This window comes from Salinarimonas rosea DSM 21201 (assembly GCF_000429045.1).
Lineage (GTDB): Bacteria > Pseudomonadota > Alphaproteobacteria > Rhizobiales > Beijerinckiaceae > Salinarimonas > Salinarimonas rosea.
Genome location: NZ_AUBC01000011.1, coordinates 112,425 through 166,034, shown reverse-complemented (window position 1 = coordinate 166,034; position 53,610 = coordinate 112,425). Strand labels below are relative to the sequence as shown.

Here is a 53,610-nt window from a genome sequence, read left to right as displayed (position 1 = left end):
GGGAGATCCCGACGGCGCGCAACGAGAAAGGACCACAGGCATGATCAAGGCTCGTCACTCCCTGCCCCTCGCCGCCGGCGCGCTGGCGCTGGCTCTCCTCGCCGGCCCGACGCTCGCCTCGTCCGATCGCGGCGACGACCGCGACGACGCCGTTCCCGCCGCCGACTGGCTCTCCATCGGCGAGCTGACGCAGCGCCTCGAGGCGAACGGCGGGCGCGTCACGAAGGTGGAGGCCGACGACGGCGTCTACGAGGTCTACATCATGGAGGACGGCGTGCGCTACGAGATGAAGGTGCATCCGCGCACGGCGGAGATCCTGCATCGCGAGCGCGACTGATCGTCCGTGCGCGGGAGGCGTCTCCGTCGGCACGGGCCTTCCGCGCACGGGGTCTTCCGTGCGAACGATGCGGGTGCGCCTCAGCGCGCGAGCCGGCGCGTCGCGACGACCCGGAACACGCTCGAGGCGATGAAGCTCGCCGCCGCGACGAGCGTCGCCCCGGCCTCGGCCAGGCGCTGGGGCTCGAGGGCGCTCGCGTCGAAACCGGCCAGCGGCAGGAGGAGGGCGGCGAGGCCCACGATGTTGGCCCAGACGGTGCGGCTGGCCAGCGGGGTCTTGGTCTCGGTCATGCGGATCTCCTGAGGTTGCGGCATCACAATTCGGCATCGAAGGGCAGGCGCCCGTCGCCGTAGGCGCGCCATTGGCCGGCGCGGCCGCGGGGCGTGACGATCCCCGTGGACAGGCGGAAGCGCGCCGCCTCGCGGCTCGCCTCCAGGAACTCGAGGAGCGTGAGCGTCCGCTCGGCCCAGCCGGTCTCGTCGTCGACGGCGAGCGCGAAGCTGCCCGTGGCGCTCGGCGCGCAGGTCGGCTGCGCGCGCATGGCGACGGGAAAGGCGACGAGCGCCTGGTGGTGCGTGTCGTCGAGCCCGGCCGTCGTCCCGATCGTGCGGTTCGCGGCGTCGAGACCGGCCATCCAGAAGTAGCGCCGGCACAGCGCCTCCTCGACGGCGATCGGCCGGCGCTCCCAGGTGCCGGGCACGGCGCCGACCTCGAGCTGCACGCGCCGGAACGTCGCCTCGGCCGCGGCCGAGATCCGCACGGTGACGTCGGCGAAGGCCTCCCACGGCACCTGCAGCGCCACGCCGCGGCGTCCGCTGCCCGCGGCGATGCTGCCGCTCGCCCAGTGCGGATCCGTGCCGATCGTCACCTCGAGCGCGCCGCTCGGGTCCTCGACCGAGAGCGTGACGGTCTCGCCGCGCAGGTCCGGGGCCTCGACGACCTGCTCGATCGCGCCGTCGAGGGTCATCGTGCCCTCCCAGGCCCGCGACAGCGTGGCGCCGGCCGCGCCCGCCTTCCAGCGATCGAAGCCGTAGGCGCCCGCCGCGAGCACGCCGCCCCCGAAGCCGCGCTGGTTCACGGCGAAGGCCGGGTTGATCAGGAGGTTGCGCCAGCCGCCGGCGAGGCCGGGGAGCCCACCGGGAAAGCGCGCCGCGCCCGTCGCCGCCTCGAAATGCGCCGCATCGCGCCAGGTGGCGCCGTCGGCGGAGACACGGATGCGGAAGTCGTCGTCCGACATCAGCCCCGTCTCCGCCCGTCCGCCGAAGCCGGACTGGTAGAGCTGCGAGACGGTGCGCCCGGCACCCTCCTTGTTGAGGACGAAGCGCAGGTCGCCCGTGCCGCCCTCGGCCGTCGTCAGGGAGGCGAAGAGCGCGGCATTGAGCTTGGCCGCGAGCCGGTTGAGCGCGTCCGGCGCCGTGCCGATGCCGAGCCGCGGCAGCTCGACCGGATCGGGCACGTAGTCCGCGAGAGGCCGCCAGGCGGCGCCGTCGTGCACGAGGAGCGCGTCGGTGGCGGCGACGTAGACCCGCCACCCGGCCCGCGGCGCGAGGAAGCGCCACACGCCCGCATCGAAGAGCGCGATCGCGCCGGCCTGCCCGGCGAACGCGCCCGCCGGCGTGCCCGAGACGAGCAGGCGCGCGCCCGCCTCCGGCGCGGCCGGCGCCTCGTCCGCCTCGGCCGCGACGGCGCAGTGGACGAGCGCATCGAGCCGCGCCAGCGCCTCGTTGTGCGTGACGTGCTTCATCGCTTGCGCCGCCGCGATCAGCGGCAGCGCGAGGTGGGGTGTCGTGGTCATGGGAGCTTCCTCGACATGAGGTCCTCCCCCATCGGGGGAGGTGGATCGGCGGCGGAGCCGACGAGACGGAGGGGGTGCGCCGAAGGCGCGCTTCGGCGGAGCCGAACACACCGCCGAGGTCGAGCCGCGGGACCCCGCCCCTGGCTCGCTCCGCTCGCCGTCCCCGCCCCGAGGGGGCGGGAGCGTCAGAGCACGGCGAGCGTCGCGGCGAGCGGTGCGCCCGGGCCGACGAGGGCGCTCTCCTGGGCGATGCGCACGGCGAGCGTCGCCTGCGGCATCCCGTGGTCGGCGAGCTCGTCGGCGGCGGGGTAGACCACCTGCGGGGACGTCGCGGAGAGCGCGCGCACCACCGCCCCGCCCGCCGACAGGATCTCGATGCGATAGGCCTCGGCGGCCTCCCCGAGCGGCGGGTCGACCGGGTCCCAGGCGTCGGCGTCGAGGCGCGAGCGGCGCACCCAGGCGAGGACGACCCCCTCCCCCGTGCGCCGCGCCGACGCATGGACCGGCGCCAGCGGCAGCAGGGCCGCGGGTCCTGCCGTGGCGACGATCTCGACGACGGCGGCGTCCGCGTGGTCGCGATCGGCGGGGCCGATGCGCCAGCGCCAGGTGCGGCCGAGGTCGCCGGCGGCGCGCGCGAGCGGCACCAGCGTCTCGTCGAGCCGCACCAGCGCGCTCCCCGCCGGAAGGCCGAGCGCCGCCGCCGGCTCGGAGCCGGCGAGGCCGCGCAGGAGGCGCCCGAGCCGGTAGGTGCGCTCGCCGATCAGCTCCGCCGTGCCGACGCCGACGATCTCGAGCGTCCCGTCCGGCCCGCGCAGGCAGAAGCGGTTGGCGCCCTCGAACAGTGCGCCGTCGCTGACGCTCGTCACGGCGCCCATCGCCAGCCGGACGTCGACGACGCCCGCCCGGTCGATGCGCCAGAGCGGCCCCGGCGCGAGTGGCGACAGCGTCTCGCCGACCTGCGCCGGCGCCGAGGCCACGTCGAACGGCTCGAAGGACGCGCCGTCGCCGGAGCGCCAGATCGCCATGGCGCCGGGCCAGGGCCGGGCGTGGATTGCGGCGAAGGAGAGCACCGTCGGATCACCGAGCGCCGCGGGGAGATCGAGCACGAGCACGAAGGGCCGCCCGAACGTCGCCGGCGCCGCGCGGGCGACGACCGCTCCCTTCGGCGCGGGCGCTGCGTACAGCGTCGGCTCGACGGCCCGCGCCTCGATTCGCCGCGCGGCGGCGTCGACGATGCGGCCGATGCGATAGAGGCCGCCGCCGGGCGGGGCGATCACGTCCCCGGGCTCGAGATCGATCCGGCGCGGGGAGACGGCGAGGGTCAGGCTCTCGCGGCCGGACCAGGCGTCCTGCAGCATCACGTCGGCGAGCCCGCGCGCCTGTGCCCGGCGCAGCACCGCGGCGGTCTCCACCCGCGCGAGCCGCCGGCTGCCGCCGGCGAGCCGGCGCGAGGCCACCGCCGCGCGCCGATAGCCGCCGGCGGCATCGGTGAAGGCGAGCTCGACCTCCGCGGGAAGATCGGTCTCCTGGGCGCGGGCGCGCCGCTCGAGCGCGCCCTCGCCCTCCTCCACCCGCTCGTCGGCCGCGATCGTCGCGACCGCGCGCACGCCGCGCCCGACGAAGGCGAGCCTGCCGTCGCGCTCCACCGCGTCGACGCCGAAGAGCCGCAGCAGCGGCTCCAGCGCCTCGCGCGCCGACATCGGCCGGTCGAGCACGAATCCGTCGACGAAGCCGTCGCAATCGGTCGCGACGGGGAGGTCGACGCCGAGATCGGCGAGCACGCGGCGGATCAGCTCGTCCAGCGGCAGGCCCTCGAGCCGGCCGTTGAGCCAGTGCCCGGTCTCGTGGTTCACCCCGTCCGACCAGACGCCCGCGAGATCGGGGAAGGCCGGGAAGGGCCGCGCGTCGAAGGCCCACACTGCCATCCGGTCCGGGTCGAGCATGGCCGCGCCGGTGATCGGCGAGGGCGGGTTGTGCACCGGCTCGTGGCCGGGCACGCGCGGGTCGAAGCGGCGCAGGATCGCGCCGACGCCGCGCGCCTGGGCGAGATCGTCGCGCGCACCCGAGGAGAAGGGCGGGAAGGCGCTCTCCGACGACTTCGGATCGGGAAACACGTTGGGCCCGTTCGGCCCCTTGTCGACGGCGGGCACGCCGATCTCGGTGAGCCAGATCGGCTTCGCGCCCGGCACGAAGGCGGTCTGGCCCGCCGGCGCGCCGCCGACGCGCTCGCGATGCGGGCTCGACCACCAGCCGACGAGGTCCTTCGGCCGGAAGGCGAAGGCCTCGCCGAGTGCGTCGACGATCGGCGTGCGCGCCTGCGCCGCCCGGGCGGCGGCGTCGGCGTAGGACCAGTCGAAGCCCTCGCCCGCGCCGAGGCGGCGGTGCAGATAGTCCGGATCGAGCCCGCCCGCGGCCTCGGCCTGGTCGAGGTGCACGGCGTCGTCGCGCCAGTCGGAGATCGGCGGGTACCAGTCGATGCCGATCGCATCGATGGCCGGGTGGGCCCAGAGCGGGTCGAGGGGAAAGCGCACCTCCGCCCCGCCGTCGCGCACATGGGCGCCGTACTCGGTCCAGTCGGCGGCGTAGGTGATCTTCGTACCGGGTCCGACGATCGTGCGCACGTCCGCCGCCAGCGCGCACAGCGCGTCGACGGCCGGGTAGCTGCCCGGGCCGGATCGCACGCGGGTGAGCGCCGGCAGCTCCGTTCCAATGACGATGGCGTCGACGCCGCCCGCGGCCTGCGCCAGCGCGGCGTAGTGCAGGATCTGTCGGCGGAAGCTCCACTCGTCGGGCCCGGTATGGATCACCCCGTCGCCGGCGGGCGCGACGTGCACCGGCTGCGTCGTGCCGAAGAAGGCCGCGACCTGCGCCGCGGCGAGGCTCGTCCCGTCCGGCGAGCCCGGCCGGCCGGGGGCGGGATCGCAGGTGATGCGCCCGCGCCAGGGATAGGGCGGCTGGCCGATCGCGCCGGTATGCGGATCCGGCAGAGCGTTGCCCGCGGGGACGTCCATCATCTGGAACGGGTAGAGCGTCACGGAGAGGCCGCGGTCCTTCAGGAGGCGCACGAGGCGCACCACGCTCGCGTCCGACGGGGTGCCGCCGTAGGCCGGCAGGCCGCCCGCGGTCGAGACGACCCGCGCAACCGACCGCGTCAGGCCCGCGACGGCCCAGGGCGTCTCCTCCGTGTCCTTCGATGGGATCTCCACCCGCGGCGCAATGGTGCAGGCCCCCACCCGCAGGTCGTCGCCGAACCAGCTGACCACGAGGAAGACGTGGGCGAGGTTGGGGCACAGGGCCTGGAGCTGGTCGAGGGAGGCGAGGACGTCGCTCGTCGCCTGCAGCTGGTGGCGGTTGTCGGGCTTCGTCTCGCCCAGGCCGAGCGCCTGGCGCACGGGGGCGGGCTCGTAGCCGAACTCGGTCGCGCCGGGGATCAGGCACACGGCCCGGATCGCCTCGCCGAGCGCATTGCCGCCGCGCACCACCTCGAAGGCGAGCTGCGGGATGCGGTTGCCGAAGGGCTCGAGCGGCAGGCGCTCGAAGACGACGTAGGCGAGGCCGCGATAGGCCGGCGCCGCGCCCTCCTTGGCCACGATCAGCGGATCGGGCGCCTGCGCCTCGTCGCCCCGATAGACGCGCATCGTGATGGTCGCGAGATCGATCTCGCGCCCGTCGGCGAAGACGCGCCGCACGAAGGCGATCGGGCCCTCGCACAGGCCGACCGCCAGGTTGGCGTAGTAGGCGTAGGTCACCTCCCGCGTCGTCGCGCCCCCGCCCCCGCCGGAGGATTTGCCGCCGCGCCGCGGCTCGCGGCGCACGGTCACCCGCGTCTCCTCCTCGAGCCGCGTCGCCCAGATCACCTGGCCGCCGATCCGCGCCCGGCCGTAGACCCGCGGGATCGGCGCGCCCTCGGTGGAGGCGAGGCCGGGCACCTCGGTGAGCCGCGGGCCGACGACGGTACGCGTGCTCTCGCCCTCGAGCGAGGACAGGATCGCGCCGTCGATCGCCGCCCCGGCGAGCCCGCCGAGCGCCCGCCCGACCATCGCGCCGAACGGCCCGCCGACCATCCCGCCGATGGCGGCGCCGGCGGTCTGGAGAACGAGGGTGGCCATGAAGGATCTCCAAAGCGCGCTCCTCCCCCCTGGGGGAGGTGGATCGGCGCCGAAGGCGACGAGACGGAGGGGGTGCGCCGTGAGGCGCGCTTCGGCGACAGCCGAAACCACCCACGTCAGATCACGGGACCCCGCCCCTGATCCGCTGCGCGGATCGTCCCCGCCCCGAGGGGGCGGGAGGGGAACGCGAACACGCCCGCCACCTTCCGCCGCCAGAACGGCGGGATCGTCACCTCGCAGACGCGGGCGCCGTCGTGGGCGTGGATCATCGCGTCGGGGCCGGTGGCGATGGCACAGTGCTTGGCGCACAGCCCCTCGCGCCAGCGGAAGACGAGGACGCGACCCGCAGCGATGCCCTCCACCGGCACGAGCCAGCGGGTCGCCGCTCGCATCAGGGCGTCGCCCGCGCCGGCCTCCGCCCAGTCCGGGGCGTATGGGCCGGGGCGCTCCGGCTCGGGGCCGACGACCCCGCGCCAGACGCCGCGCAAGAGGCCGAGGCAATCGCAGCCCACCCCCTTCAGCGAGGCCTGGTGCGCGTAGGGCGTGCCGATCCAGGCGCGGGCCTCGGCGACGACGCACGCTGCCGGATCCGGGCTCATCGCAAAAGGCTCCCACCGTCGAGGCCCGGCTCGCCCTGCCGGGGCATGCGCAGGACGAAGTCGTTGCCCGGCATGTGCGGGAAGCCGCGGAAATTGTCGGTGTTGCCGAACTTGGCGCCGCAGGTCTCGAAGGACTTGTCGCAGCCGGGCGTCACGGTGAAGCCGTCGCCGATCGCGATCGGGCGCGGCGCGCGCCGCCACAGGTCCAGCACGCCCCCGACCCGGTGCGCCCGCACCTCGACGGCGAAGCCGGCATTGGCGCCCGAGCCGAAGACGAGCCGCCCCAGGGCGAAATGCTCCGGCGCGTAGCCCGCGAGCGCGGCCGCGGTCACGGACAGCGCGCCGTCGCTCGCGGTGACCACGGCGGCCACCGGCGGCGCCGCGGCGCGGCAGCGATCGTCCCCGAGATCGGCCGAGCAGCTCGCCCGGAACAGGCGCCCGCGCTCCTCGTCGAGCCTGTGCATCGGCGAGCGCAGCTCCGCCACGAAGGCGCCGTCGGCCCGGCGCACCTCGCCGATGGCGCCGATGCCGAGCCGCATGCGGTGCTCGGGCGCGCTCCAGTCGACGAGGAAGGTCTCGACACGCGCGTCGTCCCAGACACCGGCGAGGAGATCCTCCTCCGTCAGGCCCGCCGAGACGAGGGCGCCGGCGACCTCGCCGCCGCCCACCGCGAAGCCGAGCTCGGAGGCGGCCTCGGCGGCCTCGAGCCCGGTCGCGGCGCGGAACGTCGTGCCCTCGAAAAGGAGATCGCGGTCGTGATCGGTGAAGCCGGCGACGACGCCGTCGGCCCGCGTCACGCGCCAGCACCGCGCGAGCGTCGTCGCCCCGCCGCCCAGCCGGGCGGCGAGGGAGGGTGGGATGGTGCGCATGATGAGAGGCTCCGCAGCTCGATGTCACGATCGCCTGGACCGTCGCCCTGCCCGGCGAGGCGCACGACGGGCACTCCGACGCCGCCGTCTTCACCCCGAGCTGGCCTATGGCAGGATCTCCAGCAGCGGGATCTCCGGCACCGCCCCGGCCGCGAAGGCCTGGAGGTCGATCTCCAGCGCGTCGGTGTCGAAGCGCACCGGCACGTCGAAGCGGTAGCCGGCGGTGACCGCGGCGCCGGGCGGCGGAGGCGTCGCGAGGGTGACGAGGCCGGTCGCGATGTCGCAGGTGAAGCCGACCCCGTCCGCCAGCGTCGTGCCGTCCACCGCGACGAGCACGCTGCCGGCGACGGGCTTGGCGATGGTGCGCAGGTAGGGCGCGTGCGCACCGCCGTAGGTCTTCACCAGCTGGAAGGCGACGCGTGTCCCGTCGCCCTCCCCGATCGCCTGGTCGCCGGGCGACGGCTCGGCGGAGGGCTTGCCGCTCTTCCAGTCGGTGCGGTCGTGCAGGCGAAAGCCGACGAGCCTGCCGCGACGCTCCTCGAAGAAGGCGATCACCGCGTCGAGCGCGTCGAGCGTGCGCACCCCGAGCCCGGCCTCGAAGCGCCGGCGCGAATGCGCCCAGCGGGCGTTGCGGTGCTCGCGGCCGGACGCCAGCGTCACGATCTCCGTGCGCCGCGTCGGCCCGCCGCGGCTGCCGAGCGCCACGTCGAGAGGGAAACGAACCTCGTGGAAATCGTCCATCGATTCCTCCGCGAATGAGCCTCGAAGGCGACCTCATTGACCTTCCGCAAAGCGCCGCAACCCGGTTTCGGGCCAGATCGGGCCAGGAGCGCCGCACGTGCGGTCGCTCGAACCGAGAAGGAAGGAAGCACGATGAGCCATGTCCCCCACGAGCTCGCCGAGGAGTTCCCCGAGGCCGCCGAGCGCATCCACGCGCTGAAGACCTCGAACACGCACTTCGCCCGGCTCGCCGACGAGTACCATGAGCTCAACCGCGCGATTCACCGCATCGAGACCCGCGTCGAGCCGACCTCCGACGAGGTCGAGCAGGACCTGCGCCGCAAGCGCCTCGCCCTGAAGGACGAGATCGCCGCGATGCTCGGCTCCGCCGCGGCCTGAGCGGTCACGAGGCGCGCCGCCCGCGCGCCACCGCGCGGGCGAGCGCCGCCGAGACCTGCGCCTCCGAGCGCCGGAAGCCTTCGATGTCCGGCGTCTCGATGTTGACGACGATCGTCGGCGCTCCGCCCTCGCCCGCACCGCCGCGGACGCCGAGGCGCCCGTCCGGGCCGCGCGCCAGCGGCAGGATCGCCTCGGCCCCCCGCTCGCCCATCAGGCCGAGCCCACCCGAGAGCGGAAACCACGTCGGCGCCGCGACCACCCCGCCCTTGGCGAAGGGCCGCACCGGCGGCAGCGGCGGGAAGGCGAGCCCTCCCGCTCCTGCGCCCCCGCCGCCGAAGCCTCCGTGGAACAGCCCCCCGAGCAGGCCCGCGACGCCCCGCGAGAGCGTCTGCTGCAGCGGGGCGAGCGCGGCCTTGAGCCCGATGTCGATCAGCGAGCGGCCCATCTGCCGCAGGATCTCGTCGAAGCGCCGCCCCTCGGAGACCCCGCGCGTGAAGGTCGCGGTGAAGCTCGCGCCGAGCCGCTCGGTCAGCCGCGTCAGCCGCTCGATCTCCTGCGCCCGCTCGGGCGGGATCAGGGGTCGCGCGAAGGAGCCGTCGTCGTCGCGGAGCATCGTCGTTCTCTCCTGTCAGCCGTCGGGATGCGCCGCCATCAGGGCGGCGAGGGTCGCGCGCGTGGGCGCGTCGCGGACGCCGAGCCCGCGCCCGGACAGCGCCGCGGCGAGCTCGCGCGGCGTGGCCCGCCAGAACGTATCGGGCGTCCAGCCGAGCGGGCCCAGCGCCGCGGCGAGCGCCTCGTCCCAGGGAAAAGCCGGTGCGGGCAGCGCTGGGGCCGACGCCGGCGCGGGCGGCGCGCTCACGCCCGCGCCGCCGGAGGGTTTGCGCCGGCCTCGGCGCCGCTGCCTTCGGCGTCGGTCCCGAAGGCGCGCGCGAGCGCCTGCATCGCCGCCCGGGCGACGGGCTCGACCCCGTCCTCCAGCGCCAGCGCCGCGACATCCGCGTCGGCGAGCGGGTGCCCGCCTCCGCGCAGCGCCGCGCCGAGGATGGCGACGAGGTCGCGCGCCCGCAGGCGCCCCTCCGCCAGCCGCGTCGCGAGCGCGCCGAGGTCCTCGGCCGCGAGCGCGTCCTCGAGCTCGGCCAGCGCGCCGAGCGTGATCCGCAGCGTGCGGACCTCGCCGCCGATCACGACGGAAACATCCCCGCGTCGTGCGTTCGCCATCGTCCCCTCCCCGTCCGCGAGCTTCTCGGGTCAGAGCGCCGCGAAGGCGATCTCGCCCGCCGACTCGAAAGCCGCGTCGAAGGTCACCTCACCGGCATGCTCGCCGCGATACTCGAGCGAGACGATCTGGAAGGGGCCGGTCAGCGTGCCGAAGTCGGGGATGATCGCCTCGTAGGCGCGGATCTCGCCGGCGAAGAACACCGTGCGCATCAGCGCATCCGAGGCCTGGTCGCGGAAGACGCCCGCGCCCGAGAGCGCCGCACGGCGCACGCCGGCGCCCGCCAGCAGCTCGCGCCAGCGCCCGGCGCTCTCCGCGTTGGTGACGTCGACGAGGTCGGCGCCGAGCGCGATCTGGCGGGCCCGCAGGCCCGCCAGCGTCACGAAGACGCCGGTGCCGTCGTCGATCTTGATGAGGAGGTCCTTGCCCTTCTGCGCGGCCATGTCTCGTGTTCCTCCGCTCGTATCGATCAGATGACGGTTTCGGTGAGCGCGGAGAGCCGCAGCCAGGCACGCGCGGCGCCGCTGCCGGCGTCGCGCGTCGCCCCGCTCTCGGCCACGCGCAGGCGGATCAGGCGATGCCCCGAAAGCGTCAGGTCCGCGTCATCGAGGAGGGTCGCGATCCGGTCGGCGACCGCGAGCCCCGCGGCCGCGGAGCCCGGGCGCGACCACACCACGATGTCGGCCTCCTGGGCGTGCGCCCGCACGCCCTCGCTCGAGGCGTCGCGGGCCATCACCCGGCCGAACAGCGCGTAGACCGGCTCGGCGCCCCGCGGCGGCTCGTCGTGGATGCGGATCGTCCCGCCGAACAGGTCGGCGAGCGTCGCGTCGCCGGCGAGCGCCGCGAGAATCGCGGTGCGCAGGGCGAGAATCGGCCCGGGTGCGCTCACGGCTTGATCTCCTCGCACAGGCAGACAGTCTCGCGCCCCGTCCCGTCCGGGTCGGTGGCGGCGCGCACGGCGAAGCGACGCGCGCCGAGCGTGAGGCGCATGCGGCCGTCGAGATCGGCGCGGTGGCGCAGCCGCACGCGGTGGGTCACGGCCTCCTCCGGCCGGCCGGCGCGCTCGCGCTCGTCGAGGCCGAGCGCCTCGATCGCGCCCCACACGCGCGGCCCGGGCTGGAAGCTGCGCACGACGCCGCCGAAGCCGTCGGGCGTCTCCTGCGGCAGGTCGAGGGTGAACAGGCGCCTTCGGGCGCCGATCCGGGTTCGTTCGGTCCTCATCGGCTCAGCCCATCCGCAGGCGCCGAAAGGGCGCGACGAGGGCGGCGACGTCGAGCGGCAGGCTGGCCCGCTCGGTCTGCGGCGGCCCGTCTCCCCGGTTCTCGAACCAGTGCGCCGCGAGCAGCCGGATCGCCTGCACCAGCGGCGCCGGCGCCGCCTCCGCGGTCGCGCCGAAGCCCGCCGAGAGGTCGATCTCGAGCCCGCCCCGCGCCTCCAGCGCCGTGCCCGAGAGCACGATCCGGACCGGGTCGGCGCGCCGCTCCAGCCGCCAGTCGGAGGCCGGGACGACGCTCGCCACGTCCGCGGCGTCGAAGGCGCGCACCTCCGTCACCGCGAGGATCGGCGCGAGCGGCAGGCGCACGACGCCGTCCTCGGGAACGGGGGCGAGCGCGATGCGCCAGGACTGCTCGAGCACCACGAGCCGGGTCGTCGCCTCCACGACGAGGCGTGCCGCGCGCAGGAGCGCGCCGAACAGCGCGTCCTCGTCCGCGTGCTCGAGCCGCAGGAAGGCGCGCATCTCGGGCACGCCGATGGGCTCGACGGCGGGGCCGGCGAGGTATAGGGGGGTCATGTCCGCCCTCCGAAGGCTGGAGCTGCTGTCCGTGCGGGTGTCTGTGTCTGTGTCTGCTCGTGTCGGGGCCGCTCTCGGGGCGGCCCTTCTCCTGCTGGCGGGGACGCTCGCGCCGGCGCGCGCGGTCGTCGGCGGCGCGCCCGAGACCGGGCCGCTCGCCGCCTCCACCCTGATGATCCTGTCCTCGAGCGGCGGGGCCTGCTCGGGCGTCGTCCTCGCGCCGGACGTGGTCCTCACCGCCGCCCATTGCGTCACCGAAGCGGACGCCCACCGCGCGCATTGGCGCGATCCCGCCGGCGCACCGGTCCTCGCCGCGATCGCGGCGATCGCGGTCCATCCCGGCTACGACCCCGACGCCATCGCCGCGCGCCGGCGCTCGATCGACCTCGCGCTGGTGCGCCTGGCCGCGCCGCTGCCGTCCCCCTTCCGCCCCGCGACACTGCTCGGCGCGAACGCCGGCGCCGGCGAGGCGCTCGACCTCGTCGGCTACGGCGTGGCGCAGGAGGGCGAGGCGGGGCGCCTGACCGGCGGGACGCTGCGGCGCGCGCGCCTCTCCGTCGTCGAGCCCTACGGTCCGTCCTCGATCCTGGTCTGGCTCGCGGGCGCCGACGCCGGCGGCTGCCACGGCGATTCCGGCGGGCCGATCGCCCGCGCCGATGCCGTTCTCGCGGTCACCTCCTGGACGCGCGGGACGAACGGCGCCGAATGCGGCGACATCAGCCAGGGTGTGCTCGTGGGCCCGCAGCGCGGCTTCATCGACGCGACGCTCGCCGGCTGGGGCCGCGGAGCCGCCTGGCGATGAGGCCCGCTCCGTCGTCTCCCGCGCTTGCGCCCGACGATGCCGCACCGCACAGTGCCGCCATGCCGCTCCGCCTTCGCCCTCTCGCCGTGCTCCTCGCCCTCGCGACGGCGATCGCGGCCGCGCTCGTCGGTGCGGCGCCGGCCGAGGCGATCACCCGCGGCCGCGCGGCGGACGCCACCGACGGCCTGCGCGAGAGCATCGTGCGCATCGAGAGCTCCGAGGGCGAGCTGTGCACCGGCGTCCTCGTGCGCGACGACGTCGTGCTCACCGCGGCCCATTGCGTGCTCGAGCCGGTGAACTACCGCATCTTCGCCCTCGACTACGGCTTTCGCCGCATCGACCTCGGCGTCTCCGCGAGCGTGCTGCACCCGAGCTTCCAGCCCGGCATCCCGCCGCGCGAGCAGCCCGGCGTCGATCTCGCCCTGCTCAAGCTGGACCGGCGGCTCGGGCCCGACTTCCGCCCCTTCGACGTCACCGCCGCGCAGATGCCGCGCGCCGGGCAGAACGGGACCATCGCCGGCTTCGGCACGACGCGTTTCCGCGCCAAGTCGACGGCGCGGACGCTGCGCTTCACCTATGTCGTGGTGATGGGCGAGGCGCGGCTCGGCAATCGCATGGTGATGGCCGCCGATCCCGAGCGGCTCGGCGAGCAGGAGGGCGCCGGCGCCTGCCAGGGCGATTCCGGCGGCCCGCTGCTCTCGGGCGAGCCCGGCGCCTACCGGCTCGACGGGATCATCTCCTGGTCGTCGGGCGCCTTCGCCGGCGCGCGCGGGGCCGCCTGCGGGGGGCTCACGGCGATCACGCCGATCGCCCCCCACGTGCGCTGGATCGCGGCGCGGGTGCGCGATCTCGACCGCGCCGTGCCCTCCGCACCCGCGGAGCCCCTCGACATCACCCCGCCGGCCCGCGACGCCCTTCTCGGCGCCGATTGACGTCACGCCGCGAAGCGCAGGAGCTTGAGCGCGGCGAAGTCCTGCACCCCGCCGCCGACGCGCTTCGTCGTGTAGAACAGCACGTAGGGCTTGGCGGAGTACGGGTCGCGCAGGATGCGCACCCCCGCGCGGTCGACGACGAGGTAGCCGCGCTTGAAGTCGCCGAAGGCGATGGCGTCGGCGCCGGCCGCGATGTCGGGCATGTCCTCCGCCTCCACCACGGGGAAGCCCATCAGGCTCGCGGCCTGGCCCGGCCCCGCCGGCGGCTGCCAGAGATAGTGCCCCTGCGCGTCCTTGAACTTGCGCACCACGGCCTGCGTCTTGCGGTTCATCACGAAGGACGCGTTCTGCCGGTAGCCGCTCCTGAGCGCGTAGACGAGATCGACCATCACGTCCGACGGATCGGAGGCCGGGAAGGCGCCCGCCGCACCGGTCGCCACGAAGCCGAGGTTGCCCCACGACCAGGAGGCGTCCGCGACCGCCGTGTAGTCGAGGAAGCCCCGCGGCTTGGCGACCCCGTCGCCGGCGACGAAGGCGGCGCCCTCCTGCTCGGCGAAGGCGGTCTCCACCTCGTCGGCGATCCACTGGTCGATGTCGACGATGGCATCGTCGAGCAGCGTCTGCGTCGCCGCCGGCATGGCGTAGAGCTCCATCGCCGGGAAGGAGAGCTCGGACAGGCCGGGGCCGTCCGTCTGCGGGCGCGCGGCGGTCTCCGCCACCCAGCCGGAGGCGGCGCCCGAGGTCGCGTGGGCGATCTTGTAGAGCCCGCCCGAGATCGTGCGGTTCGACGCGATGGCGCGGATCGGCGAGAGCGTCGCGAGCCGCCGGATCACCTCGCGCTCGACCTGCGGCGGCGCGAGGTAGCCGCCGTCCGGCCCCGAACCCGCCGACAGCGCCTTCTCCTCGAGCCGCTTGAGCCCCGCGCTCTCGCCGGAGCGGACGTAGAGCTCGAAGGCGGCCTTGTGCTCGCTCGCGAGCGGGTCCTCGCGCCCCTCGTCCTTGCCCGCGAGCGGCGGGCGCTGCCGGGCGAGCGCGAGCCGGTCCGAGCGCGCCTTCTGCTCGTCGAGGAAGGCGTCGATGCGCGCGAGCTTCTCGTCGACGACGACGTCCACCCGCCCGCGCGTCTCGAGCGCGGCGAGCCGCCCGTCGTTCTCCTCCTTGTAGGCCTCGAAGGCCCGCGCGAACTCGGCGAACGCGGCCTGCGCGTCCGCGGACTTGATCTCGAGGGACGGATCTTGCGTGTCGTTCATGGTGGGATGTCCTTGCAGGTGGTGTCCGGGAAGGCGGGAAAGGCGCTCCTCCCCCATCGGGGAGGTGGATCGGCGCCGAAGGCCACGAGACGGAGGGGGTGCGCCGAAGGCGCATTCGGCGACAGCCGAAGCCACCCACGCCGGCGGCACGACGGGACCCCGCCCCTGATCCGCCGACGCGGATCGTCCCCGCCCCGAGGGGGCGGGAGCGTCACGCGGCGGCGGGCGTGCCGGCGGGAAACAGCTTCTTCGCCGCCCGGCGGATCGTCTCCGCCAGCGTGGGCGGCGCGGCCTTGACCGCCGCGACGCGCGCGGCGGGCAGCATGGGGAAGGTGACGATCGAGATCTCCCACAGGTCGACCTCGTGCAGCAGCCGCCGGCGGGTCCCCGGCTCGGCGGCGGCCTTGGTCACGCGGTAGCCGATCGAGAGCCCGTCGATCGCGCCCTCGCGCATCAGCGCGTGGATCTCCCGCGCCCGCCCGACGGCGAGGTTGAGGCGCCCGCGCACGCGCAGCCCGCGGGCGTCCTCCTCGAGCTTCAGCCAGGTGCCGATCGGCTCTCCCGGATCGTGCTGCCAGAGCATGCGCACGCCCCGCGCGCCGCGGCTCGCGAGGCTCCTGCCGAAGGCGCCCGGCTGGACGACGTCGCGGGCGAGGTCGGTCACGCCGAAGAGGCTGGCATAGCCCTCGAAGATCCCGCTCTCGGCGACGACGTCCGGCTTGGCCGGCAGGAGCTTCGTCTCCGGCGCGCCCCTCCCGGCGCTCTTGACGAACGCGAGCGCCGTCATCGCTCCGCCTCCGCCGCGGGCCGCCCCGCATCCGTGCGCGGCGCGGCGAGGCGGGCGAGCGTGCGCACGAAGGCGCGCATCGTCGCGCGCGCCGGGTCGGGCGGCGCGGGGCGGCGCGCCAGGGCGTTGAGGATCCTGGTCATCTGTCGTCTCCCGAGAAACGGCGGTTGAAACGGGCGAGCTCGCGCACGAAGGCGTCGAAGCGCCGGCTCGCCGAAGCGGATTCGCGCAGCAGGAGCAGCGCGAAGAAGGAGGCTGCGAGCGCCCAGGCGAGCAGCGCGAGATGTGCGAGGTCGCCGCGCTCGGCGACCGCCGCCAGCAGCCGCTGGAGCAGGTCCGGGACGCCGATCGCGGGCGGAGGCGTCGTCGCCGCGATGCTCACGATCCGCTCCGCCCGTAGCCGACGGCCTCGCGCTTCTCGTCGTCTGTGAGGAATCCCGCCGCCGAGACCCGCCGCCACAGCGATTCCCGCTCCTCCGAGAGCGCCTCGATCGCGTCGAGATCGGGCTCGAGCACGAGGTCGGCGCCGAAGCCGGGCGACAGCCACGAGGCCAGCGCCTGCGCCGTGCGCTTGGCGAGCGGGATCACGGTCTGCCGGTAGAAGGCGCGGTTGGCTTCCGCGTAGTTCGCATGCGTCGCGTCGCCGGGCAGGCCGAGCAGCAGCGGCGGCACGCCGAAGGCGAGCGCGATCTCGCGCGCCGCGCCGGCCTTGGCCTCGACGAAGTCCATCTCCTTGGGCGAGAGCGAGAGCGGCTTCCAGTCGAGCCCGCCCTCGAGCAGCATCGGCCGCCCGGCGTTGCGCGCACCCTGGTAGGTCTCCTCGAGCTCGGCCTTGAGCTTGGAGAAGATCTGGTCCGAGACGTTCGCGTCCCCGCTGAACACCAGCGCGCCCGACGGGCGCGCCGCGTTGTCGAGGAGCGCCTTGTTCCAGGCGGAGGCCGCGTTGTGGATGTCCAGCGCACCCGCCGCCGCCTCCATCGACGAGAGGCCGTAATGGTCGTCGGTCGGGTGGAAGAAGCTCAGGTGCAGGATGGGCGCGATCGCCTCGGCGCCCTGCGCGAACCGCACCGTGCGCGCGCCGACCTGGTAGTCCCAGGCGATCGGCCAGCCGTCCGCGCCGGGCACGACGCGCATCCGGTCCGGCCGCAGCGCGTAGAGCTCGCGCGGCGCGCCGTCGATCGCGACGGCCTCGACATAGGCGTTCCCGGACACGAGCAGGTGCCCGTAGACGCTCTCGAAGAAGCGCCCGCCGTCCTCGCGGGGGTTGGGCCGGCGCAGGAGGTCGACGAGCGGATGCGCGCGCCGCTCCCGCCCGCCGTCGACGAGGGTCAGCGGCAGCGACGCCGCCGCCTCGGCGAGGAGCCGCACGCAGCGATGCACGACGGCATTGCGCTGGTAGCCCTCGCGGGCGAAGGCGGCGTAGTCCCGCGGCGTCCAGACCGGGCGCCCGCCGTGATAGAACGCCACCGCCGCCCCGACGCGCGACGCCTTCTGCCCCGGCGCGGCGAGCCGCGCCAGGGCCTGGATGAGCGCTTTCATGAGGAGATCTCCTTGCTCCCTTCTCCCATCCGGGAGAGCGGTTCAAACGATCCGCACGCGCGGGCTCGCCGGCTTCGGGCCGAGTGCCAGATGCGTGATCGCCCAGACCAGCGCGTCGAGCCGGTCGGGCGAGCGCCCGCCGGAGAGGCCTTCCGGCCCGAAGTCGGCCATCTCGTCCTCGAGCGCCGGAAACGCACCCGCGTGCCGCACCCGGCCCTGCGCGTAGAGCACCGCCACGGGCTCGGCGCGCATGTGCTTGCCGCGGGTCGCCCGCACCGAGACGATGGCGCAACCCGGGTCGACCTCGCGGATCACGGCAGCGGCCATCTCGCCGCCCTGGTTGACCTCGACGACGAGGGCGTCCGCCTCGAGCCGCCGGTAGAGCATCGTCGCCCGCGACGCCCAGGCCTCCGGCCGCATGCCCGGCCCGCTCTCGTCGGCGAGCACGTGGCACACGCCCTGCGCGTCGATCCCCGCCGCGACGATGCCGCAGGCGTCCGCGCCCCTGCGCGACGTCGCCGGCGGGTCGATCGCCACCGCGATCCGCCTGAGCGCCGGCGCGCGATCCTCCCGCGCGGCCTCGATCCCGGCGCGCGTCCAAAGGGCGTCGGCGCGATCCTCGATCAGCTCGCCGTCGAGCTCCTGGCGCCCGAGCCGCGTGCCCGCGTAGCGGTCCACCACCGCCTGCAGGAAGGAGGGCGCGAGGTTCGCCCGGTTCGCGTCCGTCGAGGCGCGGCTGAGCGCCACCCGCGGGTCGCCGACGAGGCGGCGCACGAGCGGGATCGTGCGGGGCGTCGTCGTCACCACCTCCCGCGGCCGCTCGCCGAGCCTCAGGCCGAACTGCAATTGATCCCAGGTCGCGTCCGCGTGGCGCCACTTGCCGAGCTCGTCCGCCCAGGCCGCCTCGAACTGCGGGCCGCGCAGGGATTCCGGATCCTCCGCGGAGAAGGCGAGTGCCACCGCGCCGGTGGACGGCCATTCCAGCCTCCGGCGCGTCGCCGTCCAGATCGGGCGCTCGCGCTTGGGATGGATGGCGAGCAGCCCCGACGGGCCGTCGATCATGACGTCGCGCACGTCGGCGAAGGTCTCGCCCACGAGCGCGACCCGGCCGATCCCGCGCCGGGTCAGCCACGGGGCGCCGAGCACCATCCCGCGCACCCATTCCGCGCCGGTGCGGGTCTTGCCCGCGCCGCGCCCGCCGAGCACCAGCCAGATCGTCCAGTCCGACCCGTCCCGCGCCGCCGCGGGCGGCAGCTGGTCGTCCCGCGCGGCGAGCGCCCAGCCCGGCGCGCGCCGGCTCCCCTCGACGTAGCGCCGAAGCCGCGGGCTATAATCCGTCCAGATCCTCTCGCGGTCGCTCGGGCGCGTGCAGGCGCTCAACCTCCCCCGCAACGAGGTCAGCCAGTCGAGGTGGCGCTCCGGCGACCAGCGCCGCCGCGTCCCCCTCGAAGCCGCCCTCCCGCCCGTCGTCATCGTCGTTCTCCCCGCTCGCCCCGCCGCGGGCACCGAGCGCCCGCTCCAGCGCCACGAGCTCCCTGAGGCAGCGGGTGAGGTCGCCGATCGCGCGGGCGGTCGTCTTCGGGTCGTGGCGCTCCTCGGAGCACGCGAAGAGCTCGAGCCGCTCCACGACGAACCGGCGCAGGCCCGCCGCGAGGCAGGCGGCATCCGGCCCGCCGGCGCCCCTGGTCGTGCGTCCGCCCGCGGCCATTTCGCAATCCTAAGTTTCAGACCACCTGCCCGAGCGAACCCCGGCATCCCGGGGCCGGTCGCCAGCCGGATGCTCATGAAAAAAGCGCCTCGGTTGCATCCGAGGCGCCTGGAGCGCGGTCGAGCGGCGACGAACGCATTCATCGACCGTGCTCAATTCTTAGCTGTTCAACGTGACGCTGTCAAGCATTTTCGTGGGACCGGAGGACTTTTGCGCGACCGGGGGATGTCGACCCTGGCGTGACGCAGCTCCCTCCGGCACAATGGAGACAGCTTCGGAAATTTTGCATGGAAAGAGGCGGTATACACCCGCTAATAGTCGTCTAGATGACAGACGCGCTTGCAAATCTGGTTGTGACTGACGGAGGGTCCACCCGCCGCGCGGTCACGGAGTGACGCGAGGCGATGGCTGCGACGACCGCAAGAACCAGGGGGGCGGGCGCGGCGCCGGTGTCGGCGGAGCGCCCGGACAATTCCGAGGACACGAACCGATGCGCTCCGTACTGCGGCTCCGAGACGACGAGAACAGGCTGCTGAAGGCCCTGCCACCCGAGGACTTCGAGCTCCTCAGGCCGCATCTTGCGCCCGCGGCGCTCCTGCGCGGCGATGTGCTGTTCGATGCCTTGGACGCGATCGAGCACGTCTACTTCCCGCAGAGCGGGGTCGTCTCGCTCGTCACCCTCATGCGCGACGGCTCCAGCGTCGAGGCCGGCACGATCGGCCGCGAGGGCGCGGTGGGCCTGATCACGGGCTCGGGAACGCGCCAGGCGGCGACGCGCGGCGTCGTCCAGATCCCCGGCCGCGCCCGCCGCATCGAGGTCGCGCGCTACCGCGCCGCGCTCGAGCGCAGCGCGGCCCTGCGCGACCTCGTGGACCGCTACACCGAGGCGCTGCTCTCGCAGGTGCTCCAGACCGTCGCCTGCAACGCGCTCCACTCGGTGGAGCAGCGCTTCTGCCGGTGGCTCCTCACCTGCCGCGACCGCACGGGGTCGGACGTCATCCCGCTCACGCAGGAAGCGGTGGCCGAGATGCTCGGCGTCCAGCGCACCACCGTCACCGCCGCCGCGCGGGCGCTGCAGAACCAGGGCCTGATCCGTTATCGCCGCGGCCTCATCGAATGCGTCGACCTGCCGGGCCTGCACGAGACCTCCTGCGAGTGCTACGACGTGGTTCGCGCCCGCTTCCAGCAGCTCCTGCCGCTGACCTACCAGGATGCGCCGGGAGAGGCCCGCGACTGAGGGTCCGGGTCAGTACACGCCGCCGACGGGCGCGGGCGGGACGAGCGGCGCGCCGATCGCACCCGTCGACCGCGCACCGAGCGGCGGCAGGCTCGGCAGTCCCGGCAGCGGCGCGGGGGAGACGACGGGCGCCATCGCGGCCGGCACCGCGGCGGACGGCGCGTAGGCCCGCGAGACGCCCGGAAGGCTCGCCCCGATCAGCGGCTGCGGGTCGTCGAGCCGCGAGTCGAACTCGATCTGCGGCCGGCAATAGCGCCGCTCCCCACGCGCGTCGTGGCGCGCGAGATCGAGATGGAAATGGTCCTCGTGCTGCGAGTCCGAGCCGGGGCCGAGAACGGTCGTGAAAGGCCCGCAGGCGCCGACGAACGCCTCGCGCAGGAAGCCCTGCTCCTCCGGCGCGCCGCGCCAGCCGCTGCTCACCGAGATCCGCCGCCCGTCCGCCAGCGTGAAGGACATGACGTCGACGGCGTTGCCGAAGGCGTGCTCGGAGAGCCTCGCGCCGCGGCGGTTGTTGCGGGTGCGGCAGGCGTAGGAGCCGGAATCGAGTTCGACGACCGGTGCGCCGAGATAGAGCAGCGCCGCCGGCTGGACGATCTCCTCGAGCCAGCGCTCCGTCGCCGCCGTGACGGGGCAGCCGAGCGTCGCCTCCTGCTTCAGCCGCACCTGCCCGTCGAGCAGCGCGGTGATCTCGAAGGGCTTGTCGATGCCGCAGGTGCCGGGGCCGTCGAGCCGCGGGCGCTGGGACATGTAGGCGGTCGGGCGCACCTCCTGGCGGGCGAAGCAGGCGACCTCGGCCTCGGAGCGCCATGCCTCGCGCTCCTCGAACTCGAACCACCCGCAGCCCGAGAGCGCGAGGACGAGGGAGGCGGCGAGGAGACCGGTCGAAACGCGACGCGACATTCCCGGAGAATGCCGCTCGCCGCGTTAAGGGAGCGTTGAGCACGCGCGGCCGCCGGCGCCCCGATTCGAGACGCGCGGCGCGGGCGCGCGCCGGGTCGCCCCAGTGCGCGGAAGCGTCACGCCTCGCGGCTCACGCGCCGTTCGCCTTGCGGCGCTCGGCCATGAAGCGGTCGAAGGTCTCGCGGTCGCGGGTGCGCTTGAGCTCGTCGAGAAAGCGCGCGAACTCCCGCTGCTCCTCGTCGAGCCGGCGGCGCTCCTCCTCCAGGCGGGCGAGCTGCTCGCGCTTGTAGGCATCGAACGCCTCGTTGCCCGAGCCGCCGACGGTGAAGTCGAAACGCCCCTCGAAGGACGGCCAGTCGAAGGCGCCCTCGTCCCGGAGCTTCCACAGCTTCCAGGCGAGGAAGGCGACGCCGATCGGCCAGTACACCACGAGGCCGGCGACGATCGCCACGATCTCCCAGGTCTTGAAGCGACGCAGAAGATCCGACGGGTTGAAGGTGCTGGCGTTCATGTCGGTCTCCAGAAGTGAACGATCCTTCACATAGGCACGCCCCTCGCGCCGTTGAAGTGCCGCGCCCGCCGAATCCGGGGAGAGCGTCGTCCGCCGGCGCGGGCAGGTCGCCTCATCGGGGCAGGTCGCCTCATCCGGGCACGTCGCCTCATCCGGTCTTGCGCCCGCGCCGGCGCGCGCTCCCGCCGAGCGCGTGCTAGGGTTCCGCGTCACACACCGGGGACCCCGCCACAATGCTCTCCTCGCTCGCACTCCTGCGCCGGATCGACGCCGGCGACCTCTCCCCGCAGGGCGCCCTCGACCTCTGCCGTGCGGCGATCGCCGCCCGGGAGCCCGAGATCGGCGCCCTCGTCCACCTCGACGCCGCGGCGACCGCAGGGACGCGTGCCGGGCCGCTCGCGGGCATTCCCCTCGGCGTGAAGGACATCATCGACGTCGCCGGCATGCCCACCGCCATGGGCTCGCCGCTCTACGAGGGCAACGTCCCCCGCGCCGACGCCGCCGTCGTCGCCATGGCGCGGCGCGCGGGCGCCATCCCGCTCGCCAAGACCACGACGACGGCCTTCGCCTATCTCGACCCGACGCAGACCCGGAATCCGGCGGCGCCGGGCTGCACGCCGGGGGGCTCGTCCTCCGGCTCCGCCGCCGCCGTCGCGGCCGGCATGCTGCCGCTCGCGCTGGGCACGCAGACCGGCGGCTCGGTGATCCGCCCCGCCGCCTTCTGCGGCGTCGCCGCGATCAAGCCCTCCGCGCGGCTGCTGCCGACCGTCGGCGTGAAGTGCTTCTCCTGGACGCTCGACACGGTCGGCCTCTTCGGCGCCACGGTGCCCGACGTCGCCCACGCGCTCGCCGCCCTGGCGCGCCGCCCGCATCTCGCCCTGCCCGACGGCGATCCGCTCGAGACCTTCGCGGGCCTGCGCCTCGGCGTGCTCACGCAGGACTTCGCCGGCGATCCCGAGCCCGAGGCCGCCGCGGCGCTCGACGAGGCCGCTCGCGCCGCCGAGAGCGCGGGTGCGCGTGTCGTGCATCTCGAGGCGCCCCCGCTCTACGCCGAGGCCTGGCGGCTCCACGGCACGATCCAGGGCTTCGAGGCGGCGCAGGCGCTGGCCTTCGAATGGGATACGCACCGCGACGCCCTGCCTCCGCTCCTGCGCGACCTCCTCGACGAGGTGCAATCCATCGACGCCGCGCACTACGACGAGGCCCGTCGCACCGTGCACCGCGCCCGCGAAGCCGGCCGCGCGCTCTTCGCGGACGTCGACGCGATCCTCACGCCCGCCGCCCCCGGCCCGGCGCCGCACGGGCTCGGCGCGACGGGCTCCTCCGCCTTCAACCGGCTGTGGACGCTCACGGGCGACCCCTGCGTCGCCGTCCCCGGCTGCAGGGCGGCGGACGGGCGTCCCGTGGGCGTGCAGACGATCTCGCGCTTCGGGCGCGACGAGAAGGCGCTCGCGGCCGGGTCTTTCGTCGCCGCGGCGCTGGCCGCGGGCCGATGAATCGACACGGAGAATTTGCCGCGATTTCAGCCGTTTCAATGCTTTAACCGATGATTAACCAGGTTCCGGCGAGGCTCCCCCCGACAAAGCGCGCGGCGGCGCTTGCGGTACGCCGGTTGCCTGCTAAATTACCTGTGGTCCCTCGGCAGGGAGGATGTGTCATGAGCCGCTACGCGAAGCTTCATCTCGTACCGAAGTTGAACATCGCGGTTTTCTGTGCGGCGCTCGTTTTCGTGGGCGCCATCGTCGTCGGAGCCATCTGAGATCCTGGCCGGCGCTCCGGCGGGGCAATCACAAGAAGAGGTCATCCCCCCAACCAGTTTCGCCGCCGCCGGCCACCGCCGGCGGCGGTTTCGCGTCGAGGGCGGCCTCGCTCGCCGTTCCCCCCCGCGCGACTCCCGTAATTCGAGCCCGACCGGAGCCCGCCGATGAGCGAGACCCCGCGCTTCGACACGACGTTCGACCAGCCGGCCGGCGCCTGCGTGCGCGTCTCCCCGCTCGTGCGCCGGATCGTCGCCGGCAATGCCGGGCCGGTGACCTTCACCGGCACCTGCACCTACGTCGTCGGCACGGGCGAGGTGGCGATCATCGACCCCGGCCCGGACGATCCCGCCCACCGCGCGGCGATCCTCGCGGCGACCCGGGGCGAGCGCATCGCACACGTCCTCGTCACCCACACCCACCGCGACCATTCGCCGGGCGCCTCCCCGCTGCGGGAGATCACCGGCGCGGCCATCGTCGGCTGCGCCCCCCACCGCGATTCCCGCGGTCTCGCCGCCGGCGAGACCAACGCGATGGAGACCGCCGGCGATCGCGCCTACGCGCCCGACCGCGTGCTCGCCGACGGCGAGCGGGTCGAGGGGCCCGGCTGGGCTTTGGACGCCGTCGCGACCCCGGGCCACACCGCGAACCACCTCGCCTTCGCCTTGCCCCAGGAGAGGGCGCTGTTCTCCGGCGACCACGTCATGGCCTGGTCGACCACCTTCATCGGCCCGCCGGACGGCGCGATGGGCCCCTACATGGCCTCGCTGTCCAAGCTCCTGGCGCGGGACGAGACGATCTACTGGCCCGGCCACGGCGGCCCGGTCACCGAGCCGGGGCGTTTCGTGCGCGCGATCATCGCCCATCGGCGGCAGCGCGAGGAGTCGATCCTCGCCCGGCTGCGCGCCGGCGACGACACCGTCGCCGGCCTCGTCGAGACCGTCTACCGCGGCCTCGCCCCGGCCCTGAAGCCCGCCGCGGCGCTCAACGTGCTCGCTCACCTCGAGGACCTCCACGCCCGCGGCCTCGCCTCGCGCGAGGGCCCTCCCGGGCTGGAGAGCCGGTGGCGGGCGGGGTGAGGCGGCTCGTCGGCGCTTGCCGTGTCGCGCCTCGCACCTACTTGCAGCCTCGTCGCCGTCTCCCGCAGGAGGGTTCGTGACGGATCTCGTCGTCAAGATCGCCGGCCGGATCGCCGCCGTCCCGGACGCCGATTGGGATGCCTGCGCGCTCGGTCCGCACGCCGCCGCGCTCGGCGTCGATCCGCATTGCCCGTTCGTCTCGCACGCCTTCCTCGCGGCGCTGGAGGAGTCCGGCAGCGTCGGGCCGCGGACCGGCTGGGCGCCGGCGCACGTCCTCGTGGAGGACCCGGAGGGACGGCTGGTGGCCTGCGCCCCCGCCTATCTCAAGAGCCACAGCCAGGGCGAATACGTCTTCGACCATGCCTGGGCTGACGCCTACGAGCGCGCGGGCGGGCGCTACTATCCCAAGCTCCAGGTCAGCGTTCCCTTCACGCCCGCGACCGGCCCCCGCCTCCTGGTGCGCCCGGGCGAGCGCGCCGACGAGGCCCTGGCGATCCTCGTGGCCGGCCTGAAGGCGCTGCGCGCCCAGGCGAACGCCTCCTCGATCCACGTCACCTTCCTGCCGAAGGCGCAGAGCGAGCGCCTCGGTGCCGAGGGCTTCCTGCAGCGGATCGACCAGCAGTTCCACTGGCTGAACGACGGCTACGCGAGCTTCGACGCCTTCCTGGAGACGCTGGCCTCGCGCAAGCGCAAGACCATCCGCCGCGAGCGCCGGGACGCGCTCGCAGCGGGCATCGAGATCGACTGGGTGCGCGGCGCCGCCATCACGCAAGCGCATTGGGATGCGTTCTACGCGTTCTACGAGGACACCGGCTCGCGCAAGTGGGGCCGCCCCTACCTCAACCGCCGCTTCTTCACCAGCGTCGGCGAGCGGCTCGGCGAGCGGGTCCTGCTGATCCTCGCTCGTCGCGACGGCCGCCACATCGCCGGCGCGATCAACTTCGTCGGCGACGAGACGCTCTACGGCCGCAACTGGGGCTGCGTGGAGGATCACCCGTTCCTGCATTTCGAGGTCTGCTACTACCAGGCGATCGACTTCGCCATCGCGAACGGGCTGAAGCGCGTCGAGGCGGGAGCGCAGGGCGAGCACAAGCTCCTTCGCGGCTACCGCCCGGTGGCGACGCACAGCGCCCACCTCATCGCCGATCGCGGCCTGGAGCGCGCGGTCGCGCACTACCTGGAGGAGGAGCGGTCCTTCGTGAACGGGATCGGTGCGGAGCTCGAGGCCGCCCTCCCCTTCAAGCGCGCCGGGGACTGAACGGCGATCGCATTCGCTCACGGCTTGACCACGGCGCCGCCCCGTCGTCTCCTCCGAGCGCGCCAGCGACGCGAGGAGGCCCTGCATGCCCGAGACCGCCTACGATCCCAGCAACGTCTTCGCCAAGATCCTGCGGGGCGAGATGCCGGCGCACCGGGTCTGGGAGGACGAGACCACGCTCGCCTTCATGGACATCATGCCGCGCGGCGACGGGCACGTGCTCGTCGTGCCCAAGGTGCCCTGCCGCAACCTGCTCGACGCGCCGCCCGAGGCGCTCGCCGCGGTGATGGCGACCGCGCAGAAGGTCGCCCGCGCGGCGATGAGCGCGCTCGGGGCGGACGGCGTCACCGTGCAGCAATTCAACGAGACCGCCGGCGGGCAGGTGGTTTTCCATCTGCACGTCCACGTGATTCCCCGCTTCGAGGGCGTGCCGTTGCGCCCGCACACGGGCGAGATGGCGGATCAGGACGTGATCGCAGGGCTCGCGGCGCGGATTCGCGCGCGCCTTTCGTAGCTCCCGGGCGGAGAGAAGCGCTGCGCCGGGGAGCCGGTCGGCCCGCTCCTCCCCGACGCCCGGCGATCGGCCCCGCGGCTCCTACTGCAGCGCGCCCCAGGCCTCGCGCAGGCCCTCGACCACGTCGTCGAGGCTGAGCCCGAACAGCGACAGGCCCCACACCACGGCCCAGTAGAGCGCCACCAGGATCACCGGAACGAGCACCCAGCCGAGGATCTCCTCGAGCAGGTGCCGGCGCCGGCGCCGTTCCCAGCGCTGCTCCTTGGCCGTGCGCGGCGCGGGCCGCACCGTCGTTCGCTGGCGCGCGCGCGGGCGCGGCGGGGCATCCGGCCGGACCGTCTCCGACCCGCCGTGCGCCGCCGCCTCGCCGTGCGCCCGGGGGGGGCGCCGCCGCGGCTCGACCAGCGTCTGCGCTGCGGCCCCGCTTCGCGCCCTCAGGAAGCTCGGCAGGCGCGCCGCGAGGCCGGACGAGGGAGCGTCGTCGCCGACGACCGCGGCGTCGTCCTCGCGTGGCTGGCCGCGCGGCGCCCGACGATCCTCCGGATCGAGCACCGGCGCCGGCGCGGCGTTCTCGCGCGCGGCCGGCCGCTGACGAGCCTGCGCGGACGCCGCCTGCCCCACGCCCTCTTGCGGCGCGCGCGCCGGGGTCGCCTCGGCGGGCGCCCCCGCCGGCGGCTGCGGCAGCGGCTGCACGAAGGCCGCGGGCGGCGGCACGGCGCCGCCGATGGGCATGGACGACACCGGCGCGGGGCCGTGGCCGTCGACCACGTGCGCATGGGCGTCGACGATGTCGGGATCGAGCGGCCCCTGCCCCGCCGCCTCCGGGCGCCCGCGCGGCGGGCCGAGATCGGGAGCGAGGTCGGCCGCAGCCGGGTCGTTGCGCAACGAGGCGGCGCGCAGCCGCGCCACCGCCTCGTCGAGATCGCGTTGCGTCATGCGCGCACCAGCGGCACCTTCGGTACGGTGCGCACGCCGCCCCCGCCGTTGCCGCCGCCGTCGGGCCCGTCACCGGGCTTCTTCGGCGTGGGCTTCTTGGCGGCGCGCGGCTTGCGCTTGGCCTTCTTGGGCGGATCGGTCGGCTTCTCGAGCTTGACCTTGGTGGGCTTCGCCGGTGCGGGTGCGAAGGAGAAGCCGAGCTTGTCGAGCCCGTCGACGTCCTTCTCCACGATCACCTCCACCGAGCCGCCGTCCTTCAGGCGCCCGAACAGCACCTCGTCCGCGAGCGGCGTCTTGATCGAGGACTGGATCAGCCGGCCCATCGGGCGCGCGCCCATCGTCTCGTCGTAGCCGTGCTCGACGAGCCAGTCGCGCGCCGCGTCCGACAGCGAGATCGTGACGTTGCGATCGGCGAGCTGCGCCTCGAGCTGGAGGACGAACTTGTCCACGACCTTGAAGATCACCTCGCGCGGCAGGTTGCCGAAGGAGATGATCGCGTCCAGCCGGTTCCTGAACTCGGGGGCGAACAGCTTGTTGATCGCCTCCTGGTCGTCGCCCACCCGCTTCTGGCGGGTGAAGCCGAAGGCCGCCTTGGCGAGGTCCGCCGCGCCGGCGTTCGTGGTCATGATCAGGATCACGTTGCGGAAGTCGACGTGCTTGCCGTTGTGGTCCGTCAGCTTCCCGTGATCCATGATCTGGAGCAGGATGTTGAACAGGTCCGGATGCGCCTTCTCGATCTCGTCGAGCAGCAGCACGCAATGCGGATGCTGGTCGACGCCGTCGGTGAGCAGCCCGCCCTGGTCGAACCCGACATAGCCCGGAGGCGCGCCGATCAGGCGGCTGACCGTGTGGCGCTCCATGTATTCCGACATGTCGAAGCGCAGGAGCTCGACGCCGAGCGACTTCGACAGCTGGCGCGCCACCTCCGTCTTGCCGACGCCGGTCGGGCCGGCGAACAGGTAGTTGCCGATCGGCTTCTCCGGCTCGCGCAGGCCCGCGCGGGCGAGCTTGATCGCCGACGTGAGCGCCCCGATCGCCGCGTCCTGCCCGTAGACCACGGTCTTGAGCCCGCTCTCGAGGTTGGCGAGCACCTCGGCGTCGTCCTTCGAGACGGTCTTGGGCGGGATGCGGGCCATCGAGGCGATCGTCGTCTCGATCTCCTTCACGCCGATCGTCTTCTTGCGCTTCGACTCGGCCAGCAGCATCTGCGAGGCGCCCGTCTCGTCGATCACGTCGATCGCCTTGTCGGGCAGCTTGCGGTCGTGGATGTAGCGGGCGGAGAGCTCGACCGCCGCCTTGATCGCGTCGTTCGAGTAGCGCAGCTTGTGGAACGTCTCGTAGTAGGGCTTGAGGCCCTTGATGATCTCGATCGTGTCCGCGACCGACGGCTCGTTGACGTCGATCTTCTGGAAGCGGCGCACCAGCGCGCGGTCCTTCTCGAAGTACTGGCGGTACTCCTTGTAGGTCGTCGAGCCGATGCAGCGCAAGGAGCCGGCCGCGAGCGCCGGCTTCAAGAGGTTCGAGGCGTCCATCGCGCCGCCCGAGGTCGCACCGGCGCCGATCACCGTGTGGATCTCGTCGATGAACATGATCGCCTTGGGATGGTTCTCGATCTCCTTGACGACCTGCTTGAGGCGCTCCTCGAAGTCGCCGCGGTAGCGCGTACCGGCGAGCAGCGCGCCCATGTCGAGCGCGAACACGGTCGCGTCGGCGAGGACGTCGGGCACGCGACCCTCGTTGATCTTGCGCGCGAGCCCTTCCGCGATCGCGGTCTTGCCCACGCCGGGATCGCCGACGAGGAGCGGGTTGTTCTTCTGGCGGCGGCAGAGCACCTGGATCGTGCGCTGCACCTCGGGCTCGCGGCCGATCAAGGGGTCGATCTTGCCCTCGCGCGCCTTCTTGTTGAGGTTCACGCAATAGGCGTCCAAGGCGTCGCCCTTCTTCTTGCCGCGCGTGTCGCCCTCGTCGCCGGAGGGACGCTCGCCGCTCTCCTCCTCCGCACCGCGGGGCGGGCGCGCCTCGGTGGCGCCGGGGCGCTTGGCGATCCCGTGCGAGATGTAGTTGACCGCGTCGTAGCGCGTCATGTCCTGCTCCTGCAGGAAGTACGCGGCATGGCTCTCGCGCTCGGCGAAGATCGCCACGAGCACGTTCGCCCCCGTCACCTCCTCGCGGCCCGAGGACTGGACGTGGATCACCGCGCGTTGGATCACGCGCTGGAAGCCGGCGGTCGGCTTGGCGTCCGCCCGGTGGTCGGCGACGAGGTTCGCCAGCTCGTTGTCCACGTACTCGACGAGGTTGCGCCTGAGCGCCTCGATGTCGACGTTGCACGCCCGCATCACCGCGGCCGCGTCCTGGTCGTCGACCAGCGCGAGGAGGAGATGCTCCAGCGTCGCGTATTCGTGACGCCTCTCGCCGGCGAGGGCGAGAGCCCGGTGGAGGGCTTGTTCGAGAGAGCGAGAAAAGCTCGGCAAGGCTGGCCTCTACGAGTTCGTGAGGGAAAGGCTCACTTCTTCTCCATGACGCATTGCAGCGGATGCTGGTGCTTGCGGGCGAAATCCATCACCTGCGTCACCTTCGTCTCCGCCACCTCGTAGGTGAAGACGCCGCATTCCCCCACGCCGTTGTGATGGACGTGCAGCATGATGCGCGTGGCGTCCTCTCGCGACTTGTGGAAGAACCGCTCGAGGACGTGGATGACGAACTCCATCGGCGTGTAGTCGTCGTTCAACAACAGCACGCGATACAAATTCGGTTTCTTCGTGCGCGGCTTCGTACGCGTGATGATCGCCGTGCCCGAACGGCCCCCGCCGCTGCCGCCTCCCCCGTCGGGGTCGGAAGCGACGGCCGGATGCCCGACGCCGGACGGCCCGCCTCGCGGCGCGCCGCTCACGCTTCCCCTTTCGAAGTCCCACCGAACCATGACAGCCGGGTCATCCATTCTCTTGCTGGACCGGACGCCCCGCTCGGGCGACGCGCCCGAGGTCGATGAAAGCGCGTTCGAGCATCAATGTATAGTCCCCCTGCCCGGTTCGCCAGGGGCGGACCATCGCATCCGTGTCGCACGCGACGGGCACCCCACGGGTGCACCGCCACGCCGCCGGCTCATACGAACTGCTGGAGCCCCGGGATCGATCCCACGATGGGCCCGAGCGTATCCTCGCCCACCTTCTCGCGGCCGTAGGCGAAGAGCTCGCGGCCGAGCGGCTGCATCTGGCCCATGTCGACGCCGATCTGCATCAGCTTGCCGCCGAGCTGCATCACGCCGCCGCCCATCATGCCGCCGATGGAGCCCATCAGCCCGCCGGCGCCGGACGCCGCCTCGCCGTCGGCCATCGCCTGCTCCGCCGCGGGCATGGCGCCGATCAGCGTGTTCACTTCCTTCTCCGGCCCCTCCTTGCGCAGGAACGCGAGGATGATGCCCACCGCCTTGCGGGCAGTCTCCGGGTCGAGCCCGGTCTTCGCGGTGATGCGGGCGATGAGGTCGTCCATGGTCCTTGTCTCCGTGTCGGCGCCGGCCGCGTCGCGGGCTCGTCGTGAGGATATGGGTCGCAGAGCCGCCGGCGATGCGCAAGGCCTGGGGAACTCCCCGACCGCCCGGGGGTTCGCCGGGCACGCGAGCATCCAGACGCGAGCATCCCCACCGACCAGAGGAGACGCACATGGCCGTCGACAAGGACCGCACCGAGGGCTCCGCCAAGAACATGGCCGGCAAGGCGAAGGAAGCCGCCGGCAAGCTCACCGGAGACCAGAAGACCCAGGCCGAGGGCCGCTCGCAGCAGGCCGAGGGCAAGGCCCAGAACACGGTCGGCAGCATCAAGGACACGCTGCGGGGCAAGTGAGCCCGCACGCGAGCGCAGCAGCGGGCGCCGACGGCTCCCGGCACCACGCTGCGACCCCCGCGACGGCCGGAGCGCGAGCCCCGGCCGATTTCGTGCGTGCCCGGGCTGGCACGAGCGGCCCCCGCACGCCAGAATGCCGCCTCGGACAACGACACGCCGGGGGGCGAGGTGAGCGACGACAGCATCCTGATCGGCAAAAGCCGCCGCGACGACGGGCTCGCGGAGGAGACCCTCCTCCTGCGCCGCGCCAACCGCCACGGCCTCGTCGCCGGCGCGACCGGGACCGGCAAGACGGTGACGCTGCAGACGCTCGCCGAGGGCTTCTCCAACGCCGGCGTTCCCGTCTTCGCCGCCGACATCAAGGGCGACCTCTCCGGCGTCTCCCAGCCCGGTGATTCGAAGAAGCCCTTCGTCGAGCGCGCCGCCGAGATCGGGATCCCCTACGCGCCCGACGATTACCCGGTGGTGTTCTGGGACCTGTTCGGCAGGAAGGGCCACCCGATCCGCGCCACGGTCTCCGAGATCGGGCCGCTCCTGCTGTCGCGCCTCCTCGACCTCAACGACACGCAGGAGGGCGTGCTCAACATCGCCTTCCGTCTCGCCGACGAGGAGGGCCTGCTCCTCCTCGACCTGAAGGACCTGCGGTCGCTTCTCGCCTTCGTCGCGGAGAACGCCAAGCAGCTGTCGTCCGTCTACGGCAACGTCTCCAAGGCCTCGGTGGGCGCCATCCAGCGCCAGCTCCTCGTGCTGGAGAACCAGGGCGGCGAGGCCTTCCTCGGCGAGCCCGCCCTCGACATCCGCGACCTGATGCGCACCGACCGCACCGGGCGCGGCACGATCAACCTCCTCGCCGCCGAGGAGCTGATGGCGACGCCGCGGCTCTACGCCACGTTCCTGCTCTGGCTGCTCTCCGAGCTGTTCGAGACCCTCCCCGAGGTGGGCGACCCGGACAAGCCCGTGCTGGTCTTCTTCTTCGACGAGGCGCATCTCCTGTTCGACGACGCGCCGAAGGTCCTGCTCGACACGATCGAGCGCGTCGTACGCCTCATCCGCTCCAAGGGGGTCGGCGTCTACTTCGTCACGCAGAATCCGCTCGACTTGCCCGACGAGGTGCTGGGCCAGCTCGGCAATCGCGTCCAGCACGCGCTGCGCGCCTTCACCCCGCGCGACCAGCGTGCGGTCCGGGCCGCCGCCGAGACCTTCCGGCAGAACGAGACCTTCGCCGTCGCCACCGCGATCACCGAGCTGCGCGTCGGCGAGGCGCTGGTCTCCACCCTCGACGCGAAGGGCGCACCGCGCGTCGTCGAGCGCACCCTCGTCGCCCCGCCGATGGCCCGCGTCGGCCCCGCCACCGACACGGAGCGCGACCGCATCGTCCGCACGAGCCCGCTCGCCGGCCGCTACGACACGAGTGTGGATCGCGAGAGCGCCTACGAGATCCTGGCCCGCCGCGCCGAGGAGGCGCTGCGCGAGGAGACCATCTCCGAGGAGAAGGGCGGCCTGCTCGACGCGCTCGGCGGCTTCTTCGGCGTCGGGAACGGCGGCGGCAGCCGCGGCAGCCGCGGGCGCCTGACCACCGGCCAGCGAGTCGCCCGGGAAGTCACCCGCACCGTCGTGAACCGCGTCGCCGGCCAGGCCGCCGCCGACATCGGCCGCGCCATCGGCGGGCGGACGGGGTCGACGGTGGGGCGGGCGATCGTGCGCGGGATGCTGGGCGGGATGCTGCGGCGGTGAGGGAGGCTTGTGCGGACGCACCCGAACGAGGCCGTGTTCGTACCCGTGACCGTGCTGCTGGAGACGGCTCGGGTCTTGAAGCAGGCCTACGGCTTCGAGCGCCGGCAAATCTGCAATGCGCTTCGAGCGCTCGCAGGGCTTTCGAACGTGCTCATGGAAGACGAGGACGCAGTGGCCGAGTGCCTGCGCCTCGCCGAAGCCGGGATGGATCTCGCAGACGCTCTCCACGTTGCGAAAAGCACCGGCGGTGACGGCTTCGCCACGTTCGACGACAAGCTCGTCGCCTCCGGTCGACGGCACCGCACGACCGAGTTCAGGCGCCTCCGACGGCGTCGGCATCGGCGCTCGCACGTGCGCCGGATGTGGCAGGACACCAGAGCACGTTCACAACGCCTCTCCCCGCAGCAGCCGCGCGCCGCCCTGCCCCGGCACGCCCGCCGCCTCGCGCATGAAGAAGCGCTTGGCCGCCGGCATGCGGTTCACGAGCCCGAGCCCGAGGTCGCGCAGCATGCGCACGGGCGCCACGTCGTTGGAGAACAGGCGGTTGAGCGCGTCGGTGGCGAGGCCCATCGCCACCGTGTCGGCGCGGCGCGCGCGCTGGTAGTCCTCGAGCACGTCCGCCGCCCCCAGATCCATGCCGAGCCGCACCGCGGACACGATCCGCTCGGCGAGCACGGCCGCGTCCTTCAGGCCGAGGTTGACGCCCTGCCCGGCGATCGGATGGATCACGTGGGCGGCGTCGCCGAGGAGCGCGAGCCGCTGCGCGACGAAGGCGCGGGCGAGGCCGAACTCGAGCGGGAAGGCCTGGATCGGCGTCTCCAGCGCGATCGCCCCGAGCTCGAGCCCGAAGCGGCGCTCGATCTCCTCGAGCAGCATGTCCTCGTCGAGCGCCAGCATGTGCGGCACGTTCGTCTTCCGCTCGGACCAGACGATGGCCGAGCGGTGCCCGAGTGAGCCGCCGGGCGTCAACGGCAGCATGGCGAAGGGGCCCGAGGGCAGGAAGTGCTGGATCGCCCTCCCCTCGTGGTCGCGGGCGTGGCCGACGATCGCGGACAGGCCCGACTGCGGATAGTCCCAGCCGCTCCAGCCGATGCCGGCGCCCTCGCGCAGGCGCGAGCGCTTGCCGTCCGCGGCGCAGACGAGATGAGCCTCGCGCGTGCTCCCGTCCGTCAGCCGCACCGAGACGCCGGCGCCGTCGGCATCCGGCGTCGCGCGGCGCACGCCGGCCTCCAGCATCTCGACACCCGCCTCCCGGCAGGTGTCGCGGAGCGCGCGCACGAGGACGGCGCTCTCGACCATGTGGGCGAAGGGCTCGGCGAAAGGCTCGGCGAAGGGCTCGGAGGAGGGCTCGTCGGGCGCGCCATGCTCCGCCGCGCCGCCCTCGTCGTCCCGTCGCTCCCCGTCCCCGCCGAACTCCAGGAACACCGGCCGCACCGGGTCGGCGAGATGGCTGTCGGTGATCACCATCTCGCGCATCTCCTGCGCCCGGCCGGCGATCCCCGCCCAGACGTCGAGGGCCGAGAGCATGCGCCGGCTCGCCGCGGAGACGGCGTAGGCGCGGCGGTCGCCGTCGGGGTCGCGGGCGAGCGCGGGGTCGGCGAGCGTCACCTCGATCGCGCGCGGCGCCGCGCGCCTGAGCGCCAGCGCCAGGGCGAGGCCGACGATGCCGCCCCCCGCCACCACGATCCGCCAGCTCTGCCCCCGTCCCGCCGGACCCGTCATCGTCGCCTCCATCGAACGCGAAACCGCACGCGCATCCGCGCGCTTGACCCGCCGGGCGGAGGCGGCTCACATGCCCCGACCCGGCACGGAGGTATCTAGCACATGGCGCGCGCCGTCGAAGAGCTGCTCGCGATTCTCGACCTGGAGCGGCTGGAGACCAACCTGTTCCGAGGCCGCAGCCCCAACGTGGGCTGGCAGCGCGTGTTCGGCGGGCAGGTGATCGGCCAGGCCCTCGTGGCGGCGACCCGCACCGTCGAGGGCCGCCAGGCGCACTCGCTCCACGCGTACTTCCTTCTGCCGGGAGACCCGAAGGCGCCGATCGTCTACGAGGTCGACCCGATCCGCGACGGCAAGTCCTTCGCCACGCGGCGCGTGGTCGCGATCCAGCACGGGCGGGCGATCTTCTCGATGTCGGCCTCCTTCCAGCTCCGCGAGGACGGGCTCGACCACGCGGCCGCGATGCCCGACGTCCCGGCTCCGGAGGACCTCCCCGGCGAGGACGAGCTGCGCGCGCGCGTCATGCCGCTGATGGACCCGGCAGCGCGGGCCTATTTCGAGCGCGAGCGGCCGATCGAGCTGCGCCCCGTCGAGCTCGAGCGCTACCTGCCCCGCGACCCGGGCTCGGAGCCGCTGCCGGCACGCTTCCACGTCTGGATCCGCACGACCGGACGCCTGCCCGACGAGCAGGCGATCCACGACTGCGCCCTCGCCTACGCGTCCGACATGACGCTGCTCGATTCCTCGCTCATCCCGCACGGCCGCAGCGTCTTCCAGCGCACGATCCAGGCCGCCTCGCTCGATCACGCCCTGTGGCTCCATCGTCCCTTCCGCGCCGACGAATGGCTGCTCTACGCCCAGGAGAGCCCCTCCGCCTCGGGTGCGCGGGGCTTCTCGCGCGGGTCGATCTTCACCCGCGACGGCCGCCTCGTCGCGTCCGTGGCGCAGGAGGGACTGATCCGCGAGCGTACCACGCAGGGCTGAGGCGTGCGCGCCGCGCACTCGGTCGCGGGTGCCCCTGTTTCGCTGCGCTGCGGAACGTGCTAGAGACCGCGCCGCTCGACGCCGCCGCCCGACGCCGAGGTGTCCGATCGGCGCGGCTTTCGCATGGGCGAACGCGACCCGCAGGCACGCGAACGACGATCGCGGGGGCGCGGCCCGGAACAGAACCGACCAGATCCCATGTCACAGCCGAACGCCCTGACGAACGGGCATCCCGATTCTCCCGCCACGGCCGAGTCCGCGCTGCCGGAAGCCCACCGGAAGGCCGGCTTCTGGACGCTGACCATCGGCTCGGTGGGCGTCGTCTACGGCGACATCGGCACGAGCCCGCTCTACGCGCTGCGCGAGTCGATCATCGCCGCCTCGGCCGGCGGGCCGATCACCCGCGACATCGTGCTCGGCGTGCTCTCGCTCGTGCTCTGGGCGCTGATCCTCGTCGTCACCCTGAAATACGTCTTCATCCTGCTGCGCGCGGACAACAACGGCGAGGGCGGCACGCTCACGCTCGTCGCGCTCGCCATGCGCGCGCTCGGGCGCGGGCGCCTCGCGGTGCTGCTGCTCGGCGCCGTCGGCGCGGGCCTGTTCTACGGCGACGCCATGATCACGCCGGCGATCTCCGTCCTCTCCGCGGTGGAGGGCCTGAAGATCGCCGCCCCCGCCAGCGCCGATTACGTCGTGCCGATCGCGCTCGTCATCCTCGTCTTCCTGTTCTCCGTCCAGAGCCGGGGCACGAGCTCGGTGGCGACCTTCTTCGGGCCGGTGATGTGCGTGTGGTTCGCGGTGCTCGCGGGGACCGGCCTGTGGCACATCTTCGACGATCCCGGCGTGCTCGCGGCCATCAACCCGCTCTGGGGTGCGCGCTTCCTGATCGATCATCCGTTCGTGACGGTCGCCGTGCTCGGTGCGGTGTGCCTCGCGGTGACCGGCGCGGAGGCGCTCTACGCCGACCTCGGCCATTTCGGGCGGGGCCCGATCCGCACCGCCTGGCTCACCATGGTGCTGCCGGCGCTGACGCTGAACTATTTCGGCCAGGGCGCCGTCGTGCTCTCGAACCCGGAGACGATCGAGAGCCCGTTCTACAATCTCGTGCCGGACTGGGCCACGCTGCCGCTCGTCGGGCTGGCCACGCTCGCGACCATCATCGCGAGCCAGGCGGTGATCACCGGCGCCTTCTCGCTGACCCGCCAGGCGGTGCAGCTCGGCCTCCTGCCGCGCCTCGAGATCCGCTTCACGTCCGAGGCGCACTCGGGCCAGATCTACATGCCGCGGGTGAACTGGCTGCTGCTCGCGGGCGTCATCGCGCTCGTCATCGGCTTCGGGTCGTCCTCCGCGCTCGCCTCGGCCTACGGGGTCGCGGTGTTCGGCGCGATGACGGTGGACGCGCTGCTCGCCATCCTCGTCATCTGGAAGGGCTGGCGCTGGGGGCTCGTGGCGGCGGTGGCGATCATGACGCCGTTCCTCGTGATCGACCTCGCCTTCTTCGGCTCGACCCTTCTCAAGGTGTTCTCCGGCGGCTACGTGCCGGTGCTGCTCGCGGTCGCGCTGATCCTGACCATGTGGACCTGGCTGCGCGGCTCGCGGCTCCTCTTCGCCAAGACACGCAAGACCGACATCCCGCTCGCGGAGCTCATCGCGATGCTGGAGAAGAGCCCGCCGCACCGGGTGCGCGGCATGGCGGTGTTCCTCACCTCCGACCCCGAGACGACCCCCACCGCGCTGATGCACAACCTCAAGCACAACAAGGTGCTGCACGAGAAGAACGTCATCCTCACCGTGCGCGCGACCGACACGCCGCGCGTCGGCGAGGAGGACCGCGTCAGCGTCGAGCCGCTCGGCGAGAGCTTCTACCGGGTGCTGATGACCTACGGCTACATGGAGACGCCGAACATCCCCAAGGGGCTGACGGCGCTGCGCAAGCAGGGCTTCAAGTTCGACATCATGGCCACTTCCTTCTTCCTCTCGCGCCGCGTGCTGCGCCCGGCCGCGCAGTCCGGCATGCCGCGCTGGCAGGACAAGCTGTTCATCTGGCTCTCCAAGACGGCGTCGAACGCCACCGACTTCTTCCAGATCCCGACCGGGCGCGTGGTGGAGGTCGGCACGCAGGTGACGATCTGAGGCGGCGGCAGCCGTCACCGCCGTCCCCCGTGGGGCGAATCGTCGGGCGCGCCTCGTGCGGCTCGCCCCTCCGGCCGGCGGCGCGGACAACTCCCCGGAGGGGAGCCGGCGGCGCCTGTCATCCCGGCGTCACGCGAATGTCCGATGCGGGGGGCATGAGCGATGCCATCGACCGTCTCCATCGCGCGATCCTCGCCGCCCGCGACGAGGACGTCGCCACCTCCAGGACCGCGCGCCTGCTCGCGGCAGGCCTGCCCAAGCTGGGCAAGAAGCTGGCCGAGGAGGCCGTGGAGACCGCGCTCGACGCGCAGGCCGGCGACCGCGAACGCATCGTCGCGGAGAGCGCGGACCTGATCTATCATCTCGCCGTGCTCTGGGCCGGCGCCGGCATCGAGCCGCGCCAGGTCTGGGAGGAGATGGAGCGGCGCGAGCGGCTCTACGGCATCGCCGCGAAGGTGCCGAAGGCCTCCCGCCGCCGCGACGCCGTCGCCGCCGGCCCGCGCTGACCGCGCGCTTCCCCGCGACGAGGATCGCCCATGGACGAGGCCACAGCGAAGACCGTGCCGGAGACGGCCGGGCCGCCTTCACCGCCGGGGCGCGCGCACCCCACGCTGGGCGAGGCGCTGCGCGTGTGGTCCCGCGTCGCCGCCCTCTCCTTCGGCGGGCCGGCGGGGCAGATCGCGGTGATGCACCGCATCGTCGTCGAGGAGAAGCGCTGGGTCTCCGAGAGCCGCTTCCTGCACGCCCTGAACTACTGCATGCTGCTGCCCGGCCCGGAGGCGCAGCAGCTCGCGACCTATCTCGGCTGGCTCACGCACCGCACGCTGGGCGGCGCGATGGCCGGCCTGCTCTTCGTCCTGCCCGGCGCCGTGTCGATCATGGCGCTGTCGATCGTCTATGCGCTCTACGGCAATGTGGGCTTCGTCGCGGCGCTGTTCTTCGGGCTGAAGGCGGCGGTCCTCGCCATCGTGCTCCAGGCGCTGGTGCGCCTGTCGGGGCGGGCGCTGCGCAACGGCGCGATGCTCGCGCTCGCCGGCGCGGCCTTCGTCGGCATCTTCCTCTTCGGCGTGCCGTTTCCGATCATCGTGGTCGGGGCGGGCGTGATCGGCTTCCTCGGCGCGCGGGCCGGCCTCCCCGCCTTCCTCCCTCCCGACCGCAGGCCCGAGGGCGCGGACGGCGGGACGGGCGACTGGCTCGTCGGCGACGACCTGCCGCCGCACGCGCGCCCGAGCCGGGCCGCGACCCTGCGCACCGCGGGCGTGTGCCTCGCGCTGTGGCTCGTCCCCGTCGCGGCGCTCCTCCTCGTGCTCGGACCGGCGGACACGTTCACGCAGATCGCGCTGTTCTTCTCGCAGATGGCGATGGTGACCTTCGGCGGCGCCTACGCCGTCCTCGCCTACGTGGCGCAGCAGGCGGTGGAGACCTACGGCTGGCTCGCGCCCGGCGAGATGCTGGACGGCCTCGGCATGGCGGAGACGACGCCCGGGCCGCTGATCATGGTGCTGCAGTTCGTCGGCTTCCTCGCCGCCTTCCGCGACCCCGGCGCGCTCGATCCCGTGCTCGCGGGCGTGCTCGGCGGGCTCCTCGCCACCTGGGTGACCTTCGCCCCCTGCTTCCTGTGGATCTTCCTCGGCGCGCCGTTCATCGAGCGGCTGCGCGAGAACCGGCCGCTCGCGGGCGCGCTTTCGGCGATCACGGCGGCGGTGGTCGGCGTCATCCTCAACCTCGCGCTCTGGTTCTCGATCCACGTTCTCTTCCGCGTGACCGTCCCCGTCGAGGCCTACGGGCTCGACGTCGACGCTCCCGTCCTGGCGAGCCTCGACCCCTGGGCCGCGCTCCTGTCGGCGGCCGCGCTCGTCGCGGTCTTCGCGCTGAAGGCGGGCATGCTGACGGTCCTCGCCGGCGCCGCGGCGGCGGGCGTCGGCCTCCACCTCGCCGGGCTCGTCGGCTGACGCCCGCGCCCGCGCAGATGAAGCGGAGCTGAACGGGCCGTTCGGGCGCGGTTCCGGTGCGATCCCCTAGACAGGACCTCGTTCAAGGAGGTCCCGTCATGTTCAAGCGCCCGCTCGCCCTCGTCGCCGCCAGCTTCTACGTCTCGACCATGGTCGGGCTCGTGGGCGGCATCGGGGTCATGGCCGCGAGCGCGCCGACGCCGCACGAGACGCCCGGCCACGAGGTCGGCTTCGCGCTCATCATGATGCTCAACAAGTGATCCCGCCCGCAGCGCCCCGGCCTCCTCGCCGGCCCGGCGCGCCCCGACGCGCGACCTGAGTCGGATCGCCGCATCCCACATCATCCCGCATGCATTGCCTGGGGAAAACGAGGAGCCGTCCACAGCGGGCGGCTGCCCCGACTCTTGCGCCCGAGTCAACGCATCTAGTACGTTCGCTTCCGTCGAATACGACATCTGGTGCGGCACTCTTCATAACCATCTGCGCGCGACGGGCACGCGGTCGAGAAATCGATCGTCCGCGAGCGGAGAGGGATTCTGCGAGACCAGCGCCCGCGAGGAGGCGGCGATGACGGATGCAACCCCGACCTGGACCGACGAGCGCGTCGAGCGGCTCAAGACGCTCTGGCAGGAGGGACGCAGCGCGAGCACCATCGCCGCCGAGCTCGGCGGCGTCTCGCGCAACGCCGTGATCGGGAAGGTCCACAGGCTGGGTCTCTCCGGCCGCGGCAAGGCGCCCGAGAAGGCGCCGCCGCCGCGGCAGCGCCAGAAGCCCGCCGCGGAGGCCGAGCCTCCGGTGCCGGCGCCCTCGCGCCCCGTCAGCGTCGGCGCCAACGCGCTGGCCGCGGCCGTCGAGCCCGAGGGCGAGCCCGCCGCGCAGGCGGCGCAGCCGCGCCCGCAGCCGCAGCCTTTGCCCGCGTCCTTCGCGCGCCCCGCGCCGCAGCCCAAGGGCGAGATCGTGGTGCCGCCGACCGAGCGGGTGACGATCATGGACCTGCGCGAGAGCATGTGCCGGTGGCCGATGGGCGACCCGAGCTCGCCCGACTTCCGCTTCTGCGGCGCCCGCTCGCACACGGGCATGCCCTATTGCGACCACCACGCCCAGATCGCCTACCAGCCCTCCGCCGAGCGCCGGCGCGACCGCAAGGCACTCGCCGGCTGAAGGGCGCCTCAGCCGAGCCGCTGCAGGAACGCGAGGAAGGTGCGCGCCTCCTCCTCCGACAGCGGCTCCAGCGTGCGTGTCGAGACCTCCTGGGCGACGGCGCGCATGGCGCGCGCCGCGCGCTCGCCCTCCGGCGTGAGGCTCACCGCGACGAGCCGCGCGTCCGCCGAGACGGGGCTCTGGCGCACGAAGCCGCGCTTCATCAGGCGCCCGACCACGCCGAAGATCGTCGCCGGGTCCATCGCCGTGAGCCGGCCGAGCTGGTTCTGCGGGGTGGCCCCGCGCTCGAGCAGGGTGACGAGGGCGGCGAACTGCGTCGGCGTCACCGAGAAGCGGCTCATCACCGTGTTGAAGATCTCCGTGTTGCGCTGGTGCACGCGGCGGATCAGGTGGCCGACCTGTGTCTCGAGCCGGAAGGCCGGATCGTCGGGAGCCGGATCCCGGCGGGCCGCCCCGCTCTCCCGCGTGCTCCCGTCGTCGTCGGCCGCGTCCGCGCGTCTCGTCATGCTCTCGTGCGCTCCGTTCGTCGTCGTGCCGCGACCTTAGGCGCGGCGGGCGCGGCACGCCAGCCGAGCGGGCCGCCACTCGTGCGGCTCACGGGCGCGGCGGCAGCGCGATCGCCGGCAGCTCGGTGGGCGGGAGCGCGTTCGTGCTCGCCGGCTGGCGCGCGCCGGCGAGCGCCGAGCCGCGGGCGCGCATGGCCAGCGCGATCGTCAGGCGCTCGGCCGCCTCGGGCGACATCTGCGCCATCACCTCCGCCATCCGGCGCGGGCTGATGTCCTCGGCCAGCGGCACCAGTACCTCGAGCGCGAGCCGCTCGAATACCCGCGCGGCATCCTTGGGGCGCATCGCTTCGTACATCGACACGAGCCGCCGCATGGCCTCGGCGTTCGCCGGGTCCTCCGCCTCGCGCGTCGCGCCGGCGGCGGCCGCGGCGGCCGGCGCGGGCGAACCCGCGGGAGCGCCCGCGACGCGCTCCTCGAGCCGGGCCTCGGCGGCCGCGACGAGCTCCTCGCGCATGTCGAGCTCGCGCAAGCGGCGGTCGAGCTCCGCCCGCTGCTCGGCCATGCGCGCGCGCAGCATGTCCTCGGACGAGGTCGCGGGGCTGCGCAGGTCCGGCAGCAGGTCCGGCGAGAGGCCGCCGTTCCCGGCGGCCGCCGCCGGTGCGCCCTCGGCCGGCGCCGTGCCGTCCCCGCTCGGCTCGGCGTCTTCCGGGTTCGAGCCCGTGGTCACCACCTCTCGCGGCGGCGTCTCCGAACGGGCGAAGGCGAGGACGCGGGCGAAGGCCGGCAGCTCCGGCTGCGGCGTCACCACGCTCGGGCCCGCGCCGAAAGGCGGCGCGGCGGGCTGCGGCTCGCGCGCGACGAAGGCGGCGGCCTTCATCAGCAAGAGCGCCGCCGCGGCGATCACCACCGCGTCGGTCAGCCGCATGCGCGCCTGCGAGATCCGGCCGAGCGCCTCGCGGATCCTCATCGGCGCATCCTCATGGGCTCGTCCTCATCGGGTCAGCCTCATCCGCGCCCGATCCGGCGCGCGGCGCGCTCCGCCAGGAGCTCCGCCGCGGCGCTGATCCGGGCGCTGACCGGCGGGGCCGCGGGAGCCCGCTCCGGCACGGGCGCCGCGCGCGGCGGCGGGGCGACGATCGGCTCGGGCCGCGACGCGACGCGCGCCGCCGGCGGCGGGGCCGTCGGCGGACTCGGAGCCGCCTCCCGATACGGGGCAGGCTGCGCCGGCGGCGCGGCGGCGGCGCGGCGGGACGATTCCACGATCTGCATGATGCGGCCCATCATGCTCTCCCCCGCCTCGACCTGGCTCGCGAGATCGGCGGCGTAGCGTTCGGCGGTGCGCAGGCGCTCGGCCAGCGTGCGGTCGCACTCGCCTAGGGTGGCGCGCAGGCCCGCGATGGCGCGCTCGGCGCTGTCCGTGGCGGTGACCAGCTCGCCGATCGTGCGTCGCATCGAGGCCTCGTCCGCCTGCAGGCGGGCGATGCGCCGTCCGAGCCGCGCACAGGTGAGCATGCACGCCACCAGCAGCACGGCGACCAGGATCTCGGCGAGAAGCATCAGCACCGACGTCATCCGCGCATCACTCCTTGTGGCCCTTGAGGCTCGCCTCGAAGCTGGCGAGCGTGGTGCGCGAGCGCCGCAGCGGGCGCGCCACCTGGATGGCGATCCGGTCGTCGACGCGCCCGACGCGGCCCTGCGTCAGCCGCCAGTCGCCGCAACGGAGCGTGACGAGATCCGACGGCTTGGCGTCGAGCATCAGGGTGTCGCCGACCTCGAGCTTCATCACCCGCTTGAGCGGCAGCCGCATCTCGTGCAGCACCGCCTGGACCTCGAAGTCGGCCTGCCAGATCTCGGTGGCGAGGTGGCCTTCCCAGACCGAGTCGCGCCCGAGCTTCTCGCCCATGAAGCTCTGGAGCAGAAGCTCGCGGATCGGCTCGATCGTGGCGTAGGGAAGCAGGATCTGGAACGTGCCGCCGCGCCCTTCCATGTCGAGCTTGAGCTCGATCAGGATAGCGGCGTTGGCGGGGCGGGTGATCGTGGCGAAGCGCGGGTTGGTCTCGATCCGGTCGACGGAGAAATTCACCTTCGAGAGCACGCCGAAGCAGGTCTCGGCGTCGGCGAGCACGATCTCGACCATGCGCTTGACGAGCTGCATCTCGATCGTCGTGAACGGCCGCCCGTCGAGGCGCGTCCCCTGGTTGCCGCGCTTGCCGCCCAGGAGCAGGTCGAGCGTGGCGTAGGCGAGGTTCGACTCGATCGTGACGAGCCCCGAGCCCTCCCAGCCTTCGGCGTGGAAGACGGCGAGCTGCACCGGCAGCGGGATCGAGTTCAGGTAGTCGCCGAAACGCACCGAGGAGATGTTGTCGAGCTGGACCTCGACGTTGTCGTTGAAGAAGTTGCGCAGGCTCGTCGACAGGAGGCGCACCATCCTGTCGAAGATGATCTCGAGCATGGGCAGGCGTTCGTACGAGACGACGCCCGAATCGACGATCGCGCGGATGCCGCCCGCGCCCGACGCCGACATCTCGCGCAGCGAGAAGCCGAGCAGCTGGTCGATCTCCTCCTGGACGAGGATGCGGTCGGCACCGGCGAGCTCGGGGGAGGAATCGTCCTCCGCCTCGTCGATCATGGTGGCCCACTCGGCCGCCATGTCGGAGGCGGCCGCCGCCGTGCCCTGCTCGGCGAGCGCCTGGCCCCATTCGTCCGCGAGCGAGGCGTCGGCCTCCTCGCCCGCCTTCTGCTCCATCAGGGCGGCGGCCCAGTCGTCGTCGATCTCCTCGGGTTCGTCGGCCACGGCGCGCTCCTATTGCACCACGACCTCGCCGAAGAGCACCGCGTCCACCTCGACGGGGTGGACGGCGATGTTCACGCGGCGCAGCAGCTCCTCGCGCAGGCGATAGACGCCCGCCGAGCCGTGCAGGTCGGAGGCGCGCAGCTCGCGCACGTAGGTCTGGAAGGCGTCCTCGACGCGCGGCATCAGCGGCGCGATCTCGGTCGCGGCGAGCGGGTCGGAGACCTCGAGGCGCGCCGTGAAGCGCAGGAAGCGCGGGCGCTCCTCGTTCGGCTCGGGGGCGAGGTTCACCGTCATCTGCGGCACGTCGACGAAGGTCGGCGGCACGGCGGCCTGCGCCTGCGCGAGCGCCGCGGCCTCGGCCTCGGCCGCCTCGTCGGAGCCCGACAGGAAGAAGAACGCGCCCGCACCGCCGCCGATCAGCAGCACGCCGGCGACGGCGCCGATCAGGATCAGCTTCTTCTTCTTCGACGAGCCGCCTTCGGCCTCGGCGCCCTCGCCCTCGACCTCGGCTTCCTCGCCCTTGCGTGGTTTCTTCGCCATGAGCCCCTCGCGCCCGAAACGGTCGGCACGTGGCCCGACAATCGTCGAGGCGTGGTTAATGCCCCGTTAAGGCGGCAAAAGCTGCCGGGTCCTTCTTGCCGCCCGGCGCCGGCCGTCCGTCGGCAGGGTGAACGGCGGCTTTCGCGAATGCCTTGGCTTCCAAGGCATTCCGGGCTGCCGGCAGGTCTGGCACGACCCTCGCAACGGAATGGCTGCCGGGCTCGACGCTGGGGAGCGTGAACGGGGCCGGCGGGGACAATCGGGGACAAGGAGCGTCTCTCATGGAGAACACGCTTCTCATCGGCCTGTCGCGCCAAGTGGCGCTGGCCCGTGAGCTCGACGTGATCGCCAACAACATGGCGAACGTCAACACCAACGGATTCAAGGCGCGCTCGTCGCGCTTCGAGGAGTTCCTCGAGCCGGACGCGTCGGCCGAGACCTTCCCGTGGCCGGATCGCAAGCTCTCCTTCGTCATCGACGCGGGCAGCCCGATCGACCTGTCCGACGGTGCCACCGAGCCGACGGGTAACCCGCTCGACGTCGCCATCCGCGGCGACGCCTTCTTCGTGGTCGAGACCCCGGCGGGCGAGCGCTACACCCGCAACGGCGCCTTCCAGGTCGATCCGCAGGGCCGCCTCGTCACCTCCGACGGCTTTCCCGTGGTGGGCGACGGCGGGGCGATCCAGCTCGAGCCGGGCGACACCGGCATCGTCGTCGCCGGCGACGGCACGATCTCGACCGACGCAGGCCAGCGCGGCCGCCTCGCCCTCGTGCGGTTCGACGCGCCCCAGATGCTCTCCAACATGGGCGCGAACCTGTTCGCGGCGGTGGAGCCGGCGCAGCAGGCCCAGCCGGCCGGCGAGCGCGCCCGCGTCGAGCAGGGCTTCATCGAGCGCTCCAACGTGCGGGCGGTCTACGAGATGACCCGCCTCATGGAGGTGAGCCGCGCCTACACCCGCGTCGCCTCGACCCTGTCGAGCCTGACCGACCTGCAACGCACCGCCATCCGCACGCTCGGCGAAGCGGCGTAACGGCCAGAAGGAGACGCCCCCATGCGCGCCCTCTACTCCGCCGCGACCGGCATGATGGCCCAGGAGCTGAACGTCCAGGTCATCTCCAACAACATCGCCAACATGCGCACCACCGGCTACAAGCGCCAGCAGGCCCACTTCCAGGACCTGCTCTACCAGACCATGCGCCGGGCCGGTGCGACCACCTCGGCGCAGGACACGCAGACCCCGTCGGCCATCGAGATCGGCTCGGGCGTCAAGGCGGTCTCCACCGCGCGCGCCATGAGCCAGGGCAACCTCACCCCCACCGAGCGCGACTTCGACATCGCGGTTCGCGGCGAGGGCCTTTTCCAGATCCGCCTGCCCGACGGCCGCGCCGCGTTCACCCGCGACGGCGGCTTCGATCTCGACGCGCAGGGAAGGCTCGTCACCAAGGACGGCTACGAGGTCGAGCCGGGCATCGTCATCCCGCAGAACGTGCAGAGCGTCTCGATCAGCGCGTCGGGCGTGGTCGAGGTGACGACGCCCGACGCACCCGAGCCGCAGGAGGTGGGCCGCATCCAGCTGACCCGCTTCGTCAACAAGGTCGGGCTCGAATCGATCGGCGACAACCTGTTCCTGCAGACGGCGGCCTCGGGCGATCCGGTCCAGGGCAACCCGGGCGAGGAGGGCTACGGCTCGCTCCAGCAGGGCTACCTGGAGGAGGCGAACGTCAACGCCGTGACGGAGATCTCGGCGCTGATCTCCGCACAGCGCGCCTACGAGATGAACTCGCGCGTCATCTCGGCCGCCGACCAGATGCTCCAGGCCGCCAGCCAGATGTTCCGGGGGTGAGGACGATGATGCAGCGTTTGGACCCCATCCTCGGCGCCTCGCGCCCCCGCGCCGGCCGTCTCCCGCTCGGCGCCATCGCCCGGGCCGCGGCGATGCTCGGGCTCGCCCTCGCGATCGCCGCGGCCGCGCGCCCGAGCCTCGCCCAGGAGGTCGCGCCCGGGCCGGTCGCCCGGGACGTCGCCGCGATCGGCGCCCCGGCGGCGCCGACCGCCCCCGCCGCACCGAGCCTGCGCGGGGACGTGATCGTCTCCGGCGACGTCATCCGCCTCGGCGACCTCGTCGCCGGCGCGCCGGCGGAGGTCGCCGCGACGCCGGTCTTCCACGCCCCGGCGCTCGGCGAGCTCGGCACGATCCAGGTGGCGCGCCTGCTCCTCGCCGCGCACGCGCTCGGCATCGGCGACGTCGCGACCGGCGGGCGCGAGCAGGTGACGGTGACCCGTGCGGCCCGCCGCATCGGCCAGGAGGCGGTCGCCGCCGCCGTGGCCGAGCGCGTCGCCGAGGCGGCGATGCTCCCCACGGGCGAGATCGAGATCGCCTTCGACGGCACGCCGCCGACCCTCCTCGTCTCGCCGGAGACGGCCGAGCCGGTGGCGATCACCGACCTCGCCTGGGACCCGGCGACCCGCCGCTTCACGGCGACCGCCTATGTCGGCCCCAGCCCGGCCGAGCGCCGCGCCCAGGCGGCCGTGAGCGGCGTCGCGCGGCAGGTCGTGTCCGTCGCGGTCGTCGCCCGCTCGATCGCCCGCGGCGAGCCGATCCGCGCCGACGACTACCGGGTCGAGCGCCGTGCCGTCGAGCGCGTTCCCGCCGACACGCGGCTCGACGCGATCGACCTCGACGGTCGCGTCGCCCGCCGGTCTCTCACCGCTGGCGCGCTCATTCGCCAGGCCGACCTCGAGCGCCCCATGCTGGTCGAGCGCAACGGAACGGTGCTCATGGTCTACGAGAGCGGCTCGCTTACCCTCACGCTGCGCGGCACCTCCCGCCAGGCGGGCGCCGAGGGCGACGTGGTCGACGTCGAGAACCCCGTCTCCGGGCGGATCGTGCAGGGCGCCGTGATCGGCCCGGGCACGGTGCGCGTCGGCAACGCCTTCCACGGCCGCGTTGCGGCGCTGGCCCGCTGATCCGGAGGAGGTCGCCATGCTCCGCTTGCTTCCCCGCCTCGGCCTGCGCGTCGTCGCGCTCGCCGCCCTCGCCGCGTCGCTCGCCGCCTGCGGCACCGCCGACCGCCTCGCCAACGTCGGCCGCGCCCCGGCCCTGACCGCGATCGAGGATCCGACCGCGCAGCCGGGCTACGTGCCGGTGCGCATGCCGATGCCCACGCCGGAAGTGGTCTCCTTCGCCTCGAACTCGCTGTGGCGCCAGGGCGCGCGCGGCTTCTTCAAGGACCAGCGCGCCGCGCAGGTGGGCGACCTCGTCACGGTGCGCGTGCGCATCACCGACCGCGCCCAGTTCGACAACCAGACCCGCCGCTCGCGCGCCAATTCGGAGGCCCTGGGTGCGGGTGGCCTGTTCGGTCTGGAGACGCAGTACGGCCAGGTCTTCGGGGACGACGTCCAGGCCGACGCCCTCGTCGACGCCCAGTCGGATTCGTCGAGCCGCGGCGCGGGCTCGATCCGCCGCTCGGAGCAGCTGACCACGAACGTCGCCGCCGTCGTCACCCAGCTCCTGCCCAACGGCAACCTCGTCATCGAGGGCAAGCAGGAGGTCCGGGTGAACTTCGAGGTCCGCGAGCTGATCGTCGCCGGCGTGGTGCGCCCGGAGGACATCGAGAACGACAACACGATCGATTCGACCAAGATCGCCCAGGCGCGCATCGCCTACGGCGGCCGCGGCCAGATCACCGACGTCCAGCAGCCCCGCTACGGCCAGCAGGTGCTCGACATCCTCCTGCCCTTCTGAGGTCCGCCTCCCCGAGCTCCACCCTCCCCCGGATCGTCGGCCGCTCCCCAGTGCTCCCGAGCACCGTGCCGCCGATCCGCCCCGACGGCCCCGGCTTCCCCGAGCCGGGGCCGTTCCCCGCTTCGCGACGAAGCTCGTCTCCACTCATCGGCGAGTATCGATCGAAAGTCGACGAGACCCGCCGACCGCCACCTCCCCGCAGGGGAGGACGGAGGCCGAAGGCCGGAGGGTGGGGAGGACGGCGATACGGCTCGCCAGCATATCCGAACGGCCCCACCGCCCGCGCCGAGGCGCGGACTCCTCCCCTCCGGGGAGGAAACGGGGGCGCGGACGACGCCGATCGCCCGGCTCACCCTGCCGCGTCGCGCCACGGCACCACGTCCCCCGGCAGCCGCCGGCCCACGACGTCGAGGACGAGCGCGAGGAGGAGCGTCACGACCACCGTCGCGGTCGCGAGCGCCGCGGCGGCGGGGGAATTGCCCTCGTACTGCAGGAAGAAGACGACGACGCCGAGCGTCTCGGTGCCCGAGGACCAGAGCAGGGCCGAGACGGTGAGCTCGTTGAAGGCGGTCATGAAGATCAGGAGGCCGCCCGCCATCGCCGCCGGCGCGGCGATCGGCAGCACGATGGCGAAGAGCCGCCGGAACGCCTTCGCCCCGGCGATCCGCGCGGCCTCGTCGAGCGCCGGCTCGATCGTCTCGAGGCTGGCGGTCACGGGCCGCAGCGCCAGCGTCATGAAGCGCGCGAAGTAGGCGAAGAGGATGATCCAGAGCGAGTTGTAGACCGACACGCCGAGGATCGGCAGCGGCGGCAGGAAGACGAGGATCGCACCGATCGCGAGCACCGTGCCGGGAATGGCGTAGGGCGTGTCCGCCACGAGATCGAGAACCCGCGCCGCCCTCATGCGGCGCATCACGGCGAGGTAGGCGAGCGGCACCGCGACGAGGCCCGCCACGACCGCCGTCGCTCCGGCGAGCAGGAAGGAGTTCGCGAAGGCGCGCCGGGTCATGTCCTGGCCGAGCACCGCGAAGCGGTAGTGGTCGAGGGTCAGCGTCTCCGGCGAGAGCCGCACGCCGACGGCGGGCGTCAGCGAGGCGGCGAGGAGCGCGCACAGCGGCAGGAACGAGACGAAGACGAGCACGACCCACACGCCCGTCTCGAGCGGCAGGCGCGCGCGCCCGAGGGGGAAGGGCCGCAGCATGGCGCTCGCCCGCTCGACCTTCGCATCCATGCGCGCGGCGACGATCGCACGCAGCGCGAGCCCGGCGACGGCGATCAGGACGAGGATGAGCGCGATCGCCGCCACCTCCCCCAGCACCGACGGGCCGAAGCCGTTCAGGCGCTGGTAGATCAGGGTCGTCAGCATCGTGTAGCGCCCGGGGATGCCGAGCAGCGCCGGGACGCCGAAATTGCCGATCGCCGAGACGAAGGCGAGCGCGGCGCCCGCGAGCAGTGCGGGCAGCGACAGCGGCAGGACGATGCGCAGCGTCGCCACGAGCGGACGGGCGCCGGAGATGCGCGCGGCTTCCACGAGGTCGCGCGGCATGGCGCGCAGGCCCGCGCGCACGGCGAGGAAGACGAGGGCGGCGTGCTCGACACCCATGACGAGCACGATGCCGCCGAGCGAGTAGAGCGGGTTCGTGGTGCCGGGCGGGCTCGCGAGCCCGAGGGGGCGCAGGATCGGCGAGGAGGGGCCGATCAGCTCGATCCAGGCGAGCGCCGTGATCTGCGAGGGGACGAGCAGCGGCAGCAGCAGCGCGAAGGTGAGCGCCGTCTTGGCGCGCACGTCGGTGAGCGCCACGACGAAGGCCATGGTCGCGCCGAGCACGACCGAGACGAGGGTCGCGAGCGTCCCCGCCTCGAGCGTGTTCCACAAGGCCCGCGACGTCGAGCGCGACTGCCACTGGTCGCGCAGGATGCCGAGCGGCTCGCCGGCGGCGTTCGGCCCGAGCGCCTCCAGGAGGAGGCGCCCGAGCGGCCAGAGCGTGAAGACGCCGAGATAGACCGCGACGCCGACGAGCAGGATGGTCTCGCCGGACGGCGCGCGCAGGCGCGGGGGAGCGGCCGCCGGCGCGCGCGTCGGCATGCGCTCAGCCGCCGAACAGGTCGGCGAAGGCGCGCTTGTTCGCCTCGTCGTTCGCGATCATCTCGCCGAGGTCCGCCTCGAGGATCGTCAGCTGCGAGGGAGCGGGACGGCCCTCGGGCAGGTCCACGCCGTCGATGAGCGGGATGTAGCCCTGCGAGGCCGACAGCGCCTGCCCGGCCTGCGACAGCGTCCAGTCGACGAAGGCCTGCGCGGCCTCCATGTTGTCCGTCCCCTCGACGATCGCCACCGGCTCCGTGATGGCGGAGACGCCCTCCGACGGGAAGACGAAGCCGACCGGCGAGCCGTCGGCGGCAGCGTTGAGCGGCATGAAGTCGACGATGATGCCGTAGGCCTTCTCGCCGCGGGCCACCGCCTCGAGCACGCCGCCGTTGCCGCGCCCGGCGATGGCGCCGTTCTCGGCCAGCGTCTCGTAGTAGCCCCAGCCGAACTGCGGCTGCTGCACCATGGTGCCGACGTGGTAGACGGCGGCGCCCGAGTAGAGCGGGCTCGGCATCGTCAGCGAGGCGGCGGCCTCGGGCTGCGTCAGGTCCATCCAGGACGTCGGCGGCGTCTCGACGAGCTCGGTGTTGTAGACGATGCCCGTCGTGATCAGCTTGGTGCCGAAGAAGGTCATGTCGGGATCGATGACGGCGGAGGGCAGGCCCTCGACCGGCGCGTCCGGATAGGCGGCGAGGCGGCCGTCGTTCTTCAGCTGCGTCATCGCCACGGCGTCGGCGATGAGGAGCACGTCGGCGGGGGTCGAGCCGGCGGTGAACTCGGCCTGGAGGCGATTGACGACCTCCGTCGTGCCCGAGCGGAACACCTCGACCTGGATGTCCGGATGGGCCTCGTTGAAGGCCTCGACGATGGTCGCCATCTGCTCGGTGGGCTGCGACGTGTAGACCGTGATGGAGCCCGACTGGGCGAGCGCGAGCGTAGAGACCGACGCGAGCGCGAGGCCGGCGATCACGGGGCGGAGCATCGTCTTCATGCGGGAAACCTCGTCGAAGGAGTGGAGCGCGGGGAATGCAGCACGCAAACGCGCGCCTCGGCTGTCGCGGTAGCAAGCGCGCGTGACGCTCGGGTGACAACGCTTTCCGCAACGTGGCGGGTGCTCGGCCGGCTCACCGGTCGATCCCCGCCCAGCCGGCCTGCCGGCAGGCCTCGCCCAGCACCATCGCCGCCGCGACCGCGACGTTGAGCGAGCGGAAGCCGGCGCGCATCGGGATCGTCACCCGCGCCTCGGCCGCCGCGTGCACCGCATCGGGCACGCCCGCGGATTCGCGCCCCATCAGGATGGCGTCGCCGGGCGCGAAGGCGAAATCGGTGTAGCGGATCTCGGCGTGCGTCGTCGCCAGCACGAGCCGCACGCCCGCCTCCCGCCGCCAGTCCTGGAAGGCGTCCCACGAGCGGTGCCGCACGATCTCCACCCGGTCGAGATAATCCATGCCGGCACGGCGGAAGTTGCGGTCCGAGACGTCGAAGCCGGCGGGCTCGACGATGTCGACCGCCGCCCCGAGGCAGGCGGCGAGGCGCACCATCGTGCCGGTATTCTGCGGTATGTCGGGCTGGTAGAGGACGAGGCGCATGCGCACGTCATCGTGTCCCCGCGGCGACGCGTCAAGTGAACCGCGCGGGCCGCGCGTCGGTTGACGAGGCTCCGAGGAAGCACGACGTTCCCCCCATGTCCGAATCCAGCCCCTCGCTCGCCGCCCGGCTCTTCGCCTGGGCCGAGAGCCGTATCGACCCCTTCGCGCCCTTCGACCGCGACGAGACCCCGCCCGGCGGCGTGCTGCCCTTCGCCTGGCACTATCTCGCGCCGGTGAAGGGCTGGTTCGTCGCGCTCACCGTGGTCGCGCTCGCCTACGGCCTGTTCGAGAGCGCGATCTACCTGCTCATCGGCTGGTTCGTGGACGTGCTCGCCTCGGGCGACCCGGCGACGATCCTCGACACGCACGGCACGACGCTGGTCGGGCTGGCCCTCCTCGTGCTGATCCTGCGGCCGATCCTGTTCTTCGCGCACAACATCATCACGAACCAGATCCTCGTCGCCAACGCGACGAACATGATCCGCTGGCGCGCCCACAGCTACACGCTCGGGCACGCGATCTCCTACTTCCAGGGCGACTTCGCCGGGCGGCTGTCGACCCGCGTGCTCCAGGCGGGGCAGGCGGTGCGCGAGATCGCGGTGACGCTGCTCGATACGCTGCTCTACGTCGTGCTGTTCGCGGCGACCGCGATCGGGCTCTTCGTCTCGATCGAGCTGTGGCTCGCGCTGCCGATGGCGGCCTGGATCGTCGGCTACGCGCTCCTCCTGCGCTACTTCGTGCCACGCGCCCGGGCGCGCTCGCTGAAGGTGGCGGAGACCCGCTCGGCCATGACGGGCCGCGTCGTCGACAGCTACACCAACGTGCTCACCGTCAAGCTCTTCGCCCGCACCGAGGCCGAGCGCTCCGCCGTGCGCGAGGCGATCGCGCGCAACACCCGCGCCTTCCTCGACATGATGCGCCTCGTCAGCGGCGTCTCCCTCGTGCTCCAGGTGATGAACGCCGCGCTGCTCGTCTCCACCGCGGGACTGTCCTTCCTGCTGTGGCGCGAGGGCGCGCTCTCGGCGGGCATCGCCGCGGCGGGGCTCGCGCTCGTGATGCGGGTGATCACGATGTCGGGCTGGGTCATGCAGAGCGTGCGCGGGCTCTTCGAGAACGTCGGCGTCGTCCAGGAGGCGATGCAGACGATCTCGAAGCCCCACGGCCTCGTCGACGTGCCGGACGCCCGGCCGCTCGCGGTGGACGCGGGCGAGATCCGCTTCGAGCGGGTGCGCTTCCACTACGGCAAGGAGGACGGCGGCGTGCTCGACGATCTCTCCCTGCGCATCGCGCCCGGCGAGAAGGTCGGGCTCGTCGGCCCGTCGGGAGCGGGGAAGTCGACGATCGTCTCCCTGCTCCTGCGGCTCCACGACGTCGAGAGCGGGCGCGTCCTGATCGACGGGCAGGACATCGCGCGGGTGACGCAGGACAGCCTGCGCGCGCAGATCGGCGTGGTGACGCAGGACACGTCCCTGCTGCATCGCTCGATCCGCGACAACATCGCCTACGGCCGCCTCGACGCCACCGACGAGGAGATCGCCCGCGCCGCGCGGCTCGCCCACGCGGACGGCTTCATCGCCGAGCTCGTCGACCACCAGGGCCGGCGCGGCCTCGACGCCCACACCGGCGAGCGCGGGGTGAAGCTCTCGGGCGGCCAGCGCCAGCGCATCGCCATCGCCCGGGTGATCCTCAAGGACGCGCCGATCCTCGTCCTCGACGAGGCCACCTCCGCCCTCGACTCGGAGACGGAGGCGGCGATCCAGGAGTCGCTCACGGGCCTGATG

At 73.3% G+C, this 53,610-nt stretch carries 57 protein-coding genes (1 of these 57 cut by a window edge); 22 read left to right on the top strand and 35 right to left on the bottom strand.

Annotation, left to right across the window (positions count from 1 at the left end):
- The first annotated feature begins 40 nt into the window (after positions 1-40).
- The gene (locus tag G407_RS0109745) at positions 41-337 is read left to right on the top strand and encodes a PepSY domain-containing protein (RefSeq protein ID WP_029030662.1); all 297 of its coding nucleotides are present in this window, start codon (positions 41-43) and stop codon (positions 335-337) included.
- Positions 338-417: 80 nt separating this feature from the next.
- Here the strand turns inward: G407_RS0109745 and G407_RS0109740 are convergent, their stop codons facing one another.
- The 6 genes from G407_RS0109740 to G407_RS0109715 form a co-directional block, all read right to left on the bottom strand.
- Positions 418-627, bottom strand: coding sequence for a hypothetical protein (locus tag G407_RS0109740; protein ID WP_029030661.1), 210 nt, complete (start codon positions 625-627; stop codon positions 418-420).
- A gap of 23 nt (positions 628-650) precedes the next feature.
- The gene (locus G407_RS30365; protein WP_052341164.1) at positions 651-2,132 is read right to left on the bottom strand and encodes a DUF2793 domain-containing protein; all 1,482 of its coding nucleotides are present in this window, start codon (positions 2,130-2,132) and stop codon (positions 651-653) included.
- A gap of 185 nt (positions 2,133-2,317) precedes the next feature.
- Positions 2,318-6,241 (bottom strand): baseplate multidomain protein megatron, encoded by a 3,924-nt coding sequence (locus G407_RS0109730; RefSeq protein WP_029030660.1) that lies wholly within the window; start codon positions 6,239-6,241, stop codon positions 2,318-2,320.
- A 116-nt stretch (positions 6,242-6,357) separates the two neighbouring features.
- Positions 6,358-6,840 carry a C40 family peptidase gene (locus G407_RS26800; RefSeq protein WP_084327427.1) on the bottom strand — a complete coding sequence of 161 codons (483 nt, stop codon included), beginning with the start codon at positions 6,838-6,840 and terminating at the stop codon, positions 6,358-6,360.
- A complete protein-coding gene (locus G407_RS0109720; RefSeq protein WP_029030659.1) occupies positions 6,837-7,709 on the bottom strand; it encodes a DUF2163 domain-containing protein in 873 nt (290 codons plus the stop codon). The genes G407_RS26800 and G407_RS0109720 overlap by 4 nt, the downstream gene beginning before the upstream one ends.
- Positions 7,710-7,814: 105 nt before the next feature.
- Positions 7,815-8,450: a DUF2460 domain-containing protein gene (locus tag G407_RS0109715; protein ID WP_029030658.1), complete on the bottom strand. Its 636-nt coding sequence runs from the start codon at positions 8,448-8,450 to the stop codon at positions 7,815-7,817.
- Positions 8,451-8,582: 132 nt separating this feature from the next.
- Here G407_RS0109715 and G407_RS0109710 point away from each other — a divergent pair, with 132 nt between their 5' ends.
- Positions 8,583-8,828 (top strand): HP1242/YdcH family protein, encoded by a 246-nt coding sequence (locus G407_RS0109710; RefSeq protein ID WP_029030657.1) that lies wholly within the window; start codon positions 8,583-8,585, stop codon positions 8,826-8,828.
- 4 nt (positions 8,829-8,832) lie between these two features.
- Here the strand turns inward: G407_RS0109710 and G407_RS0109705 are convergent, their stop codons facing one another.
- The 7 genes from G407_RS0109705 to G407_RS0109675 are packed head-to-tail and all read right to left on the bottom strand — an operon-like array spanning position 8,833 to position 11,836.
- Complete coding sequence (locus tag G407_RS0109705; protein ID WP_052341163.1) at positions 8,833-9,441, bottom strand: phage tail tape measure protein; 609 nt, start codon at positions 9,439-9,441, stop codon at positions 8,833-8,835.
- A gap of 15 nt (positions 9,442-9,456) precedes the next feature.
- Positions 9,457-9,687 (bottom strand): phage tail assembly chaperone, encoded by a 231-nt coding sequence (locus tag G407_RS0109700; protein WP_043539394.1) that lies wholly within the window; start codon positions 9,685-9,687, stop codon positions 9,457-9,459.
- Positions 9,684-10,046, bottom strand: a complete 363-nt coding sequence (locus G407_RS26795; protein WP_043539393.1) for a gene transfer agent family protein — start codon at positions 10,044-10,046, stop codon at positions 9,684-9,686. The genes G407_RS0109700 and G407_RS26795 overlap by 4 nt, the downstream gene beginning before the upstream one ends.
- Before the next feature lie 30 nt (positions 10,047-10,076).
- Entirely contained in the window at positions 10,077-10,487 is a 411-nt protein-coding gene (locus G407_RS0109690) for a phage major tail protein, TP901-1 family (RefSeq protein WP_029030654.1), read from the bottom strand.
- A 26-nt stretch (positions 10,488-10,513) separates the two neighbouring features.
- Positions 10,514-10,933: a DUF3168 domain-containing protein gene (locus tag G407_RS0109685; RefSeq protein WP_029030653.1), complete on the bottom strand. Its 420-nt coding sequence runs from the start codon at positions 10,931-10,933 to the stop codon at positions 10,514-10,516.
- Positions 10,930-11,265: a phage head closure protein gene (locus G407_RS0109680; RefSeq protein ID WP_029030652.1), complete on the bottom strand. Its 336-nt coding sequence runs from the start codon at positions 11,263-11,265 to the stop codon at positions 10,930-10,932. Before G407_RS0109680 ends, G407_RS0109685 begins: the two co-directional genes overlap by 4 nt.
- A gap of 4 nt (positions 11,266-11,269) precedes the next feature.
- A complete protein-coding gene (locus G407_RS0109675) occupies positions 11,270-11,836 on the bottom strand; it encodes a head-tail connector protein (protein ID WP_029030651.1) in 567 nt (188 codons plus the stop codon).
- Here G407_RS0109675 and G407_RS0109670 point away from each other — a divergent pair.
- Together G407_RS0109670 and G407_RS26790 are read left to right on the top strand one after the other, a co-directional pair.
- A complete protein-coding gene (locus tag G407_RS0109670; protein WP_084327426.1) occupies positions 11,835-12,638 on the top strand; it encodes a trypsin-like serine protease in 804 nt (267 codons plus the stop codon). The genes G407_RS0109675 and G407_RS0109670 overlap by 2 nt on opposite strands.
- Before the next feature lie 59 nt (positions 12,639-12,697).
- Entirely contained in the window at positions 12,698-13,570 is an 873-nt protein-coding gene (locus tag G407_RS26790; RefSeq protein ID WP_052341162.1) for a S1 family peptidase, read from the top strand.
- A 2-nt stretch (positions 13,571-13,572) separates the two neighbouring features.
- Here the strand turns inward: G407_RS26790 and G407_RS0109660 are convergent, their stop codons facing one another.
- From G407_RS0109660 to G407_RS32525, 7 genes are all read right to left on the bottom strand, one after another.
- Positions 13,573-14,820 (bottom strand): phage major capsid protein, encoded by a 1,248-nt coding sequence (locus G407_RS0109660; protein ID WP_029030649.1) that lies wholly within the window; start codon positions 14,818-14,820, stop codon positions 13,573-13,575.
- 211 nt (positions 14,821-15,031) lie between these two features.
- Positions 15,032-15,607 (bottom strand): HK97 family phage prohead protease, encoded by a 576-nt coding sequence (locus G407_RS0109655; RefSeq protein WP_029030648.1) that lies wholly within the window; start codon positions 15,605-15,607, stop codon positions 15,032-15,034.
- The gene (locus tag G407_RS31690) at positions 15,604-15,750 is read right to left on the bottom strand and encodes a hypothetical protein (RefSeq protein WP_156917537.1); all 147 of its coding nucleotides are present in this window, start codon (positions 15,748-15,750) and stop codon (positions 15,604-15,606) included. Before G407_RS31690 ends, G407_RS0109655 begins: the two co-directional genes overlap by 4 nt.
- Complete coding sequence (locus tag G407_RS0109645; protein ID WP_342418134.1) at positions 15,747-15,989, bottom strand: hypothetical protein; 243 nt, start codon at positions 15,987-15,989, stop codon at positions 15,747-15,749. The genes G407_RS31690 and G407_RS0109645 overlap by 4 nt, the downstream gene beginning before the upstream one ends.
- Positions 15,986-17,146: a phage portal protein gene (locus G407_RS0109640; RefSeq protein WP_029030646.1), complete on the bottom strand. Its 1,161-nt coding sequence runs from the start codon at positions 17,144-17,146 to the stop codon at positions 15,986-15,988. Before G407_RS0109640 ends, G407_RS0109645 begins: the two co-directional genes overlap by 4 nt.
- Positions 17,147-17,188: 42 nt before the next feature.
- Positions 17,189-18,526 carry a DNA-packaging protein gene (locus G407_RS26785; protein ID WP_483414507.1) on the bottom strand — a complete coding sequence of 446 codons (1,338 nt, stop codon included), beginning with the start codon at positions 18,524-18,526 and terminating at the stop codon, positions 17,189-17,191.
- Positions 18,474-18,854 (bottom strand): hypothetical protein, encoded by a 381-nt coding sequence (locus G407_RS32525; RefSeq protein WP_029030645.1) that lies wholly within the window; start codon positions 18,852-18,854, stop codon positions 18,474-18,476. The genes G407_RS26785 and G407_RS32525 overlap by 53 nt, the downstream gene beginning before the upstream one ends.
- 490 nt (positions 18,855-19,344) lie before the next feature.
- Between G407_RS32525 and G407_RS0109625 the strand changes: the two genes are divergently transcribed.
- Complete coding sequence (locus G407_RS0109625; RefSeq protein WP_029030644.1) at positions 19,345-20,091, top strand: Crp/Fnr family transcriptional regulator; 747 nt, start codon at positions 19,345-19,347, stop codon at positions 20,089-20,091.
- 9 nt (positions 20,092-20,100) lie between these two features.
- On the opposite strand, the gene G407_RS26780 is transcribed toward G407_RS0109625, so the two are convergent.
- Together G407_RS26780 and G407_RS26775 are read right to left on the bottom strand one after the other, a co-directional pair.
- Positions 20,101-20,991, bottom strand: coding sequence for an extensin-like domain-containing protein (locus tag G407_RS26780; RefSeq protein WP_052341161.1), 891 nt, complete (start codon positions 20,989-20,991; stop codon positions 20,101-20,103).
- Positions 20,992-21,121: 130 nt separating this feature from the next.
- Positions 21,122-21,502: a DUF2852 domain-containing protein gene (locus G407_RS26775; protein ID WP_052341160.1), complete on the bottom strand. Its 381-nt coding sequence runs from the start codon at positions 21,500-21,502 to the stop codon at positions 21,122-21,124.
- A gap of 233 nt (positions 21,503-21,735) precedes the next feature.
- Between G407_RS26775 and G407_RS0109610 the strand changes: the two genes are divergently transcribed.
- From G407_RS0109610 to G407_RS0109590, 4 genes are all read left to right on the top strand, one after another.
- On the top strand, positions 21,736-22,998 hold the full coding sequence (locus tag G407_RS0109610) for an amidase (protein WP_029030643.1): 1,263 nt from the start codon (positions 21,736-21,738) through the stop codon (positions 22,996-22,998).
- A gap of 428 nt (positions 22,999-23,426) precedes the next feature.
- A complete protein-coding gene (locus G407_RS0109600) occupies positions 23,427-24,338 on the top strand; it encodes an MBL fold metallo-hydrolase (protein ID WP_029030642.1) in 912 nt (303 codons plus the stop codon).
- 76 nt (positions 24,339-24,414) lie between these two features.
- Positions 24,415-25,596, top strand: coding sequence for a GNAT family N-acetyltransferase (locus G407_RS26770; protein ID WP_043539392.1), 1,182 nt, complete (start codon positions 24,415-24,417; stop codon positions 25,594-25,596).
- Positions 25,597-25,681: 85 nt separating this feature from the next.
- Entirely contained in the window at positions 25,682-26,110 is a 429-nt protein-coding gene (locus G407_RS0109590) for an HIT family protein (RefSeq protein WP_029030641.1), read from the top strand.
- 81 nt (positions 26,111-26,191) lie between these two features.
- Here G407_RS0109590 and G407_RS31020 read toward each other — a convergent pair whose 3' ends face one another.
- From G407_RS31020 to G407_RS0109570, 4 genes are all read right to left on the bottom strand, one after another.
- Positions 26,192-27,046, bottom strand: coding sequence for a hypothetical protein (locus G407_RS31020; RefSeq protein ID WP_043539390.1), 855 nt, complete (start codon positions 27,044-27,046; stop codon positions 26,192-26,194).
- Complete coding sequence (gene clpA / locus G407_RS0109580) at positions 27,043-29,517, bottom strand: ATP-dependent Clp protease ATP-binding subunit ClpA (protein WP_029030640.1); 2,475 nt, start codon at positions 29,515-29,517, stop codon at positions 27,043-27,045. The genes G407_RS31020 and clpA overlap by 4 nt, the downstream gene beginning before the upstream one ends.
- 32 nt (positions 29,518-29,549) lie before the next feature.
- Positions 29,550-29,831 (bottom strand): ATP-dependent Clp protease adapter ClpS, encoded by a 282-nt coding sequence (clpS, locus tag G407_RS26760; protein ID WP_052341189.1) that lies wholly within the window; start codon positions 29,829-29,831, stop codon positions 29,550-29,552.
- Between the two features lie 317 nt (positions 29,832-30,148).
- On the bottom strand, positions 30,149-30,535 hold the full coding sequence (locus tag G407_RS0109570) for a DUF2267 domain-containing protein (protein ID WP_029030639.1): 387 nt from the start codon (positions 30,533-30,535) through the stop codon (positions 30,149-30,151).
- A gap of 170 nt (positions 30,536-30,705) precedes the next feature.
- Here G407_RS0109570 and G407_RS0109565 point away from each other — a divergent pair, with 170 nt between their 5' ends.
- Complete coding sequence (locus G407_RS0109565) at positions 30,706-30,885, top strand: CsbD family protein (protein WP_029030638.1); 180 nt, start codon at positions 30,706-30,708, stop codon at positions 30,883-30,885.
- 168 nt (positions 30,886-31,053) lie between these two features.
- On the top strand, positions 31,054-32,619 hold the full coding sequence (locus G407_RS0109560) for a helicase HerA-like domain-containing protein (RefSeq protein WP_029030637.1): 1,566 nt from the start codon (positions 31,054-31,056) through the stop codon (positions 32,617-32,619).
- A 384-nt stretch (positions 32,620-33,003) separates the two neighbouring features.
- Here G407_RS0109560 and G407_RS0109555 read toward each other — a convergent pair whose 3' ends face one another.
- A complete protein-coding gene (locus tag G407_RS0109555; protein ID WP_029030636.1) occupies positions 33,004-34,341 on the bottom strand; it encodes an FAD-dependent monooxygenase in 1,338 nt (445 codons plus the stop codon).
- Between the two features lie 102 nt (positions 34,342-34,443).
- Between G407_RS0109555 and tesB the strand changes: the two genes are divergently transcribed.
- The 6 genes from tesB (at position 34,444) to G407_RS0109525 (ending at position 40,568) form a co-directional block, all read left to right on the top strand.
- Positions 34,444-35,322: an acyl-CoA thioesterase II gene (gene tesB / locus G407_RS0109550; RefSeq protein WP_029030635.1), complete on the top strand. Its 879-nt coding sequence runs from the start codon at positions 34,444-34,446 to the stop codon at positions 35,320-35,322.
- A 198-nt stretch (positions 35,323-35,520) separates the two neighbouring features.
- A complete protein-coding gene (locus tag G407_RS0109545) occupies positions 35,521-37,455 on the top strand; it encodes a potassium transporter Kup (RefSeq protein ID WP_029030634.1) in 1,935 nt (644 codons plus the stop codon).
- Positions 37,456-37,610: 155 nt separating this feature from the next.
- Positions 37,611-37,961 carry a phosphoribosyl-ATP diphosphatase gene (gene hisE / locus G407_RS26755; RefSeq protein ID WP_052341159.1) on the top strand — a complete coding sequence of 117 codons (351 nt, stop codon included), beginning with the start codon at positions 37,611-37,613 and terminating at the stop codon, positions 37,959-37,961.
- A gap of 30 nt (positions 37,962-37,991) precedes the next feature.
- Complete coding sequence (gene chrA, locus G407_RS0109535; RefSeq protein WP_084327423.1) at positions 37,992-39,407, top strand: chromate efflux transporter; 1,416 nt, start codon at positions 37,992-37,994, stop codon at positions 39,405-39,407.
- A gap of 98 nt (positions 39,408-39,505) precedes the next feature.
- A complete protein-coding gene (locus G407_RS31685) occupies positions 39,506-39,667 on the top strand; it encodes a hypothetical protein (protein ID WP_156917536.1) in 162 nt (53 codons plus the stop codon).
- A gap of 307 nt (positions 39,668-39,974) precedes the next feature.
- Positions 39,975-40,568 (top strand): GcrA family cell cycle regulator, encoded by a 594-nt coding sequence (locus G407_RS0109525; protein ID WP_029030632.1) that lies wholly within the window; start codon positions 39,975-39,977, stop codon positions 40,566-40,568.
- Between the two features lie 8 nt (positions 40,569-40,576).
- Here G407_RS0109525 and G407_RS0109520 read toward each other — a convergent pair whose 3' ends face one another.
- The 5 genes from G407_RS0109520 to fliL form a co-directional block, all read right to left on the bottom strand.
- Positions 40,577-41,074, bottom strand: a complete 498-nt coding sequence (locus tag G407_RS0109520) for a MarR family winged helix-turn-helix transcriptional regulator (protein ID WP_029030631.1) — start codon at positions 41,072-41,074, stop codon at positions 40,577-40,579.
- A gap of 88 nt (positions 41,075-41,162) precedes the next feature.
- Positions 41,163-42,041 carry a MotE family protein gene (locus G407_RS0109515; RefSeq protein ID WP_052341158.1) on the bottom strand — a complete coding sequence of 293 codons (879 nt, stop codon included), beginning with the start codon at positions 42,039-42,041 and terminating at the stop codon, positions 41,163-41,165.
- A gap of 38 nt (positions 42,042-42,079) precedes the next feature.
- Positions 42,080-42,646, bottom strand: a complete 567-nt coding sequence (locus G407_RS0109510) for a DUF6468 domain-containing protein (RefSeq protein WP_029030629.1) — start codon at positions 42,644-42,646, stop codon at positions 42,080-42,082.
- Positions 42,647-42,653: 7 nt separating this feature from the next.
- Positions 42,654-43,820: a flagellar motor switch protein FliM gene (gene fliM, locus G407_RS0109505; RefSeq protein ID WP_052341187.1), complete on the bottom strand. Its 1,167-nt coding sequence runs from the start codon at positions 43,818-43,820 to the stop codon at positions 42,654-42,656.
- Between the two features lie 57 nt (positions 43,821-43,877).
- Entirely contained in the window at positions 43,878-44,408 is a 531-nt protein-coding gene (gene fliL, locus G407_RS0109500) for a flagellar basal body-associated protein FliL (protein WP_029030627.1), read from the bottom strand.
- A 281-nt stretch (positions 44,409-44,689) separates the two neighbouring features.
- On the opposite strand from fliL, the gene flgF reads away from it, so the two are divergent.
- Genes flgF through flgH form a run of 4 tightly spaced genes read left to right on the top strand, consistent with a single transcriptional unit; the run spans position 44,690 to position 48,154 of the window.
- Positions 44,690-45,439, top strand: coding sequence for a flagellar basal-body rod protein FlgF (gene flgF, locus G407_RS0109495; RefSeq protein WP_029030626.1), 750 nt, complete (start codon positions 44,690-44,692; stop codon positions 45,437-45,439).
- Between the two features lie 21 nt (positions 45,440-45,460).
- Entirely contained in the window at positions 45,461-46,252 is a 792-nt protein-coding gene (gene flgG, locus G407_RS0109490) for a flagellar basal-body rod protein FlgG (protein ID WP_029030625.1), read from the top strand.
- 5 nt (positions 46,253-46,257) lie between these two features.
- Complete coding sequence (gene flgA, locus G407_RS26750) at positions 46,258-47,376, top strand: flagellar basal body P-ring formation chaperone FlgA (RefSeq protein ID WP_156917535.1); 1,119 nt, start codon at positions 46,258-46,260, stop codon at positions 47,374-47,376.
- 16 nt (positions 47,377-47,392) lie between these two features.
- A complete protein-coding gene (gene flgH / locus G407_RS0109480) occupies positions 47,393-48,154 on the top strand; it encodes a flagellar basal body L-ring protein FlgH (protein ID WP_029030624.1) in 762 nt (253 codons plus the stop codon).
- Positions 48,155-48,503: 349 nt separating this feature from the next.
- Here the strand turns inward: flgH and G407_RS0109475 are convergent, their stop codons facing one another.
- The 3 genes from G407_RS0109475 to G407_RS0109465 all read right to left on the bottom strand — a co-directional run bounded on the left by G407_RS0109475 (position 48,504) and on the right by G407_RS0109465 (position 51,829).
- A complete protein-coding gene (locus G407_RS0109475) occupies positions 48,504-50,240 on the bottom strand; it encodes an ABC transporter permease (protein ID WP_043539387.1) in 1,737 nt (578 codons plus the stop codon).
- A 4-nt stretch (positions 50,241-50,244) separates the two neighbouring features.
- A complete protein-coding gene (locus G407_RS0109470; protein ID WP_029030622.1) occupies positions 50,245-51,231 on the bottom strand; it encodes an ABC transporter substrate-binding protein in 987 nt (328 codons plus the stop codon).
- A gap of 133 nt (positions 51,232-51,364) precedes the next feature.
- Positions 51,365-51,829 carry a tRNA (cytidine(34)-2'-O)-methyltransferase gene (locus G407_RS0109465; RefSeq protein WP_043539385.1) on the bottom strand — a complete coding sequence of 155 codons (465 nt, stop codon included), beginning with the start codon at positions 51,827-51,829 and terminating at the stop codon, positions 51,365-51,367.
- Positions 51,830-51,924: 95 nt separating this feature from the next.
- On the opposite strand from G407_RS0109465, the gene G407_RS0109460 reads away from it, so the two are divergent.
- On the top strand, positions 51,925-53,610 hold the 5' portion of the coding sequence (locus G407_RS0109460) for an ABC transporter ATP-binding protein (RefSeq protein ID WP_052341156.1). The gene runs 207 nt beyond the window's last position; the window shows 1,686 of its 1,893 coding nt (coding positions 1-1,686); its start codon is at positions 51,925-51,927; the stop codon falls past the right edge of the window.

Excerpts from the sequence above, each read along its gene's own strand:
- G407_RS0109745 (WP_029030662.1), top strand. The coding sequence starts at position 41 with ATGATCAAGGCTCGTCACTCCCTGCCCCTCGCCGCCGGCGCGCTGGCG.
- G407_RS0109740 (WP_029030661.1), bottom strand. The coding sequence starts at position 627 with ATGACCGAGACCAAGACCCCGCTGGCCAGCCGCACCGTCTGGGCCAAC.
- G407_RS30365 (WP_052341164.1), bottom strand. The coding sequence starts at position 2,132 with ATGACCACGACACCCCACCTCGCGCTGCCGCTGATCGCGGCGGCGCAA.
- G407_RS0109730 (WP_029030660.1), bottom strand. The coding sequence starts at position 6,241 with ATGGCCACCCTCGTTCTCCAGACCGCCGGCGCCGCCATCGGCGGGATG.
- G407_RS26800 (WP_084327427.1), bottom strand. The coding sequence starts at position 6,840 with ATGAGCCCGGATCCGGCAGCGTGCGTCGTCGCCGAGGCCCGCGCCTGG.
- G407_RS0109720 (WP_029030659.1), bottom strand. The coding sequence starts at position 7,709 with ATGCGCACCATCCCACCCTCCCTCGCCGCCCGGCTGGGCGGCGGGGCG.
- G407_RS0109715 (WP_029030658.1), bottom strand. The coding sequence starts at position 8,450 with ATGGACGATTTCCACGAGGTTCGTTTCCCTCTCGACGTGGCGCTCGGC.
- G407_RS0109710 (WP_029030657.1), top strand. The coding sequence starts at position 8,583 with ATGAGCCATGTCCCCCACGAGCTCGCCGAGGAGTTCCCCGAGGCCGCC.
- G407_RS0109705 (WP_052341163.1), bottom strand. The coding sequence starts at position 9,441 with ATGCTCCGCGACGACGACGGCTCCTTCGCGCGACCCCTGATCCCGCCC.
- G407_RS26795 (WP_043539393.1), bottom strand. The coding sequence starts at position 10,046 with ATGGCGAACGCACGACGCGGGGATGTTTCCGTCGTGATCGGCGGCGAG.
- G407_RS0109690 (WP_029030654.1), bottom strand. The coding sequence starts at position 10,487 with ATGGCCGCGCAGAAGGGCAAGGACCTCCTCATCAAGATCGACGACGGC.
- G407_RS0109680 (WP_029030652.1), bottom strand. The coding sequence starts at position 11,265 with ATGAGGACCGAACGAACCCGGATCGGCGCCCGAAGGCGCCTGTTCACC.
- G407_RS0109670 (WP_084327426.1), top strand. The coding sequence starts at position 11,835 with ATGTCCGCCCTCCGAAGGCTGGAGCTGCTGTCCGTGCGGGTGTCTGTG.
- G407_RS0109675 (WP_029030651.1), bottom strand. The coding sequence starts at position 11,836 with ATGACCCCCCTATACCTCGCCGGCCCCGCCGTCGAGCCCATCGGCGTG.
- G407_RS26790 (WP_052341162.1), top strand. The coding sequence starts at position 12,698 with ATGCCGCTCCGCCTTCGCCCTCTCGCCGTGCTCCTCGCCCTCGCGACG.
- G407_RS0109660 (WP_029030649.1), bottom strand. The coding sequence starts at position 14,820 with ATGAACGACACGCAAGATCCGTCCCTCGAGATCAAGTCCGCGGACGCG.
- G407_RS0109655 (WP_029030648.1), bottom strand. The coding sequence starts at position 15,607 with ATGACGGCGCTCGCGTTCGTCAAGAGCGCCGGGAGGGGCGCGCCGGAG.
- G407_RS31690 (WP_156917537.1), bottom strand. The coding sequence starts at position 15,750 with ATGACCAGGATCCTCAACGCCCTGGCGCGCCGCCCCGCGCCGCCCGAC.
- G407_RS0109640 (WP_029030646.1), bottom strand. The coding sequence starts at position 17,146 with ATGAAAGCGCTCATCCAGGCCCTGGCGCGGCTCGCCGCGCCGGGGCAG.
- G407_RS32525 (WP_029030645.1), bottom strand. The coding sequence starts at position 18,854 with ATGGCCGCGGGCGGACGCACGACCAGGGGCGCCGGCGGGCCGGATGCC.
- G407_RS0109625 (WP_029030644.1), top strand. The coding sequence starts at position 19,345 with ATGCGCTCCGTACTGCGGCTCCGAGACGACGAGAACAGGCTGCTGAAG.
- G407_RS26780 (WP_052341161.1), bottom strand. The coding sequence starts at position 20,991 with ATGTCGCGTCGCGTTTCGACCGGTCTCCTCGCCGCCTCCCTCGTCCTC.
- G407_RS26775 (WP_052341160.1), bottom strand. The coding sequence starts at position 21,502 with ATGAACGCCAGCACCTTCAACCCGTCGGATCTTCTGCGTCGCTTCAAG.
- G407_RS0109610 (WP_029030643.1), top strand. The coding sequence starts at position 21,736 with ATGCTCTCCTCGCTCGCACTCCTGCGCCGGATCGACGCCGGCGACCTC.
- G407_RS0109600 (WP_029030642.1), top strand. The coding sequence starts at position 23,427 with ATGAGCGAGACCCCGCGCTTCGACACGACGTTCGACCAGCCGGCCGGC.
- G407_RS0109590 (WP_029030641.1), top strand. The coding sequence starts at position 25,682 with ATGCCCGAGACCGCCTACGATCCCAGCAACGTCTTCGCCAAGATCCTG.
- G407_RS31020 (WP_043539390.1), bottom strand. The coding sequence starts at position 27,046 with ATGACGCAACGCGATCTCGACGAGGCGGTGGCGCGGCTGCGCGCCGCC.
- G407_RS0109570 (WP_029030639.1), bottom strand. The coding sequence starts at position 30,535 with ATGGACGACCTCATCGCCCGCATCACCGCGAAGACCGGGCTCGACCCG.
- G407_RS0109565 (WP_029030638.1), top strand. The coding sequence starts at position 30,706 with ATGGCCGTCGACAAGGACCGCACCGAGGGCTCCGCCAAGAACATGGCC.
- G407_RS0109555 (WP_029030636.1), bottom strand. The coding sequence starts at position 34,341 with ATGACGGGTCCGGCGGGACGGGGGCAGAGCTGGCGGATCGTGGTGGCG.
- tesB (WP_029030635.1), top strand. The coding sequence starts at position 34,444 with ATGGCGCGCGCCGTCGAAGAGCTGCTCGCGATTCTCGACCTGGAGCGG.
- G407_RS0109545 (WP_029030634.1), top strand. The coding sequence starts at position 35,521 with ATGTCACAGCCGAACGCCCTGACGAACGGGCATCCCGATTCTCCCGCC.
- hisE (WP_052341159.1), top strand. The coding sequence starts at position 37,611 with ATGAGCGATGCCATCGACCGTCTCCATCGCGCGATCCTCGCCGCCCGC.
- chrA (WP_084327423.1), top strand. The coding sequence starts at position 37,992 with ATGGACGAGGCCACAGCGAAGACCGTGCCGGAGACGGCCGGGCCGCCT.
- G407_RS31685 (WP_156917536.1), top strand. The coding sequence starts at position 39,506 with ATGTTCAAGCGCCCGCTCGCCCTCGTCGCCGCCAGCTTCTACGTCTCG.
- G407_RS0109525 (WP_029030632.1), top strand. The coding sequence starts at position 39,975 with ATGACGGATGCAACCCCGACCTGGACCGACGAGCGCGTCGAGCGGCTC.
- G407_RS0109520 (WP_029030631.1), bottom strand. The coding sequence starts at position 41,074 with ATGACGAGACGCGCGGACGCGGCCGACGACGACGGGAGCACGCGGGAG.
- G407_RS0109515 (WP_052341158.1), bottom strand. The coding sequence starts at position 42,041 with ATGAGGATCCGCGAGGCGCTCGGCCGGATCTCGCAGGCGCGCATGCGG.
- G407_RS0109510 (WP_029030629.1), bottom strand. The coding sequence starts at position 42,646 with ATGACGTCGGTGCTGATGCTTCTCGCCGAGATCCTGGTCGCCGTGCTG.
- fliM (WP_052341187.1), bottom strand. The coding sequence starts at position 43,820 with ATGGAGCAGAAGGCGGGCGAGGAGGCCGACGCCTCGCTCGCGGACGAA.
- fliL (WP_029030627.1), bottom strand. The coding sequence starts at position 44,408 with ATGGCGAAGAAACCACGCAAGGGCGAGGAAGCCGAGGTCGAGGGCGAG.
- flgF (WP_029030626.1), top strand. The coding sequence starts at position 44,690 with ATGGAGAACACGCTTCTCATCGGCCTGTCGCGCCAAGTGGCGCTGGCC.
- flgG (WP_029030625.1), top strand. The coding sequence starts at position 45,461 with ATGCGCGCCCTCTACTCCGCCGCGACCGGCATGATGGCCCAGGAGCTG.
- flgA (WP_156917535.1), top strand. The coding sequence starts at position 46,258 with ATGATGCAGCGTTTGGACCCCATCCTCGGCGCCTCGCGCCCCCGCGCC.
- flgH (WP_029030624.1), top strand. The coding sequence starts at position 47,393 with ATGCTCCGCTTGCTTCCCCGCCTCGGCCTGCGCGTCGTCGCGCTCGCC.
- G407_RS0109475 (WP_043539387.1), bottom strand. The coding sequence starts at position 50,240 with ATGCCGACGCGCGCGCCGGCGGCCGCTCCCCCGCGCCTGCGCGCGCCG.
- G407_RS0109470 (WP_029030622.1), bottom strand. The coding sequence starts at position 51,231 with ATGAAGACGATGCTCCGCCCCGTGATCGCCGGCCTCGCGCTCGCGTCG.
- G407_RS0109465 (WP_043539385.1), bottom strand. The coding sequence starts at position 51,829 with ATGCGCCTCGTCCTCTACCAGCCCGACATACCGCAGAATACCGGCACG.